This window comes from Sutcliffiella sp. NC1, from assembly GCF_027594365.1.
Classification (GTDB): domain Bacteria; phylum Bacillota; class Bacilli; order Bacillales; family Bacillaceae_I; genus Sutcliffiella; species Sutcliffiella cohnii.
Genome location: NZ_CP115153.1, coordinates 3,201,691 through 3,258,898, shown reverse-complemented (window position 1 = coordinate 3,258,898; position 57,208 = coordinate 3,201,691). Strand labels below are relative to the sequence as shown.

Below are 57,208 nucleotides of genomic sequence, written 5' to 3'. Positions count from 1 at the left end.
AATAGAAATAATAAATATAGTGGAAGTGTTACGTTCAAATGAGTCAATTCGAGTTAATAGTTGAAACAGTTTTAGAGAAATATAAAATGCGTCCCAACAAAAACCGCCCATTTGTTGTGGCACTAGATGGTTTAAGTGGAGCGGGGAAGACGACCATAGTGGATAAGCTGAAAGAAGAATTGGCACCTATTCACGTTGTCATTATACATATTGATGATTATATCGTCGAACAATCTAGGCGATATCATACAGGCTTTGAAGAATGGTATGAATATTATTCGTTACAGTGGGATGTAGAGCAATTAAAGGAAGTTTTATTTGAGAAGCTAATAGGTAATGCATCAGTGTTAACTCTTCCATTTTATGATTCAAATACAGATTCTATTAGAAAAAAAGAGGTTTTTGTACCAAAGAATAGTATTGTCGTAATAGAAGGTATTTTCCTGCAAAGACAGGAGTGGCAACCGTACTTTGATTTAACTTTTTATTTGGATGTTCAACGAGAGATTCGTTATGAAAGAGCATTAAACCGAGATACATATATCGGTAGCTTAGAGGAAAGAAGAAAGAAGTATAAACGAAGATATTGGCCAGCAGAGGATTATTATTTGAACAGGTTAAAACCGATAGAAAATGCTGATGTCGTTATTCGTTATTAATTATAAAAAACGAGGAGGATATAGAAATGAATAGAGTAAATATAATAACACTTGGTACGAAAAATATCGTGGAGTCGCATGATTTTTTTAAAAAGATTGGTTTTGACACGTCTGTAAGAGGACCAGAAGAAAGTCCATTTATCATCTTTTTTAGAAATGAAGGCTCTAGAATTGCCCTATATCCATTAGACGAATTAGCCGAAGATGTAAATAAAGATAACCCGCCAGAAATAAAAGGTGGTTTTCCAGGGATTACGTTAGCTTATAATGCGAAGTCAATCGATGAGGTAGATAACATGATGAAGCTAGCTGAATCAGCAGGAGCAACTATAGTGAAGCAACCTACAACAACCGATTGGGGTGGCTATGGTGGTTATTTCACGGACTTAGATGGCTACTATTGGGAAGTGGCTTACGGAGAAGATTGGGAGTTTGATGAGTCGAATATGTTAGTTATTGAGGATATGTAAGCTAGTTTTGGAAGGTTGCCATTAGCGCAACCTTCCATTTTTATTTGTTTTTAACTTATTAATGAAAAAATATTAAAATTGCTTTACTCTCGCATTCTAGCAAAGTTATATTATGGTAATTATTCTTTTCAAGACAAGGAGGAGAAAGCATGAAGTTCGTTTTAATTTTCGGCCCACAAGCAGTTGGGAAAATGACAGTCGGACAAGAATTAGAAAAGCTTACTAGTCTAAAACTATTTCATAACCATATGACGATTGATCTAGTTAGCCACTTTTTTAGTTACAGTACAAAAGAAGGGAAGCGACTTGTAAACTTATTTCGAGAAGAAATTTTTGATGAAGTTGCGAAAAGTGAATTAGAAGGCTTAATCTTCACGTTTGTATGGGCATTCAACTTGGAATCGGATAAGGAATATGTCGACCGTATTGCGAAAAAATTTGAAGATAATGGTGGGGAAGTTTTTTACGTAGAGCTAGAAGCAGACTTGGAAGAAAGGCTTGCTCGTAATAAAACACCACATCGTCTTGCGCATAAGCCATCGAAAAGAAATGTAGAATGGTCGGAAAATGACTTGAAAAGCAGTTTAGAAAAGTATCGACTTAATTCTTTACCTGGAGAAATACAAAAGAAAAACTATTTAAAAATTGATAATACAAACTTAAGTCCAGCTGAAGTAGCAACTATGATAAAAGATACGTTTAAAATGTAATGTAAAATAGCGGAATATTCATGAAATGAGTGCTATAATGCTTCTATCTGCAAAAAGGAGATTGATAGAATGACTTTACTAAATAAATTACTACATAATTATGACATAACGCTTGATAAAGCAGGAGTAAGTGGCACAAGACTTGCTCAACGGTTAGATTCCCTTTCTAAAATCGGACGAACTCCTGAGGGAGGCTCTTTTCGATTAGGATTATCAACGGAAGAAAAACAAGCAAAAGAATTAGTAAAGACATGGATGAAAGAGGCAGGCCTCGAAGTTACCGAAGATGGTGCAGGCAATGTTTTCGGGAAATTAGAAGGGAAGAACTCTAGTCTTCCGTCTATTTGGACAGGTTCTCATGTTGATAGTGTTCCAAATGGTGGTCACTTCGATGGTCCACTCGGTGTATTAGCTGCTTTAGAAGTAATCGAAGCTTGGAAAGAAACAGGGTATCAATCAAACCGAAATGTCGAAGTTGTTATTTTTACCGATGAAGAAGGTTCACGGTTTTATAGCGGTTTAATGGGAAGTCGAGCAGTAACAGGAGAAATTGACTATAATGCTCAATTTGAAAGAGTGGATTCGGAAGGAACAACTTTTTCACAAGCTTTGGAGGCGTATGGTAGTAACAAGGAACAATTCAAAAAAGCAAAAAGAAATATGGAAGAAGTTGAGCTTTTTGTCGAAGTACATATCGAACAAGGGAAGCAACTAGAAAAGACCGATATGCCTGTAGGGATTGTAACCGGTATTGCAGGACCTTACGTCATGGAGGTTCATTTTTCAGGGGTAGCAGGTCATGCTGGAAATACGCCGATGAATGACCGCACTGATGCGCTCGTTACTGCTAGTGAATTTATATGTAAGGTGGAAACGTTACCTGCGCAAGTTAGTTCAACTGCTGTAGCTACAGTTGGAAAACTTTTTGTTAAACCAAATGGGGTAAATGTAATACCTGGCCAAGTTGAGCTTTTTGTTGATATTCGTGACATTGATGAGGAAAATCGTGATAAGTTAGTCGACCTTGTTCATCAAGCAGCATACGAAATTGCCAAAAACCGAGGCGTGGAAGCAAAAGTAGTCGAGCATCTAAGAATTCCGCCGGTACCTATTCGTCAAGAGTTACAAGAAAAATTGAAAAGTGTTCTAGAAAACTATGGAATCGAACCAACATATATTCCGAGTGGAGCAGGGCATGATGCGATGATTTTAGGAAATAAAGTACCTGTTGCTATGATATTTGCTCGAAGTAAGGATGGAATTAGTCATAATCCGAAAGAATGGACGACTTTGAATGATTGTGTTTATAGTGTTCATGTGTTAAAAGATTTTATTGAAGAAATCAGTGATTAAAAATAGTTTCTGAATATTAAGATATATGTTATACTGGATATCAATGGAAAACGCGTGGGTGAGTAAATGCCGTTTTGGGGCTGGCTACTTCTAGTCGTTGGAGCTTTCCTTATTTTTGGGTATTTAGTGGACAAATTTTCTAAAAGTCAAAGAAACATAACAGGTGGAAATCATATAGATTCAATTAAAACAGATGCACAAAATGACATATTCAATCGCGATCGAGATAATACATTTTAATTCCTTCATATGCTATTGCGACTTTCTTTTTAAAGAAGGTCGCTTTTTTTCGGAAATTATTAGAGAAAAAACGGGGGGATCCTATGCTTTTTCATTATCATTTTTGGACACCATACGTTGAGGAAACGGAAAAGTTTTATAAAGATTTAGGATTTGTTGTTACATTGCGAACTGGTAAATACGAAGGGGAATTTCAAGCTTTTCATCCTCCGTTAACTTGGGACGATTTTAGAGGGAAGAAGATACTCTTTCGAATTATTGAGATGAGGAAAGGCTCTATCAACATTACATTTGGCTTCGGTAAAAAAGTGAAGTTTGACCATATCGGTTTTTTAATAAGTGAGGAGGATCATGAATCATTCTGCACACGTGCAAAACAATTAAATTGGGATGTAAATGTCGGGGAACGAAGAACCTTTCTTTCAACTCCATATGGCTTTAAAGTAGAACTCCAAACAGATAGTAGTGTAATCGAAGGTGGAAACATAAGGTTAAAGCATATACAAATAAGCACAACTAAAAAGGGGCTCGAACAAGATTTATATACTATTTTCCAAAAACCTATGAATTGTATACGTAGCTCACAATCAAAAGAATTGTTAATGAAGGAAGCAGTATTTGATGGAGTAGCTAATTTAAAAATTGTTGACCCGAACGGAGTAAGACTATTAGGTATGCTAGATGAATACGATAAAAAATAATGGATATAGATTTATTAAATAGCTATTTTTCGGACAAAGGGGGATTAGATGCTTATAAGAAAAGCCATAGCAAAAGATGTTGGAAAATTAAATGCTGTTGCATATAGGTCTAAAGCATATTGGGGGTATTCGAAGGAATTTCTAGACAAGAGTAATGCTAGTATCACGGTGACAAAAGAATACTTAGAAGAGTACCCTACATACATTTTGAAATTAAATGAAAACATCATTGCGTTTTATAGTTTTTCTTTTCAGCCTAATAGATTAGAAGCGATGTTTATTGAGCCTACCTATATTGGAAAAGGATTTGGTAGGTTACTTTGGAGTGACGTTATGCAAAAAGCGAAACAATTCAATTGGACTGAGTTTGTGTTAGATAGTGATCCAAACGCTGAAGGATTCTACATTCGAATGGGAGCAAAGAGATTAGGAACGATCCCTTCACCTGTCATCCCTAATCGACTGTTGCCAGTTATGCAAGTAAAGGTGGAATAAAGAATGAATAAGTGGATTGGTGCAGCAGCTATTTGTATAAATGAAAACAATGAATTATTGATGGTGTTGCAGGGGAAGCTTGATGAAATAAAGAAATGGTCGGTTCCTTCAGGTGGCTTAGAAAGTGGAGAAACGTTAGTTCAATGTTGTAGGAGAGAAGTGGAAGAGGAAACTGGTTATCTAGTAGATGTGAATGGAAAATTACTAGTGAAATATGGGCAGCATGAACATACTAATATTGAAGTTCATTATTATAATGTTAGTTTAATAGGTGGAACGAAAACGATTCAAGATCCGGATGGACTAATATATTCTATTGAATGGAAGTCGATAGAAGAAATAGACCAATTAGAACTATCCTTTCCTGAAGATAAGCAGTTTTACGTACAGCAATTAAAGGAGAAAAATTCATGAATATATTATTTGTATGTACAGACAATTATACAAGAAGTGTAGTGGCTGAACTTTGTTTAAAACATTATATAAAGGAAAATAATATCGACTCGATTGAGGTGGCTTCTGCTGGTGTGAGAGCTAACAGCGACACCAGTAAATATTCGTCCATCCATTTCGACCGGATGAGTGAATTAAATATTGATTTATCGAGTTTTAAGAGAACACCTTTTAGACGTGAATTTTTTGATCATTACGATTTTATCATTGCCATGGGTATCGAGCATAAAAAGTATTTTGAAGAGGCGTATGGTCGAAAAATTCATTTATTTAATAAGATTTTGCTAGGAGAAGAAACGTCGTTAGTCGTTCCTCCACCAGACAAAGATGGGGAGTATTTGTTAGAGATCAAAAAAATGGTAGATACTCTTTATGAAGCAATGCCACTTTTTGTTGTGAAGTTAAAAGAATTACAAGTAAAGCAAAAACTAAAGAGTATTGATTTTTCAAATGTGAAAACGGAGGTTTTTTCTCTAATTTTAGACGATATGCTTCAACATATTGGGTCTACTGATGGTGAATTGCGAGATGAACTCATATATTCTACGTTTGGTAAGTTAATACTTGGTGATTATTTAACCCCTGACCAGATGGCATCTATTTTATGTATATGTCTCAGTAAGGAATACTTATTTTATGAAATCGGAGAAATAAATTGTGATTCCGTATTTAAAAGGGCATTTTCTTCATTAGTAGTTACTTTAATTTTAATAAAAGACAAGCAGCAACCATTTTTATCAACAGAAACAGTGAGAGAGACTATGAACCTAGTAATTCCGTATATGCAACAAGAAAAGGATGTTCGTGGATATGTGGATGGAAAAGGGTGGGCTCATGCCATTGCACATGGAGCGGACCTTTTAGATGCTGTGGTTAACCATCCGTCTTTTTCGATAGTAAAAGCAAGAGAAATTTTAAATGTGATAGGAAACAGTTTACTCTGTAACGAAATTTATATTGATGACGAAGACGAGCGGCTTACTGTTCCGGTTGTTTCTCTTTTACAAAAAGGAATTTCAGAAGAGACAATCATTGACTGGCTTACTATCCTTTTTAAGGAAACGCACGATGGATTACAATTGAACGATTTTAGAAAACGAACAAACCTCTCAAACTTTTTTAAGACGTTATATTTCCATTTTTTATTCAAAAATTCAGGAGCAATGATTAGGCAAACAATCGAGAATCTATTAAAAAATAAACAAGGAACCGTAATTACTAGTTTATAGGTCATCACGGCTTTTTGGTTAAAGTAGTATCCTTTTTAGTTTGTCCTTTTTTGAAATAGAAGTGCCGTGGGCATAATAAAATAAAATTAACATAATTACGGGAAAATATTCATGAGTTATAGGAGGTTGAAATGATTCTACAAGTTCAAAACATCCACAAATCATATGGAAAACAAAAAGTATTAAAGGACATTACGTTTACAATAGACAAACCGGAAATTGTTGCACTAGTTGGACCTAATGGTTCTGGGAAATCTACCTTACTTAGTATTATTACGAATCTACTTTCTGCAGAAAGTGGGGAAGTTAGAATATTAAATCGAACGAACAAAGACTTGGGAATTTTTAGAGAAATTTCTTTTATGCAAGATAACACAGTATTGTATGACTATTTAACAGGATTCGACCACCTTCAATTTATTGCTGACTTACAAGGTCTCACAAAAGAACAAATTATGGAGAATGCTGAACGTATTGGTATAACAAGTTATTTGCATAAAACCGTAAGTAATTATTCGCTTGGAATGAAGCAGCATTTATTACTTGCTATGGCAACACTCAATAGGCCGAAACTACTAATCTTGGACGAGCCACTAAATGGTTTAGATCCAACAAGTTCTATAAAAGTAAGAAATCTTTTGATTGAATTGAATAAAGAAGGGACAGCTATTCTTCTTTCTTCTCATAATTTAGCTGAAATTGATCGTGTAACTTCCAGAGTTTTGTTTTTAAAAGATGGTACTTTAATGGATGAGGATCTCTCTCAATTTGAACAAGCCTGCTATTTAATTACTGTTAATCAACCATTATATGCAGTGGAGTTATTACAGAAGTCTGGGATACAAACAGTGGAATCAAATGAAAAGTTATCGATCTATTCGAATGATACCTCTATACATGAGGTAATATCTCTTTTAGTAAAAAACGAATTAACTATTCTAGATATCGAGAAGAAAGTGATAGGTTCGGAGGATCGCTACCGAAAGATTTTTGAAGCGGAAAAGGATATTGCTCTATGAAGCTACTAAAATTTGAACTAAAGAAATTGTGGAAGCAAAAAAAATTCTATTGGTTATTATTTATTATTTTTATTAGCTCGGTTGGGTTATTTTACACCAATTATTCCGTTTATGAGGAGAAACAAAAACGTGCAATAGAAATAACCGATATGTATTTGGAGGAAATAAACGGTATTAGACATGGTTTAGAAGAACTGCGTAGGCAGGACGCTTTATCACCCATTCAAGAACAACAATTAGAAATTATTATTGAGATGAATGGTTCACTTCTTCCTTGGAGATATGCAATTAACCAAGAAAATTGGGAGAGAATACCACAATTACAAAGTACGTTTTTACAACTTTTACAAGAATATGTTAGCCACGATGGAGAGTTCCCGTTATTACAAGGTATAGAGTTAGAGAGTGCGATACAGAAAAACGAATGGCTCATTGAACATCAACTATCATACGAAGATGAAATTTTTCCAGTATCACCTCATCTTTTCGTGTTAGAGAATACTTCTTTTCTCTTTGGAATCATTGGTCTAAGTGTACTGCTTTTATTATTAGGAAACATTGTCACGATTGAAAAAGAACAACATACAATCTTCACATTAAAAACACAACCAGTCCGTAAGTGGGAACAAACATTATCTAAATTTGGTAGTTTACTATTTGTTCACATTATCTTTGTAAGCACTGCACTTTTATTAGGAATTTTATTCCCATTATTATTCACTAATTACAAGCTAGAACTTGCCTATCCGATGCCGCTTATTTCAGATAATGAAGTCACCATTATCCCTATTTATATTTTTTTAATATATAGAGTCATTATGTTTACTTTTGCAAGTTGGTTTGTTTTTTCCCTCATTCTTTTTATTAGTAATTGGTTGAAAGATTCATTTACTACGTTAATGAGCATCGCTGTAATACTAGGTATTGCGTTAGTCGTAACAGAATACTTTCCAATGCTACTTTCACCGTTTAATCCATTATACTATTTTAGTTCTTCAAGAGGGGAGTTAGTTCAAAACAGTATTGTAGCCTATAGTATTTCGACAGGGATTGTGACTTGCTTTCTACTATTTTTTAGCATTATTTTCCAAGAAAAAGCATTAGGTTCCCAGCAAGGGGACGGAATGAAAAAGCCATTTCGTAAAGGTGAGACAATAAGTGGAAATAAATTAAGAAATATATTCGTATTTGAATGGAGAAAGCTCGTCAGAAGAAAATTATTTATCCAAATGAATGTAGTATTACTTTTACTTTTATTCGCTGGATATTATTTGCTCGCTCAGCAGTCTATACAAAAGGAGCGTACATTTATTCAAAACATCGAGCAGTCCATTGAATTTTTCGGAAATGAAGAAAATCATATAGCTCCGTTAAATCATTACAAGGAGATGGCGGAAACACAAGAAGAACATAGGGAGTTTTATGAGGGTTTAATAGCGCTCGAAGAAATGAAAATCGAATATTTCCAAGAATATAGTATGTTAATGGAGGACGCACTTGATCGCTATGTAAATAATAATTGGGATAAGTTTTATGAGTACTTACTGCATGAAAACCGAGTGAGAAATCAAGAAGAAGGTATTTATGAAATAAGTCAAATTTCTCACGATTATGACTTTGCTGGAAGATTTACTGTAGAAGTAAGTATTGAGGAAAAACTCTGGCTCATGGAAAACAACGTACGTCCGTTATTCCCTGGAACTCTTATTCCGACGATTCACCACTATTTTGGAAAAAATCAGGAAGGCTATGAATATTTCGTGGAGCAAAATACAAAAGTGGATCATAGTGGCTTATATTCTCTTTATTTATTGTTTCAAAACCATGGTCAATTAGCTCCAATTTTCCTGTTACTATTTTTACTTGGTGGTGGTATCGCAACAGAAAGAGGAAAAAAACGGACACTTTCATTGCTGAAAACATTACCGATAGCAGAAAAGCAAATTTATATCGGTAAATTGCTTCACTCCATTGTCGTTTCCACACTGAATTTACTAGGCGTATTTGCGGTTATAGTTTTAATGGGTGCTGTTTTTAATAGATTGGGTGACTGGTACTATCCAATTCTTAAATATCACAGTTTTAGTTATACAAATTCAAATAAATTTACAGGGAGCAGTGTGGAAGGGTATGGCTATGAATTTTTACCTTTAGGTGAATATTTACTCCATACAATAACACTAACTATATTGGTACTGTTGTTTTTACTAACTTTTACTATTCTTCTATCTACTCTATTTAAAAATACACTTTCTGTATTTGCGACTGCTGGCATGATATTCATTAGTGGTTATGTATTAACGAATCACTTCCTAACTGAAAAAGCACATTTCTCACCTTTCGTTTATTTTAATATCCCGAAAATTACGAACGGAGAAGTGGCTACTATTTTAGATAACGAAAAGGTGAATGTTATATCAGGGAGCGTTGTTTTGTTTTTAACATCTAGCACTTTCGCCTTGATTGGTTATTATTTATTATGGAGGAAAAATAAGATAGATCGTTTAGAAGTTAAAGAAAGATCAACGGTAAATAAGAGTTTTTAAAAGCTAGAATATGATTTGTGCCGTAAAAACCAGTTAATGGTTGTTACGGTTTTATTGTATTTAAATGATATTCAGCATAAATACGTGTATTTTCCTCAAAATTGAAACTTAGCTATCCAAGTAACCGTCTAACGAGTAATACTTTCAAAAAATGATGGGGGTACCCAATGAAAAAAATACTCATTGCTACTACTGCAGTACTTGCATTACTTGTTGCGTTATTTGGTCCATTCAATGTTTACCATTACGTTTCAGCTGAAGAGATAGTGAAGCGAACTTCCTTTGTTTTTGAAATGATTTATGAAGGTGATAATTGGGAAGTAACAGAAGTTGAATATTTGGGGAGACAGACGTACTATGTGAAAATGCAAAACGAGGATACATATATTATCCAAATTAATGGCAACAAGTATCATCTGGAAGTAGACGTTTATTCTGGTGGACAATCATACGGGGTGTTCCTTGAGTATCTTTAAGTATTAGCATCAGTTAAATTGCATAACAGCATTATTATTAGCTAACAATATGGGAAAACCATACGGAAGGTGACACCATGGATAAAAAGAAAAAAGAGCCTATGTTTCAAAGTGGAGAATTAACAGAAGAAGAGTTAAAAGGATATTACGGAATGGATCCGGAACAGAGTTTACTTTCAGTTAATTTTGCTACGACGGAAAATACATATTTAAACGAACATTATAGTGAGGATACTAAAGAAGGTGAGGAGTAGATACAATACTCCTTCATAAAGGAGTGTTGATGTTGCGATCATCTACTAGATTACTAGTTATACTCATCATGTTCTTACCAATAATAGGGTGTGGCGTTTCGGATGGGAAAGTAACTGTAAGAGATGTACTAAAGACTAATAGTGAGGCAGATATAATAAAGTATAACAATAGTGTATTTTCTAATGTGACCAATTCAGAGTGGTTTCAAAATCATAAGAATCTATATAAAAAGGGGGAAGAAGTAGGGGAGGTTCGTAAACAATCGACCAATTCTTTTACGTTTTCTAATTTTACTGCTTCCAAACTACCTAAGGGTACGAAAATTTATTCTGCTAACGAAAGCGGATTGTTAATTGTAGAGATAGAAAAGGAGATTCTTTATTATATTGAACTGATAGGAGGATAACACTATCCTCCTATCCATTATATTTTCGTATCTTCCAATTCTCTTATCAACATATCCCCAAGTTCACGAGAGCGTTCTGTCGCCCGCTTCACGCAAGCTTGAATAGCCTCTGCTGTTTCTGATTGTTGTAAGATAGAAATACCTGCTTCCGTTGTACCGCCTGGACTTGTTACTTCTCTTCGCAGTTGTGCTGGTTCCTTTTTAGTTCTTCCTAACATCTCCGCTGCTCCTAACAACGTTTGCTGTATAAGTTTTCTTGCCACCTCATGTTCCAATCCTTGTTCAAGAGCGGCTTTCTCTAACGCTTCTGCAACGTAATAAACATAAGCTGGACCACTTCCAGATAAACCTGTTACGGCATGTAATTGATCTTCCTTTACAATCGAGCATGATCCAATGGCAGAAAATAACGTCCTTGCAAATTCATACTCATCCTCGGTTACATTTTCACCGACAGAAATGGCGGTAGCCGATAACCCAACGGTAGCCGATGTATTAGGCATCGCGCGAATAACACGAACTTCTTTTTGTAATAATTGTTGTATGGACTCTATCGAAACTCCAGCTAAAACAGAAATAATTAACGTATCATTATTAACGTAAGAAGCTATCGATTGTAACGCTTCTTTCGCGTCCTTTGGCTTTATCGCAAGAAAAACTACATTTGCTTCCGACACTGCTTTTTCTTTATTTGTTTCAGTGGTTACGCCATAATTTCTGGCAATAAGGTTTAGCCGTTCTACGTCTTGTCTATTCGTAACGGAAATATCACTCGGGTTTGCAATCCCCCTTTTTATTAAGCCACTAATAATCGCTTCTGCCATCGATCCAGCACCGAGAAATGCAATCTTCATGCTTATTCACCAACTTTCTAATATATTTTTAAATATAAAAAGACCAATCTGTCCTATAAAAAAGGACGGATTGGTCTTGTATCCGCGGTACCACCTTCATTGGCTCAAAATAAAAGCCCTGCTTTAAATTCCTGTATCGTAGGAAGGACGATTAAGTTTCCTTAATTGCTCCAGGGTAGGTTCAAGAAAGTAGTGGACGAGGAAGTCTTTCAGCCGGTGAACTTCCATCTCTTATCATCATTTCATTCTTTACTAATCCCTATCGTCACGTTTACGTTTAATTAAATTTTTATCATTATGCAACGTTTACGCTATATTGTCAATAGATAAATGTTTGTTTTTCGTGTAACCTATTTTATAAATATAATTTTAAGGAAAGAAATTTTATGAAAACACTAGATTTTTTCATGAAAATAGTACATTCTAGAAATGAATGAGTATTCAGTTTGTAAAGTAATCTTATTGTAAAAAAACAAGGGAGATAAAAAATGGTGAAAGTTACAAGTAAGCAACAAATACAACAAATTACAATTCCAACACCGTTTCCAGTGGGGGATGTTCATACATATGTCATCTTAGGGGAAAAGGTGACACTCGTTGATGCAGGGGTGCGGACGAAAGAAGCATGGGAATATTTTAAAAAAGAGTTAAATGTTATTGGCTTAACACCGGATGATATTGATCAAATCGTTGTCACGCATCAACACCCTGACCATGTCGGGTTAATTGATTTTTTTCGTAGAGACATCCCAGTAATCGGCCATGAAAGATCGCATCTTTGGATGATAAAGGATGAAGCTTATTTAAAAACACATACCGAGTTTTATTTATCCATACTATTAGAAGCTGGGGTAGACCAACGCTTTTTTCCATTAACGGAAAAAGTGAACGATATGCTTCATTTTTCTTGTAATCGAGGACTTACCGATTTAGTCGATGAAGGAGACTCCATTCAAGGATTAGATGGCTGGAAAGTACTATACACTCCTGGACATTCTAGTGCACATATCAGTTTATGGCATGAACAAAAAGGAACACTCATTGGTGGAGATGTTTTACTTGCGCATATTTCACCTAATCCTCTTATTGAACCTTGTTACCCAGGAGAAGATGAAAGAAGAAAAGCGTTAGTGGAATATATAGCTTCTTTAGAAAAGTTGAGCTTATTACCAATTCGTCAAGTATTGCCTGGTCACGGTAATAATATTTCAAATGCAAAAGAGCTAATAGAAGAAAGATTACTAAAGCAAGAAAAACGTGCGGAAAAAGTACTAGCGTTTATTCGCAAACAACCGAGAACTGCTTATGAAATTTGTGTACACCTTTTTCCAACCGTATATGAAAAACAGCTAATGTTAACGTTATCGGAAACAATAGGTCAATTAGATTATTTAGAGGATGCAAAAATGATAGAGGTAGATAGAAATAATGTACCGCATCAGTATCGAGGAATAATCAATGAAAGCAATAAGGGTTAGAGGTGCAAAAATGGGAAAACTTATGAATAAAAATATTGTCATTACAGGTGCTTCCTCTGGTATTGGGGAAAAGGTTGCACGGAAGGTGGCAGAGATGGGAGCTAGACCTATCTTACTAGCGAGATCTAAAGAGAAGTTGCAAAGCTTAAGTGAACGAATTAATCGTTTAACTTCCGTAAACTGTCTATTTTATCAACTGGATGTTAGTGATTCGGAGCAAGTAAAAGTTGTCTTTAACCGCATTATGGAAGAAGTAGGGCACATTGATATTCTTGTAAACAATGCGGGGTTTGCTATATTTGATGCATTTCATGAGGCTAGTTTAGAAGATATGGATAATATGTTTAAGGTTAATGTGCTCGGATTAATGGCATGTACGAAGGAAGTTCTCCCTTCTATGATGGAAAGGAACAGTGGTCATATTATTAATATTGCTTCACAAGCAGGTAAGCTAGGGACACCTAAATCAAGTGGTTATGCAGCTACTAAACATGCTGTATTAGGTTTTACGAATAGTCTTCGTATGGAGCTTGCAAAAACAAATGTTTACGTTTCAGCAGTGAACCCTGGACCAATCGAAACGAGCTTTTTTGATGTTGCCGATAAATCGGGAAACTATGTTAACTCAGTCAAAAAATATATGCTTAAACCAGATTACGTTGCAGAAAAAATAGTCCAACTAATGATGAATCCTAAACGTGAACTTAATTTGCCTAGATGGATGAATGTTGGAAGTGTTCTATATAATTTGTTTCCTAATTTGGCAGATAAACTAACTGGAAATCTGTTGAATAAAAAATAATTATTAAAGTTTCTTAAATGTAAAGTAGGTAGTAACCTTGTAACTTTTATCGCATCTTTTCGTCCATTTATATAGAGGTGATAAAAATGAAATATATGAAATTCTTTCTTTTCGTTAACTGTTTTTTCTTATTAATGGCTTGTGGAACAACGAATAATGGTGCAACAAATGGTGGTACTGGTTCAGATCAAGACGATCCAGCACAAGAGGAAGAAGGGGTAAAAGATTTAACAGGGCACATTGTATCCATTGATGGAAACCGCATCCTCGTTACTGGTGAAAATGCTCACAATAGTGTTTCTGCTACATGGTATACAATAGATGATAATACGCTCATTACGCTTGCTAGTGGTAGAGAGCCTGGTATCGTATTGCAGGTTGGCATGAAAGTAGAAACGTGGAACACAGGAATTGTATTAGAGTCTTTTCCTTCCCAAGCAAGTGCTGTAAAAATAATCGTAGATGATAGCCAACCATTAAAAGAAAGAGAAGCGATTGAACAGGCACTTAGTGAAGTCGATCTGAGTCAACCTTGGTTAGTAGCAACGGTTGAGGAGGAAGGGGATATGTATAAGGTTACATTGAAAAACCTTCTCTCCGATGACGAAGAAGTTGAAATAGAAGTGAAAGTTGAATAAATAAATGGTAAAAGGGATGCACTCTAATGAAGGCATCCCTTTTGGCTTTTCCTATAAACTCTCGAAATATAGAACTTTATCTAAGCAACGTTTATATATTCCTATTAAATAATGCGACGACTCCTCTGAAAATAAGAACAGAAGAAAATAGCAGAACTGTTAATACGCCGACGATGAAAGCTAAAGGTTCTACAGGTGCTAAAAATCCTGTTAACGGAACTCTAGTTAATGCAAATCCAGCTAGTATACACGCTAAAAAGATAAGTGGATATTGATTCAACTTAATCCCTCCTTTAATATTTTATATTCTACACGGTACGTAAATGGCACGGCCAATCATTACCATTTTCACCGTGGAAACGATACTTGCTTAAGATGTATTTTTTTAATCAAAATAATTTCTTCAAAACTTTTTTCTGCTTTAAACTGTCTAATGTGTAAATAGGGATGGAATGTCTTATAGAGGAGTGGCAACAGTGCAAACAGAACTAGTGAAAAAAGCCAAAAAGGGAGATGAAGATTCGTTTTATACGTTGATGGTCCACCATAAAGATCAACTATATCGGATTGCATACGCTCATTTAAAAAACGAACAAGACTCATTAGAAGCAATACAAGAAGTAACCTTCCGTGCTTTTAAAGCGATAAAAAAATTAAAAGAACCACAATATTTTTCCACATGGCTCATTCGGATTATGATGAACTATTGCAGTGATGAACTAAAGAAGAAGAAAAAAGTAATCCTTCAAGGCGAACAATTTGAAGTACCAACTACGGATCAACATCCGCTTCATTTAGAAGTAGCTGAAGCGGTGAACAATCTAGATGAGCCTTACCATACGGTTATCTACTTAAAGTATTTAGAGGATTTAAAAATAAAGGATATTGCGGTAGTGATGGATACGCCGGAAGGGACAGTTAAAACATGGCTATCGAAAGGATTACAGATGCTTCGTAGTTATTTCAATGAAAAAGGAGGGAAGAATCATGTTTGAGAAGGAAGAGGGAAAATTAGAAGGATTAAGAAAAAAGTATAACGATATTCCGATTCCACCAAATGTGGATGAATACATTTTAAGCGGCATTAGAAAAGAAAAAAGAAGAAGAGCCACAACTAGATGGAAATGGGGGGCGATAGCTGCCAGTATTTTTTTCATTGTCATGTTAACTTCGATTAGAGTTTCTCCCACGTTCGCTGACTATGTAAGCTCCATTCCTGGACTGCAAAAAATTGTAGACATTGTTCGTAATGACAAAGGTTTAGTAGCAGCTATCGAAAATGACTACATGCAGGAAATTAACAAGTCAGTGGAGAAAAACGGTATTACATTAACGGTCGATGCAATTATTATGGATGAAGACGTCTCGTTGCTTTTTTACACAATTGTAGCTGATCAAGACTATCCTTCGCTTTTCTTAAATGACCCAACATTAATTTCAGAAAGTGGAGAGGATTTGCAGTTAGGCTATAGTTATAGTAGTCATTCAGAAATAAAAAAGAATGAGCCAGTTACCGGTATTTTAACTATTGCTGATTATAAACATGGTTCTATTCCCGAATCCTTACAATTCCGTACGAACATTAAAAACGACTTTAGCGATGTTGTGGAAGATTTACACGTTTCCTTTTCTTACGATAAAGAGAAGTTCGCAAAGATAAAAAAGGTGTATGAAGTGGATCAAACGATAACGGTGGAAGATCAAAAAATATATGTAGACCGAATGGAAATTCGCCCAACAAGAATTGTCGTTTATGTGGAGTACAATAACGAGAACAAGCAAGAAATTTTCGGTTTTGATGATATCCAGCTTGTAGATGGAAATGGAGAAGTTTGGACCCCTACCGATGGCTTAGTATATGATAAGTTAGATGAAAATAAAATAGCTCTAAATTTTCAAAGTAACTATTTTGCGGAACCAAATGAGTTGTTTTTAACATTTACATCCCTTCGTGCACTCCCGAAAGAAGAAATCGAAGTGACGATTGATTTAGAAAAAAACAAAATAGTAAATGCCCCAAAAGATGGTAAACTTGCATTCGTCGATAGCTCTTTTTGGGACGTAACATTTGAATTAATGGTGGACGAACAAGATTATTACCACCATAGACCTCTATTTCACTCGACTTTTACGGATGCAAATGGGAAAGAATATTCCTTCAATAATAGTTCCGGCTCCTCTACAGAAGAAGGTATTCATGTGAAAACGCTGGGTGGAGTGAACATGAATGAAGTAGCAAGCCCAATTACATTGACTATTAGTGACTATCCAAACCGTCTACGTAAAGACGTTCGACTACAATTAAAATAAAGCGGAAAGGGTGAAGTCCTTTTCCGCTTTTTCCTTTTTATTTACTTATATACTTTTACACAGCATATTGACATTAGCAGTTTTCTTGTAGTGCAAAGTACCGTTTGCTTTAAAAAATTTCCATTGAAAGAGAACGTATATTCGGTTATGATATAGAATATAATAAATACGAACAAACATTCTGTTAGTGAGGGATGAAACGTGGAGATTGATTACAACGAGATGCCTAACAACAAGACTTTATGCGTAGATATGAAAAGTTTTTACGCAAGTTGCTCAGCGGTAATGCTTGGATTAGACCCGATGACATGTTATTTGGCAGTTGTCGGTAATACAGAAAGACAAGGGAGTGTAGTACTAGCAGCTTCTCCAAAATTAAAAAAAGAATTCGGTATTAAAACAGGGTCCAGAAGATTTGAAATCCCAAATGACCGACGAATTCAAGTCGTAAATCCCCAAATGGCAACGTACTTACGTATTTCAACCGAAATTACAAGATTATTTAATCGTTACGTCCCGAAAGAATCGATTCATACGTATAGTGTTGACGAGAGTTTTTTACAAGTGGACGGAGTGGAATCAATTTGGGGAGATGCCGAAACGATTGCATGGAAAATAAAAGATGGGATTGAAAGGGAGTTTCAATTACCGTGTGCAGTTGGGATTGGTCCGAACATGTTAATGTCGAAGCTCTGTCTTGACCTCGAGGCGAAGAAAAAAGGAGTAGCCGAGTGGACGTATAGCGATGTGAAAACAAAACTATGGAAAGTTTCTCCGCTTCGTGAAATGTGGGGGATTGGCTCTCGTGTGGAAAAAACGTTAAATCGAATGGGAATTTTTAATGTCGGGCAGTTAGCTAATTATCCGTTAGAGTTACTGGAGAAAAAATTTGGTATTATGGGCAACCAACTGTACCATCATGCGTGGGGAATTGACTTTTCACAACCGGGGGCTCCGCTCATGCAAGGCCAAATTAGCTTCGGTAAAAGCCAAATACTATTGCGCGACTATCATGATCCGAAAGAGATTAAGCGTGTGCTTCTTGAAATTTGTGAAGAAGTAGCAAGAAGAGCTCGTCAACACAATAAAGCAGGTCGAACGGTGAGCCTCGGTATTGGTTACAGTAAAGAAGAGTTTGGTGGTGGATTTCATCGTTCCAAGACGATAGAGAGCCCAACTAACATTACAATGGATATTTATGAAACGTGTCTAGAGCTGTTTGAAAAATTTTATGAAGGAAAAACAGTTCGACAAATTTCAGTCTCACTTTCTAACATAGTGGAAGATAGCGAAATACAATTAAGTTTATTTGAGCTCGATCGTCCGAAAAGGCGTCAGCTCGGCTATGTTATGGACCAAATTCGTCATAAACACGGCTCAGCTAGCTTACTAAGAGCGGTATCTTACACGGCTGCAGGGACAGCGAAGCATCGAAGTACATTAGTTGGTGGACATAAAGCATAATAGGAGTGAAGCGTTTTGATTCGTGATAGAGGGAGTATAAAGTGGACAGCAATGATGTTACCAGAACATGTAAAGCTGTTAAGAGATTGGGCAAAGGAAGATAATGATGTAACAAAGCCGCAACTAGATGAGCAACATGTTGATTATATGAACGAGCAAATAGGAGAGGCGATGGAAATAGGTAGTGAAGTGACGATTACGTATTACGAGAAAAAGCGATATCATCTATTTATCGGCACAATTCACCATGTTGATCCGATAAAATCTCGATTACACGTAGTGGACAAATTTGGAGAAGCATCGTATTTACCGTTAGAAAACATTTTAGACATTACAGGATAAATAAAAAAAATGGGACTGCCTTCGTTAGACAGCCCCAATTTGTCATGATTTTTTTTCAAACATTCCTAACTGTAATAGTGCTTCAATCACTTCTGTACCTTCATCTGCTGTAATTTCTACTTCTTGGCCAGGTTGAAGAGCTAGGGCTAATAAGCCTAGTAAACTTTTGGCGTCAATTACCCAATGTTCTTTTTTAAAAAGTACTGTTCCAGAATAAGAGCTCGTTGTATTGACAACTTTGCTAGCTGCTTCACCGAAAATCGGCTTTAATACAGTAACTACCATAATTATTTCTCCTTTTATTAAGGGATTTGTTAGTTATATTTTAGTATAGAGAGCGAAGAGAAACAATAAATAGAAAGAAGAAAATCTGTCTAAAAAGCAACAGATTTTCTTAAAAATAATTATTCATCTAGTACCTTTTTTGCGCGAACGCAAGAGTCAAATTGACCTTTATGATTTCCGTCACAAAAAGGTTTTTTCTCCGATAAGCCACATCGACATAACGAAAAAGTAGATTTCGTTTCAAACACATTTCCATCTGCATCGATTAACTCGACATCGCCTGTTACACGTAAAGAGCCATTATCATTTACTTTAATTTGTACTTTTGCCACAAGAGAAAACCTCCATTATTTACAATATTATTAACCATAGTACTCAAAAGCGCTTGTATAAATTCCATTCTACATCATACACGAAAAGTCGTGAGGCTAATCATTCATTTGAAAAATATGTTACAATCAGACGTATAAACGTAATGGAGGAATGAACGTGAACGTAACTTTTACAGAAAAAGCACTTGTTAAAATAAATGAAAAATTTAATGGCAATGATAATAAATGGCTTAAAATAAAATATGATACTGAAGGCTGTGGGTGTGTTGTAAGTGGAGTATCCGCGTTATGGATTACTCCTGAGAAAGAAGAGGATGATATTGTTGTGGAGTCTAATGTGGAAGGGCTATTAATGGAAAAATCGAAACTTGTCTTTTTTGACGAAGATATGACCGTTGATTTTGTAGACTCAGCGAACAGCTTTATGCTCAAATGTCCTAGCCAAATTTTAAACCCACGCATGTCATTAAGAGTAGTCGGAGGATAAGAACGAATGAAAGGTAAGTTGAACTCGTTAAAAAATATTGCCCTATCTAAAACGTGGGCATCGTTTATAAATCAGAATCACCCGTATAGTTTAATGCATTGGTCGATTGGTGGGGCACAAGCTGAAGAAAAAGATGTATGGTTACTTCAAGACGAAGTAACATTTGAAGTACAAGAGTTCCCAACGATAGATGAAGCGATTGATTGGATAAGTAACAATATGGACGACATTACAGATGTTTTAGGGTAAGAACAAAAAAGCCTGTTACGAAGGAATTCCTCGTAACAGGTTTTTTTAGTTGAATAAAGCACACACAGTCAATCATTTGGAGCATCACTAATATAAATTAAAATTTTTTTAAAAAAACTGTAGGGCATTCTCGATTTCATTTCGTCTATATAAGTAGAGAAAAAAAGAAAGGGGGGAGAGCACATCGAAAAGAAAATGATAGAAAAGGCAAAAGCGGGGAATGAACAAGCTTTTACCTTTTTAATAGAAACATATAAAAATTACGTATATCAAGTTATTTATCCAGTTTTACGAAACGAAAAAGATGCAGAGGACGCACTACAAGAAGTATGGATGAAGCTATTTGACGCTCTTCCCCAATATACAGGTCAAGGCTTCAAAACGTGGTTAGCTCGTATTGCCATGAACCATGCCATTGATATGAGGCGGAAGAAACAGCGGTTACGGGAAGTGGTAGAAGAACAGCTAGAAACGGAAAAGGTAGAAGACACTGAAAAACTACTATTAAAAAAAGAGAGTAAAGAAGTTGTTCATCGTAGATTGCAAGAAATGCCAGAAAATTACCGAGATGTTATAACAGCCTATTACATACGTGAAAAAAGTTATAAAGAAATTGCCCATGAACAAAACATAGAAGTGAAAACAGTCGAAACGAAGTTATACCGAGCAAGAGTATGGATGAAGAAGCATTGGAAGGAGGAAGATTTTTCGTGAATCATTACACACAAGAAGAGTGGCTAGCTTATATTCAAGATGAGTTGTCGGAAGATAGGAGAACTATTCTAGAAGATCATCTATACTCCTGTGACCAATGTTTACACGTATATTTAGAGCAACTAAACTATGTTTCGGATACGTTACCGATGTTATCGGAAGAAGAACAGAATGTGGTACCAATCGAAACGAAAAAGATGCCATTTTACCAACATTCTATCTTTCATTATACAGTGGCTGCAGCGATTACGTTTCTTTTACTTACATCTGGTATGTTCCATAGTATGATTGGTTTTGCTTCCAATATAGAGGAAAGTACAGTCCAAAATAGAGAAGAAGCAGTATCAAAAAATGTGATGAACAAAGCACTATCATTTCTTGAATTAATAGAAAGAAAACATAAGGAGGAAAAATAATTGAACAATAAAAGTCCATTTGTAGCGTTCTTTCTCTCATTTATACCGGGGATGGGACATCTATACTTAAATCGAACAAAAAGGGGTATGTTTTATTTGTTTTGTACCATCATCCCGCTTATCGGCTTTGCATTTTTGGCGGCTATCAATCCGTGGGATGCGGGAATTCTCATTATAATGGGAATTGGCTTTGCTTTTTTCGTTGGATTCCTTAACTTACTCGATATGGTTTTTTATTTAATAAAAAAACCGCTTCAAAATGTGAATGTACAAAATGGAGTGGAAAATAAAGACACTCAAGTTTCCGCTAACAACTCGGAACGACTACATACAATGTTGCTTTCGTTCGTACCAGGGCTAGGACACTTTTATTTAGGACTAATGAACAGAGGTTTAACATTTTTGATCGGCTTTTTCGGATTAGGGGTAATGGTTATATTTATTGCAGCCATTACGAGTCAAGGTGGTTTTATTGCGTTTTTAGGGATTTTACCTGTTATTTGGATTTTTAACATGTTTGATACGATGCAACAGCTATCACGTAAGCAAAATGGAGAGGAGCTTGTAGACCGTACCGTTTTAGAAGATTTTGAGGAAACGAGAAAAGAACAAGGGAGAAAGAGCAAAGCGCTAGCAACGATTCTTTCAATGTTTCCTGGTGCAGGACATATGTATCTAGGTTTACAACGACGTGGGCTGCAGCTTATGGCAGCATTTCTGTTCTCTATTTATATATTAGATACGTTACGATTATCGCTATTTTTATTTCTCATCCCGTTAATTTGGTTTTATAGCTTTTTTGACGCTTTACAAAAAGTATCGAAACACGGAGATGAAGAAATTGAAGATATACCAATTGTTTCTTACCTTATTAATCATCAAAAATGGGTAGGAATTGGATTAATTGTATTAGGTATTTATTATATGTTTACCAATATCGTCGTACCGGTGTTAGGGCCAGTAATGAACGAAGCGTTCGGTGTAGATTTTAACTATTGGTATTATCAATACTTTCAAATGATCGTTATTTCGATTATTTTTATCGGCGGAGGCATTAAGTTGTTAATTGGCAGTAAATCGAAAAGAAAGGAGCAAGTATCATGAGGACGTGGAGAGTTGGTACTTTTTCAATGGGAGTATCCCTAGTAGCGCTCGGATTATTTCTTGGAATTAGTCAGTTTAAAGGCTGGGAAGCACTTCAACCATTTCTACTTTGGTGGCCCTTTATCTTAATAGTACTAGGGGCAGAAGTATTAGTATACTTATTCGTTTCTAAGCAGGAACATCCGCGAATAAAATATGATGTATTAAGTATCTTTTTTGTTGGTGTTTTAGGTACAGTTGGGATTGCGCTTACTGTGTTAATATCAACAGGTGTTTTACAAGAAGTTCGTACAGTAGTAAGCGCGACAGAAAAGTCGTTTGCGCTTCCAGAAGTGAATGAAAACTTAACCTCTGAAATAGAGAGAGTAGTCGTTGAAACAGGAAATCAGTATGTACAGGTCGAAACGACAACGGGAGAACAGCTGCATATTTTCGGAGCATATCGAACAACGATTGAAGCTGGGAAAGTTCCCCCGATAGTAAAGAAAGAAGACTACGTAGTGAGGAATGTAGTCGGGGATACAATGTATATCCAATTTAAAGTACCCGAACAAAAAACAGGTCCTTTTTCTATACACACAGTTATGACACCAACAATAGCAATTCCTGATAGTGTTACATTAGAAGTAAGAGGTCGTCATAACCTAGTGAAGTTAAATGTCCAAACATTAAAAAATAATTGGACAGTAAAAGGTGCAGAATACGTTGAACTGTACGTTAATGAAAAGAATGATCTCGAATTAATCACACATTCTCATTATGAGCAGGATTCAGCATACTTCGAATGGGAAAAAGTATCGAATGAAAATGATGATGCTTTTAAAGGAGTATATAAGTTAGGCGAAGGTACGTATCAATTAAGCATACTAGAGAGCAGCTCTGTTGCATTAAATATAGGGGAAGGATAAAGGGTTCAAGTAAGAACCCTTTTTTCTTTTCCATTTGATATGGTAAATTTACGTCTAGCAACTCGAGGTCACAAGTCAATCTGTCCAGAAGGTCAAAGAGCACTCCTTTTGCCGGCTTGCTTTGTGCTTGTCGTCGCTTAGTGAGCCCCTTCCGCTTTTGTTCTTACAAATTGTATTAAGATGATAAATATCGCAGTGAAACATATCGCAATTGCTTGTGTAATACTTATACTAGAATGTAATATCCATATATCCATCAATGCTACTTCTATTAAAATTAAATTATTGATCATAGAACTTTCGTAAGCTTTTAAAAATTTCTGTGTAAGTCCCCATAAATAAAAGGCAACTCCTCCATTTATCACTCCTAACCATAAAATAATGAAGTATGATTTTAGTTTTAAAGTTGGAAAAGGTTCCATGCTAAACCCAATAACTAGAAGTAGAAAAGCCCCAATAAGCATCGGCTTAACAACCACATCTTCTACCCGCATTTGTTTATTCGCTATAACATGTCTTGAATAAGATAGATGAATTGCGTATCCAACGCTAGATAATAAAACAAAAAGTACGCCGATTATATCTGCTAGTGATAAATTCCAAGGATAGTAATATACAAGAACACTAATAGCGACACCGAAAGCAAAGTAATAAACTGCTCTGTTTTTAATTTCCTTTAGCCAAAAAACATCAATGAATAATACAATTAAGATGTTACCTAAGCAAAGTATCAAACTAGTTTGAGTAGGTGTGATAAAAAATTGCCCTACATATTGCATTCCTTGCGCTAGAAAAAAGCCGAAGAAACCGAGCAACATATATTGTAGCCAGTTCAATTGTATCCTATCTGTTCTCTCACGTTCATGACGGAATGACCTCCACATGAAGATGGCGGTCGCGATAGAAATAGAAGCGATTAAATATCGAAGACCTGATAAAGTAAGAGGACCTATCACACTTTCATTAAAAACTATTTTGTTTAATATATAGGACGACGCCCATAACAATGTAACAAATACAGCAATTAATATGGCGAAAAATTTATTTTTTTTCAATTTATTTTCCTCCAACATTTATTTTAACAAGATAAATATATTATGATAGTGGAAAGGAGGAAGAAAAAGAGAAAATAAAAAGCTATCATTTCCCCTTTTGAATGGAGGTTACATGAATACACTTATTCAGTTTTTAATACTTAGAAGCAAATGGAACAATATTGAAGAAAACCAACCTATTCCGGTAACGCTTACCGAAATAGCAGAAATATTAAACTGTTCTGTACGAAATGTAAAATATATATTAAAATCATTTATTTCGAACGATTGGATTATATGGATTCCGGGTATGGGGAGGGGAAATCCATCAAAGATTACATTCCGACAATCTAATCGTGAAATTATCGAAGAAGAAGTTAAAAAGATAATGAAAGAAAATAAAGCGGAAAAGTTAATGGTGTTACTACAACTAGAAGAGTTACAGGAGAAAGAAAGAAAATATCTATTAGACATACTGCTATATAGAGAAAAAAACAATGATACTTATTCAAAAGATACTCTTCATTTACCGGTATATCGACAAATTCATCAACTATCCCCTAGCCTTGCCACAAGAAGAACGGAGCTACACTTAATTCGACATTTGTATTCAACGCTAATTGGTATAGATAGTGAACGGGGAATAGCAGAGCATTGGAGAATCGAAAGTGATTATAAGCGATTTACGTTTGTTTTACGAAAGGGTGTTAAATTTCATGATGATTCCACTCTTACCGCCGAAGATGTACGCTATTCATTGTTGAAGTTAAAGAATACGAATTTTAGTTGGGTTGTAGATGAAATAAAATCAATCGAAATCCTACATGATACCAAACTAGTCATACAATTGTTTCGTTCTAATTATTCCTTTTTAAGCTGGTTAACCTTACCGTGTACATCCATTATAGCTGCTAACTATACAGATAGAATTATAGGAACCGGCCCTTATTATTTAAGCAAACATAATGAAAGTATCGTTATCTTAAAAGCATTCTCCAATTATTTTGGTTATCGACCATCTACGGATGAAATTAAACTAATCATTGTACCGGTCATCTACAAACAGTATTTTGATGGTCAAGAGGTTCAAAACAATAATAGTGATGTGATAGAAAAACAAGTCGTTAGTCAAATAGATGTGGGCTGTAAATATATTTTGTTACATACTGCAGCCCTCTCCAAGGAGGAACGTCTCAGTTTAATACAAAAGATAAATATCCCACAAATGATAGCGAGTCTAAAAGAAAATAGACAGGAGGTAGCTACTACACTACTTAGAGGGATAAATCATAGTTTAACGGATCAAGCTTTTCCTAATTGTTTACCTTCAACCGTTAGCATTCGAACGTATAAGGGAGCAGGTAACGAAAAGGACATGGGATGGTTATGCAAACAGTGGGAAGAAAGTGGTGTACGCGTTAACGGTACATTAGTTGATTATTCACAGCTTTATGACGGAAAAACGGACGTAATATTAACAGAGATAAGTGGTGAGGATAGTTTAGAGACTACTTTATTTTCATTCATTTTAAATAAGGACAGCCCGCTCCAATTAGTGTTATCACCTAAAAGGTTAAAGGAGATAAGAGAGATAGTGGGTAACGTTATCCAAATAAATGATCAAGAAAAACGGTGGGAGGAACTTTCACACGTACATAATGACCTGATCGAGGAAGGGGTCCTTGTACCGTTGTTTAGGTGGAATCAAATAGTGAAAGTTCCCACTTCATTCGCAAAATTAAGTTTAAATTCATATGGATGGCTCAATTTTTCTGAACTTGTTAATGAAATGTAAAGGTTGAAATTTTGCCGTTATTATGTATAATAGGTTAGAGAAAATTGTATAGATAGGTTTTCTAGGGTTCCGTAGTCTTTACTAGTCTGGTCCGAGAGAAAGCCCACAAGTGTAAGCTTGTGACACGGAGGGATAAAAGCCTGGGAGATATTCGTTTTACATGAATAATCTTCTTGGCTTTTTTATTTTTGAAACGGGGTGTTAAAAAATGAATTGGAATTGGACGAAAGTTTTGATAGCCGCATTTTTTGAAGTGATTTGGGTTATTGGGTTGAAACATGCTAGTCAGCCACTAGAATGGGGCGTAACGATTATCGCGATTGCGATTAGTTTTTATTTACTAATAAACGCAGGTAAAGAATTGCCAGTTGGAACAGTTTATGCTGTATTTGTTGGACTAGGAACGGCAGGAACAGTCATATCAGAGATACTGTTCTTTCAAGAACCAGTTCATATAGGTAAGCTATTCTTTATACTATTACTGTTATTAGGTGTAATTGGGTTGAAAATGGTAACCTCAGAACAAAAAGCGGAAGGAGGAGAAATGTAACATGGCTTGGTTTTATTTAATATTGGCAGGTTTATTTGAAATGGGTGGTGTCTTAATGATTAATAAATGGCACCATGACCGAAAGATTATTTCTCTCCTTCTACTAGTACTTGGGTTTGGTTTTAGTTTTATTTTCCTAGCGATTGCGATGGAAACATTGCCGATGGGTACAGCGTATGCGGTATGGACTGGTATCGGTGCTGCAGGTGGAGCGATTTTAGGAATGATATTTTATAATGAACCGAAAGATTGGAAGAGAATATTTTTTATTAGTTTAGTAATTGCTGCAACGATTGGGTTAAAGTTAATATCATAAATTTAAGAAAGGACCTCTGGATAGGTCCTTTTTTTATTGCTTTAATGCATCTAAAATGAGAGAAGGAAAGACTAACTCGTCCTTATTTCTAGGGTCAATCTTCTTAGAACGAAAGATAACACCGTCACTTTCATTCCAATCCGTATAGTGAAATACTCCTTTTTCATCACAATACTCTAGAAGTTTGACGGCAAAGCCTGCACTGTTAAATATATGTGATAATGTTTTATATGTGTGAACGAATTTATGACTCGAAGCAGGATGTTCTTTAGGACCAGGTCCACCCACTTTTACTATGTTTTGGTACTCCTCATTTGGAAAGAAGCCATCTGGAACGGCACATCGAATGTAACCAGAGGACTTTAAATATTTGTAACAAATGTTTGCCGCTATTACTCCTTCATCAAACGAAAGATGTTCCCAAACATGCTCAGCTACTATTGCTGAGATACTATTCTTGTTAAACTGTGCACTCCACGTAGTTTCATCTAGCAAACTTAATGTCTCTTCTTCCGTATGTATCCAGCCAGGGTTGTTATTGTATCCGCCAGCACCAATTACTAGTTTTACATCAACTAAGGTCATTAATTTCTCCTCATCAATTATTCCTTTTTCTTACATTATATTGAATATTGTCAAAAAAGAAAAGAAAAAGAGTGTAGATTCATTATACGTATTATTCTCTATTGATTGGGTTAAAACCATCATCTATACAGACTACTTATAGTGAAAAATTTATAATTACAACTCATGAATTTTCAAAAATCTTTATAAGAGTAACGAACAAAAAAAGGTCCTAAAAGTCAGTTTCTACTGACTTTTAGGACGTCCCTGATAATTATATACTGCCTAATAGTTCTTTCGCTTTTTTGACTAATTCTTCATTCGGTGGATTAACATCTTTTAGGGCATAAGGAATCCCAAGTTGTTCCCATTTATATACACCCATTTGATGATAAGGAAGTATTTCAATTTTTTCTACATTCGTTAGCGTTTGAATAAACTCACCAAGCTCTTTTAAATCTTGTACATCATCTGTTTTAGTAGGAACTAGCACGTGACGAATCCATACAGGTACATTTCTATCTGATAGTAGTTTGGCAAATTGTAAAATATGGGTGTTTGGTAATGAAGTTAGTTCTTTATGCTTTTCGTTATTGATTTGCTTAATATCTAGTAAAAATAGGTCTGTATACTTTAGAAGTTCATCCAATGATTCAAGAAATCTTTTAGAGTTAGAGAAACAACCAGCAGAAGTGTCAACCGTTGTATGAATTCCTAACTCTTTACATTTTTTAAATAATGCAATTACGAAATCAATTTGTAATAGCGGTTCGCCACCACTTACGGTTACTCCTCCGTTTGAGTGTTTCATGTAGGGAAGATACGTTTCAATATCTTCTATTAATTCGTCCACAGACATAAGCTTTCCTTTTTTCTGTTCCCACGTGTCCGGGTTATGGCAAAATTGACACCTTAACAAACAGCCTTGAGTGAAAATAACGTAACGAATACCTGGACCGTCTACCATGCCGGACGTTTCGATAGAGTGTATATAACCTTGCATAATTGAATACCTTCTTTCTATTTTAAGGAACAGCAAAGAGGGGGAAGCCTTTCAAAAAGAAAGGCTTAAGAACCTAATGACTCATGGAATGTACGATTAATAACGTCTAATTGCTGTTCTCTTGTTAGTTTAATAAAGTTAACGGCATAACCTGATACACGAATGGTTAACTGTGGATACAATTCTGGATGTTCCATTGCATCTAGTAAAGTTTCGCGATCAAATACGTTAATATTTAAGTGGTGCCCTTTTTTGTCTGCATAGCCATCAAGAATAGCTACTAAGTTAGTAATTTGAGTATCTTCTTCTTTCCCTAACGCTTTCGGAACGATAGAGAACGTGTTAGATATACCGTCTAATGCGTGATGGTAAGGGAGTTTGGATACAGAATTTAAAGAAGCAAGGGCTCCTTTCTTATCACGACCATGTAATGGGTTAGCCCCTGGTGCGAATGGCTCGCCATCTCGACGACCGTCCGGAGTATTCCCAGTTTTCTTCCCGTACACTACGTTAGAAGTAATCGTTAAGATTGACATCGTTGTCATTGAATTACGGTACGTCTCATGTTTCTTTAACTTTTTCATAAAGCTCTTCACAACTTCTACCGCGATAGAGTCAACTCTCTCGTCGTTGTTACCGTATTGAGGATAATCTCCTTCTACTACATAATCAACAGCAATGCCATTTTCATCACGAATTACTTTAACTTTAGAATGTTTAATAGCACTTAACGAGTCAGCAACGACGGATAAACCAGCAATACCAGTAGCCATTGTACGTAAAACGTCTTTATCATGCAGCGCCATTTCAATTCTTTCATAGTTGTATTTATCATGCATGTAATGAATGATATTTAACGTATTAATGTAAAGTTCTGCTAACCAATCGAGCACTTGATCATATTTAGACATTACTTCGTTGTAATCTAAATACTCGCCTTGTATTTTCTCAAACTTCGGTGCAACTTGTATTTTTGCTTTTTCATCTACGCCACCGTTAATAGCGTATAGTAAAGCTTTTGCTAAGTTCGCTCTAGCTCCGAAGAACTGCATTTGCTTACCAATTCTCATTGCAGATACACAACAAGCGATGCCGTAATCGTCACCATATTCAAGTCTCATTAAATCATCATTTTCGTATTGAATAGAGCTTGTTTTAATAGACATGTTAGAACAAAAACGCTTAAAGTTTTCAGGTAGTTGTGTAGACCAAAGAATCGTTAAGTTAGGCTCTGGAGCAGGACCTAAGTTCGTTAATGTGTGAATAAAACGGAAGGATGACTTTGTAACAAGCGGTCTGCCGTCTAATCCAATACCACCGATAGACTCAGTAACCCACGTTGGATCTCCACTAAATAAGTCATTGTATTCTGGCGTTCTAGCAAACTTCACTAAACGTAACTTCATAACGAAATGATCTACTAGTTCTTGAGCTTCTTCTTCTGTTAATCTACCTTCGCGAATATCATTTTCAATATAAATATCTAAGAAAGTAGATACTCGACCTAGGCTCATTGCTGCTCCATTTTGTTCTTTAATAGCTGCTAAATATCCGAAGTATAGCCATTGAAAAGCCTCTTTAGCTGTTTGAGCTGGCTCCGAAATATCATATCCATAAATACTTGCAAGTTCCTTTAGTTCTTGCAGTGCACGAATCTGTTCAGAAATTTCTTCTCTTAAACGGATAATATCTTCCGTCATTCTAGAGCCTGTGTCTTTTAAATCTTTTTTCTTATCTTCAATAAGGAAGTCTATTCCATAAAGTGCAACTCTACGATAGTCTCCAATAATTCTTCCGCGACCGTAAGCATCTGGTAAACCAGTAATAATTCCTACTTTTCTAGCTACTTTCATTTCATCTGTATAGGCATCGAATACACCTTGGTTATGTGTTTTTCGATGTTTGGTGAAGAAATTATCTACTTCCTTATCAATTTCGTATCCGTATGACTCTAAGGCAGTTGCTGCCATTCTTATACCGCCATAAGGTTGTAAAGATCGCTTGAATGCTTCATCTGTTTGGAAGCCAACAATTGTTTCACTATCTTTATCTAAATAAGCTGGGCCGTGAGAAGTGATAGTAGATACGATCTCTGTATCTAAATTGTATACACCGCCTCTTTCACGTTCTTCTTTCGTAAGTTCCATTACTTTCTTCCATAAGCTCTCTGTACGTTCTGTAGCCTGTGCTAAAAACGTTTCATCTCCATCATAAGGTAAAAAGTTTTGTTGGATAAAATCTCTTACATCAATTTCTTTATTCCAGTTTCCTTTGCGGAAATTTTGAGGATAGTTCATGATTTCCAACTCCTTTAAAAAGGTTAATTGAGTTTGTGATGTTTTTAACAATTTAAATATAACAAGGAACATTCAGGAAAAGGTGTGATATTTATCACATGACACGAATTTGTAAAAAATTTATTACTAAAATTTGAAAGTGTGATAAAGTTCACATTTTAGTATTAGCTTGAAGATGTATGATGTGCCCATAGAAAGAAAAGTTAAAGATTAATTGGAGGAATGAAAAATGGCACGTATAACAGAATGGAACCCAGAAAATAAAGATTTTTGGGAAAGAGAAGGGAAGCGACATGCAAGGCGTAACCTTTGGATATCTGTTTTTACATTATTATTAGCGTTTGTTATTTGGCAGATGTGGTCAGTAGTTGCAGTTCGGTTAAATGATATAGGGTTTCAGTATACAGATGAGCAATTATTTACGCTAGCAGCCATTCCAGGATTAATTGGGGCATCGTTACGATTTATTTATACATTCGCTGTTGGAAAGTTCGGCGGGCGAAACTGGGTTGTATTTTCTACAGGTGTATTAGCTATCCCAGCCATTGGTATCGGATTTGCTGTTCAAAACCCAGATACACCATATTCGGTTATGCTAATTCTTGCAGCTCTTTGTGGTTTAGGGGGAGGTAATTTCTCTTCTTCTTTAGCGAATATTAGCTTTTTCTACCCTAAAAAAGAAAAAGGAACAGCGTTAGGTATTAACGGTGGACTCGGAAATATGGGGGTATCAGTTGTACAGTTTGTTACTCCATTAGTTATTACGATCGGAACTTTCTCATTTATCGGTGGAGAAGGTCAAGTGTTACCGGATGGATCACAAGTTTGGTTACAAAATGCAGCGTTCGTTTGGGTATTACCTATTATAATTATGACGATTGTTGCGTATTTTGGAATGGATAACTTACCTAATACGAAACAATCTGTAGCAGAACAATTTGTTATTGTGAAAAGAAAGCATACGTGGATCATGACTTGGTTATATGTTGCGACATTCGGTTCATTTATTGGGTACTCAGCAGCATTTCCACTATTACTAAAAAGTACGTTCCCACAATATGTTGGTTTAGCCTTTTTAGGAGCATTTTTAGCCGCGTCGTTTAGACCGGTTGGTGGTTGGTTATCAGATAAGTTTGGAGGAGCAAAAGTAACAACATTTGTTCTAATCACGATGTCTATAGGGGCATTGCTAGTTATTTACTTCCTTGGACAACAATTTTTCACTGGTTTCTTACTTTCGTTTTTACTATTATTCATTGCAGCAGGTATAGGTTCTGGTTCTACGTTCCAGATGATACCTATCATTTTCCCAGCAAAAGAAGCAGCGCCAGTTCTTGGATTTACTGCAGCATTTGCAGCTTATGGATCATTCTTTATTCCAAAATTGTTCGGTTGGTCAATGGCTACGTCAGGAACACCAGCTACTGCGTTATATTTCTTTATCGCTTTTTACGCAATTTCTATTCTATTAAATATTTATTACTATAACCGTAAAAACGCAGAAGTAAAATGCTAATTAAGACATAAAAGAGATGGAAGGGAGTTCTTTACATACGTGAAGAACTTCCTTTTTAACGTTAAAAGTAATTTTAGTCGAATTCTGAGCTGTAAATTTAGTAAAATAAAGGAAAGGAGGGGTATTTTTGTTTAGACAAGCTGTAGGGGCGATAGCGAAAAGAGAAAATGGCGATATTTTACTAGTAGAAAAAGTTAAATGGCATGATAAAAATGGAAATAAAATTAACACTACTGCTGAGTGGGATATACCAAAAGGTGGCGTCAAAAGTGAAGATGAATCACTACAACAGGCGCTTATTAGAGAGTTAAAAGAAGAAACTGGATCTGCCGAATGGGAAATTGTATCACAATATGATGCGAAGATTCAGTTTACTTTTCCAACTTCTATTCAAGAAAAGATTGGTTACAAAGGTCAGAGCACGACATTGTTTCATGTCGTGTATACGGGTAATAATGACGTGTTTACACCAATTGATACAGAAATAAAAAGCTGTCGATGGGTTTCTAAAGAAAACATAGTCGATATAATAGCGCATGAAGAAACGAAGCATTTTTTAACTAAATATGTTTTATGAGCATAGGGAGGCTGTCCAATAAACCTCAAAACAGTGTAGAATCAATTCGTTTTTCCATTGTTTTTCATGTAAGGATTTCATACAGAAGGTAGAATCATTATACATAGTATTTTTGATTGGGCTAAACTACATTCTATACAAACTACACATAATCAAAAATTTGTACGTACAGCTCATGAAAATTTAAGAATACTTATGAGGGTAACGAACAAAAAAGGTCCTAAAAGTCAGATTCTACTGACTTTTAGGACAGCCCCGTTATTTAATAAACATTTCCTTTTTCATCTACAAATACAGATTTTACTACCGTTCTCTCAAAGTCATCTCCATTAGCAGTTTTTCCTTTAAAATCAATCGTTATGTTGTAAACACCTGCTTTTGAAAGGGTAATAGGTAGTTTTTCCTTTTGTGCCATTTGTTTTTTCGTACGTGTAGTTTGTATTCCATTATTATTAAGGTGGACTGTCATTTCTAGTGCTTTAATATTTTTTCCTCTACTAACCTGTAAGTTTTCGTAATCAAATGTTAGGCTATCATTAATGTTACTGTCGATGGAGACATTCATTAAATAAGCTGCCTTTGTTTCGTTAGCAAGAACTGTCCACTTTCCAGCTTCAGGTTGATTGATCGTAACGGTGTGATGATATGCTCCTTTAAAAATATTGTCATTTTCATAAATTGCAAAGTTACTATATATATAGCCGGAAGGGCTTACTACTTGTAATTGTTGATGTTTTTGGTCACTTAGCCAATCCAATGATAAATGATTAGTACCGTTTTCTACAACAAAATGTTCTTTTTTACTGTTATTATATTCTCCACCGCGGAGTATCATATTGGTTGCTGGGTTGATGGTTTCTATATCTAAATATTCAGCAGAGGCACTAACCTCGTTATATGCGGAAAAAAATGAGCTTGGCTGGCTACTTGTTAAATATGGACGGAATAAATGGAAAGTGTTCCGACCTTCTCGAATACTACTATGATTCCAATTGCTAACACGAACTTCATGACTGTATGGTAATCTAGAACTTCTAACCGTTACAGCACCATCATTTTGCCCGTAAGAACTTAAGTAAAGTCCTCCCCAATAAAGAGAAGAGCCGAAACTACCCCAACTCGTTCCACCAAATGTATAAATAGGATTCCTACTTCTATTAGCGTGACCATCTGTTTGAACACGATATTGACTCATGTAACCAGTTTGTAAGGAGTAAGTTGCGTCATTTCTACCACCGAAAATTCCAGCGAGCCAGCCAGCCCAACTACTGTATGCTAAGTCAGCAAGTTCGGAGCCGTAATGAGGAGTAGATAAGGTGATAAGATTAGAGACATATGGGTGAGCGTTCTGATGTATTAATGCGTTTTGTGTGTCGATTCCGCCTTTACTATGTGCAACAACGACTAATTTCTTTTGACCAAAGTAGTTGTAAATTTCCTGCAGTTTACTAGCTAGTAGAATACCGTTATCCCACATATTCTTATCTGGGTGTACATCCACAAATGCAGTTTCATATCCGTTTTGGAGAGCAACTTGGTACATATCATTACTTTCCCACCATGTTCTTGATGAGCTGTTAAATCCGTGTACAAATACAACCGGCGCTTTGTTTGGATCAATGTAGCTAGGAGTATCTCCAACATACCATTGTCCAGGAACTCCACCAGGATCGTCTTTCCCGCCAATTGTACCTGCACTAACTTGAAGCGGCACAATAAGTAAAAGGAAAGAAATTAACAGTAAACTTACTCGTTTCATTTTATTCCTCCTTTATTTCAGAGCAAAGCACCCATAAAAAATCATCTTAATAGGACAGGAAGTACAGGACGTTATACTCTGATTATTGAAGTTAAACTATTTTTTGGTAACTCCATCATCAGTCTATGGGGATAATGGAAAGAAAGACGTAAAACATGATCAGGATGAAAAAATAAGAAAGAGGTAGGAGGGAAGCTTCATTCCATTTACGGAAATAGACCTATTTTTATGAAAAACGCGAATAATATTAAAACATTTTGTACAAGAGCCAACATTTGGTACATGTTATTGGTATAATTGGGAAAGATAGTAGTGAAGGAGGCGTATGCGATGGCATTCGGTAGAAGAAATCAAATGGAAATTCCCAAACCGCCTGACGTAGAAAAAAATGTACTATCCTGTGAAGGTGACGATTGCAACGGTTGGATGAGAGAAGAATTTGCTTCAGAAGATGAGCTATGTCCATTATGTGGTGGTTCGATGAAAAAGGAAATAAGAACTCTTCCTGAAATTGATAAAAATAATAATTTTTATGGTAGATAATATAAAAACAGCAATTCGCTAATTGGAATTGCTGTTTTTTAATACGTTCTGCTCGGAAATGTTTTTTATGTTTTTAATGGTAACCGATTTCTTGTAAAAATTCATCTACCATTTTCTCATATTCTTCTCGGTTTTCGCTATAACTCATGGCGTGTTGGCCTTTTGGTGCTAAATAGAGCTTTTTTAAGCCTTTTTTCTTTTCGAATAATTGCTCTGTCATGACTTTTGGAATGTAATCATCTGGTTCGCTATGGATAAATAGTATTGGTTTTTCTATATTTTCTATTACTGAAATTGGAGAGACTTCTTTTAAATTGTATTTATCTCGAATTCGTAAAAATGTTTTTGCGATTGGCATAATTGCATATTTAGGAATTAACTTATATTCAACCTTCAAACGGTAGGCTAATTGTTCTTCTAAATCGGAGAAAGGACAATCGGCGATGTAAAAGTCCGCACCGTCTTCCATTCCACCAGCATATAAAAGTAACGTAGATGCGCCCATTGATTCACCGTGAATACCAATTATACTATCTTGTCCTTGCCTCTTTTTCACCCAATCTACAACCGCTTTTAAGTCATGTTTTTCATAATAGCCATAACTAGTTGTTTTTCCTCCAGACTTTCCGTGTCTACGATGATCGTAAATGACGGCATTCCAACCACGTTTTAAGAAAATATTCATATACTTAATAGAATTATATGTGTTTTGAGTTACTCCGTGGCAAAATATCATGTATCGGTTAGAGTCATTTACCTTAATTAATTCACCGTATATGTTGTAGCCAAAAGGTGAAGCAATGTTTAAAGGTTTTTTTGGTAATGAAGCATATTCATCCTCTTTATAGTGCCCTAAGTTTTTCTCTCGCTCAATTATCTCTTCCGTTGTTTTTTTTCGTATATACATAACAATGTTAGAAAAAAGCAGACCAACAATGAACACGTAAGAAAAAAGAATTGTAAATAATACTATTACTTGCCTATAGTACCGCTTCATTTTTATTCGTCACCTCAGTTGTTTAGTTACAATTAGTTTACCATTATTTAGTTAGTTCACAAAAATTTATAACATTGTCTTAAAGGAAAAAATGATACATGAGTCGAATCTCGTTTAAAAAGAGGGGGATTACATGGAAAATATAAAAAATTTAAGGAAATTAAAAAGAGAGTATATTGAACTTGAAAGATAAATAGCAGATGGAAGATGTTATTGGATGAAGAGCAAAATAATAAATATTAATGAAGATAACTGAAGAAAGGCATGGTTCATTTTTGTCATGCCTTTCTAGGGGAAGAATTATTGTTCTGAATTTTGCCTTTTCGTCGGGTGAATCGCTTTTTCTAACTCTTCTTGTGCAATTGGTTGCTTACTCTTGTCTGCATTAGGCTTACCTTTTTGACCACGTTGTTTAGCCATAACAAAAATCTCCTTTCTCAACTTATCATTGATAATTTGAGAAAGGTGGGAAGAAATTATACATCTTTCATTGTAACGAAGCTAATTTATACAAACTACTCTCAAAAGGTTTTGCTATATGTTCCTTCATACTATTTAGTGCGTGCACAATTTTGTCTATATCAACACCTGTTTCAATACCAATCTGATTTAACATATGTACAACGTCCTCTGTAGCTACATTTCCAGATGCGCCAGGAGCGAATGGACATCCACCTAACCCACCTGCAGATGTATCAAAACGGTCTACTCCAGCTTGTAAGGCAGCGAATACATTAGCAAGTGCCATACCTCTTGTATTATGAAAATGGGCGGTTATTTGCAATTTTACTAATGTGTTTTTTAGAATGGAAAATAATTCGAAAACCTCTTTCGGATTGGCCATACCGATTGTGTCTGCAACACTTAATTCGTCAACACCCAATTCCTCAAAACGCTTACATAATGAAACAACCTTTTCTACTTCTACTTTGCCTTCATATGGACAGTAGAATGAGGTGGAAATACACGCACGTATCCAATACCCTTTTTCTTTTAATTCAGCAATTAGTGGAGTTAATTCTTGCATACTTTCTTCCGTTGTCTTATTTATATTTTTTTTATTAAACGAATCCGATACTCCGACAAAAACTGCCGCATTTTTACAATCTGTCTCATAAAGCCTACTTATTCCCCTTGCATTAGGTACGAGTACGATGTTCCTTGTATTATTATCTAAAGAAAGCGAAATTACTTCTGAAGCATCTTTCATTTGAGGTACCCATTTTGGAGAAACGAAAGATGTTAGTTCCATTTCTTGAATACCTGCATCTTTCAAGTTTTTAATAAAGTTAATCTTTGCTGTAGTAGGAATCCATTCCTTAATGTTTTGTAAACCATCACGTGGTCCAACTTCTATAATTGTTACTTCTTTTGGTAAGTTCAAAAAATCACCCCTTAAAATGTATTATTCTTCTATTCTATTAATATTATAAATTGAATTGCAACAACAATAAAAATTTTTAAAAATATAAAGAGGATTTTCGACAAATAGCAAGAAATAAGTAATGGAAAGGAGATGGAGAAATGTCAACAAAGGATGTAGTAATTGTAAGCGCTGTTAGAACGGCGATTGGTAGTTTTGGAGGGTCGTTAAAAAATATATCTGCTCCACAATTAGGAGCAACTGTCATAAAGGAAGCATTAAAGCGAGCAGGGGTAAATCCAGAGCAAGTGGACGAAGTGATAATGGGGAATGTATTGCAGGCGGGGTTAGGGCAAAATCCTGCTCGTCAAGCTGCTATTCAAGCAGGATTACCGCATGAAGTAAGTGCCATGACGATTAATAAAGTGTGTGGATCAGGATTAAAATCTGTTCATTTAGCTACACAAGCAATTTTAGCAGGGGATGCAGATATTGTCGTCGCTGGTGGTATGGAAAATATGTCGCAAGCTCCGTATTTATTAAAGGGAGCTCGAGATGGGTATAGAATGGGAGATCAATCCGTCATTGATAGTATGATCTCTGATGGTTTATGGTGTGCATTTAATGACTATCACATGGGAGTAACAGCTGAAAATTTATGTTCCCAATACGAATTGACAAGAGATGAACAGGATGAATTTGCTGCATGGAGTCAGCAAAAAGCGGAAGCGGCTTTAAAGACTGGGAAATTCACAGATGAAATAGTCCCAGTTGAAGTAAAGCAGAAAAAAGAAATCATTTCTTTTGACCGTGACGAATATCCTAGAAGTGGTACTACTGCAGCGAAATTAGGGGGATTACGTCCAGCGTTTAAAAAAGACGGTTCCGTTACTGCAGGTAACGCATCTGGAATAAATGATGGAGCAGCTGCAGTTATAGTCATGAGCCGTGAAAAAGCGGAACAATTAGGAATAACTCCTTTAGTTACAATAAAAGCCAATGCAAGTGCTGGTGTCGATCCAAGTGTAATGGGGATAGGCCCAGTAAGTGCGGTTAAAAAAGTTTTAAAAAAATCAAATGTAACAATGGATGACATAGATCTTATAGAAGCAAATGAAGCTTTTGCAGCTCAAGCATTAGCTGTAGGAAAAGAGCTTTCATTTGATAAAGATATATTGAATGTAAACGGTGGTGCTATCGCGCTTGGTCATCCAATAGGTGCTAGTGGCGCAAGAATACTAGTTACATTAATTCATGAAATGAAGCGCCGCCAAGCGAAAAAAGGTTTAGCAACTCTTTGTATCGGCGGAGGACAAGGGGTAGCAACAGTTATAGAAAATGTGTAGGAGAGGAGAATTACGATGAAACCTATTTATACTTCATTTGTAGAAGCGGTAAAAGACATTAAAGATGGCGATACGATTATGGTTGGTGGGTTTGGACTATGTGGTATTCCAGAAAACTTAATCTTAGCTCTAGTAGAAACAGGAGTAAAAGATTTAACAGTGATTTCAAATAACTGTGGTGTGGATGAGTGGGGCTTAGGTTTGTTATTGAAAAATCGTCAAATAAAAAAAATGGTAGGCTCCTATGTTGGTGAAAATAAAGAGTTTGAGCGTCAAGTGCTTTCTGGCGAGTTAGAGGTGGACTTAGTACCACAAGGAACACTTGCAGAAAAAATTCGAGCTGGTGGTGCAGGTATTCCAGCTTTCTATACACCTGCAGGAGTTGGCACGCCAATTGCTGAAGGAAAAGAAGTTAGAGAATTTGATGGTAAGGAGTATGTTTTGGAAGAAGCATATAAAGCTGATTTTTCTTTAGTTCGTGCAGCTAAAGCAGATAAAATGGGTAATTTAGTTTACAACAAAACAGCGCGAAATTTCAATCCAATGATTGCAGCAGCTGGTACCGTTACTATTGCAGAAGTGGAAGAGTTAGTAGAAATCGGTGATATTGAACCGAACGAAGTTCAAACGCCAAGTATTTACGTTCAAAGATTAATAGTTGGAGAGCAACAGAAAAAAATAGAACGACTAACGGTGAGAGACTAGAGAGGAGGAAAATAAAATGGCTAATGAAAAATTTTTAACGAGAGAAAAAATTGCAAAACGTGCGGAAAAAGAAATTGAGAGTGGATTTTACGTGAACCTTGGTATTGGTATGCCAACTCTAGTAGCTAACTATATATCAGATAACAAACAAGTAGTTTTACAATCGGAAAACGGACTACTAGGAATTGGACCGTATCCAACAAAAGAGGATGTTGATCCAGATTTAATTAATGCCGGGAAGGAAACTGTTACTGCGATTCCAGGTGCAGCTTACTTCGATAGTGCTGAGTCTTTTGCGATGATTCGTGGTGGACATGTAAATATTGCAATATTAGGTGGAATGGAAGTTAGTGAAACGGGTGACCTAGCTAACTGGATGATTCCTGGAAAGATGATTAAAGGAATGGGTGGAGCAATGGACCTTGTTCACGGAGCTCAAAAAATCATTGTTATTATGGATCACGTTAATAAAAACGGAGATGCAAAAATACTAAAAGAATGCTCACTTCCGTTAACAGGTAAAGGTGTTGTAAATCGAATAATAACAGACCGTGCAGTCATTGACGTAACCGAATATGGATTAAAACTAGTTGAGGTTGCGAAAGGTTACACAGTCGACGACATCCTCCAATCGACTGAACCAGAGTTAGTTGTTGATGAACAAGTAGTTTTAGATGCATATTAAAGTAAAGGGGTAGTAGCTTAAACGCTACTGCCCCTTTATAATTGTAATAGAAACATATATAATTATTTTATAATCTAACAGCTTTTTATAATATCATTTAGCTATTTATTAGCAAGTAGTATACAAGGATTTTTTCATACGCATATTTGAAACAAAGGAGTATGGATGCATGGCAAAAAAGAAAAAGAATAGCACAAGAACTAACAAACCAACGAATATGGAAGAAAAAACTTCGTTGAAAGATCAATTGCAAGGAGATGTATTCTCTAAGTTAAAATCAATGAAGCAATCTTTAGAGGAATCGGAACAAAAGCGTAAAGAAGAAGAGGAGATTAAGAAAAGAGAAGAGCGTCGCCTCCGTGAAAAAAATAAATCATTCGAAGAGTTATTAAATGATAGTAACATGAACTGGAAAGAATTCAAGTGATAATTTTTATATTTTCTATTAAATATTGAATTTTAGGATCCTTATAAGGGTAACGAACAAATAAAGTCCTAAAAGTCAGTTTCGACTGACTTTTAGGTCAGCTCCCTTTTTTAATTGTGTTCATTATACGTAGAAGCTTTTGCGATGTTTTGGATCCATTCATATTCCGAGTTTGAAAGTGTGTTGGAAGTTAAAGATTTGATATTTTCTTCTACTTGCTGGATAGAACTTGCTCCTGGAATCACAGAAGCAACAGCTGGGTGCTTTAAACAATAATGTAGTGCGATACTATTTAAATCTGTAAATTTTGTAGCTAATTGATCTAGCAGTTTTCTCAATTCCTCATTTGAATAATCAAGATAACCCTTTGCATTTAACTTATCTCTATAGACGTTTGTTAATAATCCTTTTGCAACAGGACCACGCGCAATAACGCTAATATTATTATCCTTTAGTAAATCTAATACAACATCTTCTGGACGACGGTCAAGTATGCTATATTGCATCATTACAGAATTAATTGTTGATTTTTTTACGTATTCTTTAATAACATTTGGCCTAATAGAGGAAATGCCGTAAAAGCGGATTACTCCTTCTTGTTTCAATTCTTCAAATGCTTCTATCGTCTCATCTATGTGATCTTCAATCGTTCCACCATGAAGTTGATAAAGGTCGATATAATCGGTTTGTAAACGATGTAAACTATTCTTTACAGCATTCTTTATGTACGCTTTTGAAGGATCCCATGTCCAGCCTTCTTTCCCATCTTCCCAACGATTCCCTACTTTTGTAGCTAAAATAATTTCACTTCGTTGTTGCTTTAATGCTTTCCCAACGATCTGTTCATTTAAGCCCTTATCATAAAGGTCAGCAGTATCAAAATAGTTAATACCTAAATCAAGTGCTCTTTTTACTATATCTGTTGCAGTGCTTTCTACTGTGCCTAGAGACATGCAGCCTAACCCAATTTCACTTACATACAAATCCGAGTTTCCTAATCTGTTTTTATTAAGCATAAGAAGATCCCTCCCATTTCCTTCATTTTAGCGTAAGGGAATGAAAGGGACAAATAGAAGGATTACTTTTGTTTCTGAAGAAAGGTTATCCATTGTAACACGGTGTCAAACTCCTTATTATACTCCTTTAGTTGATGGCGGATTTCCCAAGCTTTCCCTACCAAGACGATATTGTTTGGACGAACGTACACTTTCATCTTTATTACCCCCAACAAGTTGTATGGTAAAATGTATGAATAAATAACAATTCATAGAACTTTTTAGGAGTGGTAGAGAGTGGAGCACTTAAAAGAAAAAACAATTAAATCAGAAAAACTATTTACTGGGAGAGTCATCGACTTATATTTTGAAGAAGTTGAGTTACCAAATGGAAAAACGAGTACAAGAGAGATTATTAAACATCCTGGGGCTGTTGCAGTTGTCGCCATTACTGATGAAGGAAAAATTGTTATGGTAAGACAATACCGGAAGGCGATGGACCGTATTTTAGTGGAAATACCTGCAGGGAAATTAGAAAATGGAGAAAAGCCTGAGGTTACGGCAATTCGAGAACTACAAGAAGAGACAGGGTATACATGTGATGGAGTAACTCCGTTAATTTCTTTTTACACTTCACCTGGCTTTGCTGACGAATTAGTTCACCTGTTCGTAGCGAATGGCTTAAAAAAAGATAATCAAAAGCATAGTTTAGATGAAGACGAATTTGTAGATTTAGTTGAGGTTACACTAAATGAAGCGTTACAAATGATGGAATCAAAAGAAATATATGATGCGAAAACAGCATATGCTATTCAATATTTACAACTACAACAAATGCGAAAGTAGCGATGTTTGTGAACGAGTATTTTTTAGATTTACATATCCATTTAGGTAGTACCGCTTCAGGAAAACCCGTGAAAATTACCGCCTCAAAAAGTTTGACGTTAGAAAACATTATTGTAGAGGCTCGGGATAATAAAGGCTTGGATATGATTGGGATAATCGATTGCCATGTCCCAGAAGTAATGATGCAGCTAGAACAGTGGAAAAATGAAGGTAATTTAGTGGAGGAAAACGGTGGTGGAGTATCGTTTAAAGGTCTTACACTACTATTAGGCTCAGAAATAGAAATTTATGATGAAAATTGTAAAGGGCCAATTCATGTTTTATGCTTTTTACCAACGATAGATAAAATGAGGTTGTTTTCTGAATGGTTTGCAAAACGTGTTACGAATATTACATTGTCTTCTCAACGAATTTATGAAAGCGGCCGAGTTTTACAAGAAAAAGTGCACGAACTTGACGGTTTATTTATTCCTGCGCATATATTCACTCCATTCAAAAGCTTGTATGGTAAGGGTGTAGTAAAAAGTATTACAGAGGTTTTTGATGCCTATTTGGTAGATGGAGTTGAACTTGGACTTAGCTCCAATACTTTAATGGCATCCTCTGTTGCTGAACTTGCTCCATATCCGTTTCTTACAAATTCAGATGCTCATTCACTAAACAAAATAGCTCGTGAATACCAGCTAGTTACGATGAAAGAGCCAACCTTTGCTGAATTTCGAAAGGTACTAAAAGGGGAAGACGGTAGGCGAGTTATGAAAAACTTTGGTCTTAATCCTTACTTAGGGAAGTACTACAATACAGCATGTGAGAAATGCTTTACTTTACGAGTTAACGAGGAAAGGTATTGTACTAATTGTGGTCATTCTAAGTTTACGAAAGGTGTAAGTGAAAGAATTAAGGAGCTTGGACATGTAACAATTGATACAGCATTTCGACCACCATATATACATCAAATACCATTAGAATTTATACCTGGAGTTGGTCCGAAAACATTATATAAGTTAAGGGCAGCTTTTCAAACGGAAATGAACATCTTACATAACGTAACAGAAAAAGAACTTGTAGAAATTGTAGGTGAAAAAATCGGAACATTAATAATGAAGGCTAGAAGTGGTGAGCTATCATTTAAAGCAGGTGGAGCTGGTAAATTCGGAAGTGTTACACCTGAATAGTGAAGGTAGTCCCCCATGCAAGCGAAAGTTACACCATGGAGAATAAAAACGGATGGTTCGGCTTATAACTGTTACAATATTTTTGCTTTTCCAAATTTAGAACTGTGAGTGGAACGGAGCGGAAGGTGCGAGACTCCAGTGGGAAGAAGAGGAATCGGGAGACCCCGCAGGGCTTTAGCCCGAGGAGTCTTCCGTTTCTCCCCGCGGAAAGCGAGTACCTGCAGCGAAGTGGAACGTACTAACTTAAAACGTATAACAACAATCAATGTTGTCTATAATGAAATGTTCTTTTTCCAAAAGAAGCTTATTTTCATGGTAGGAACTTTATACAGTCCTACCTTTTGTGTTGTTTACGTTAATAATACTATTTTAATTTCGTTGTTACCTTTTAAGAAGTACGATCGGTTTAATCTTTAATTTTTGCAAACACGCACGTATCCCGCAAACCATCTCCATTTATGGCTAAGCTATTATTCTTTAAAATACCTTCTAAGTCAAACCCTAATTTCTCTGGTATTTTTCGACTTCTTATATTTTTAGGATCACAACGAATTTCGACCCTATTTGCTTGAAGTACTTCAAATGCAAATTTAGTTAAGCCATCAACAGCCTCTAACATATAGCCGTTTCCACTATGACGACTATCAATCCAGTATCCTATCTCGAAACTACGAACTTCCCAATTTACTCGATGTAACCCAGTTGAACCAATAAATTCTCCAGATTCTTTATGCAAAATATGAAGTCGTAAGTCTTCTCTTAATAAAAATTGTGCATGTGATTGGCGAATGTTCGCTTCCATGCTTTCGATTGAAGGAACTTCTTTTGCAAATGCTAACCATGGCTTTAAATCGTGAACAGAATGCTCGACTGCTTGTTGAACCACTTTGCCATCACCGGGCAATGGAAGACGAATGAGCAGGCGTGCTGTTGTAAACTCATGAGGAAACTCAATCATTGTATTGTTCAATCTTTCCACATCCTTCTATAAATTTTCCATATTGTAACATATAACATAACTCTATGAAAATATTTTTTTAATAGGAATACTTTCTAGCTTTTTTCATACAATCTAGTAAGTGAAAAAGAGTTACAGATTATTAGGAGGAATTAGGAGATGAAAAAACATTCACGGTTTAATACGCTGCTTTTACATTTTAAAGAGTATTCCTCACTGTATTTATTTATTGTTGTATTATTTATAATGGGGGTCATTTTTGGGGCAATTGTTGTTAATAGTATGAATTTTAGTCAAAAACATGATCTCTTTATATATGTAGAACGTTTTTTTGGACAAGTTGCTAATGGGGAACTAGCAAGTAGTAAGGATATTTTCTTTCAAAGCTTTTTTCAAAAATTAACTTTTGTATTGTTAATGTGGGTTTTAGGAATTTCCATTATTGGGTTACCTGTCATTTTAATATTATTATTCCTAAAGGGAGTAGTTGTAGGTTTTACAGTAGGTTTTATTGTTAATCAACTTAGTTGGAAAGGATTTTTATTATCCTTTGCATCGATTTTTCCGCAAAATACGATTGCTATTCCTGTTTATATAATCGTTACTGCATTAGCTGTAGCTTTCTCCATGAAGATGATTCGTCAACTTTTTGCAAAGAGAATCACCGAGCCGTTTTTTCAATCATTTTTACGTTATTCTATATTAATGGGCATCCTACTTGTTGTTTTAGGAGTATCTTCCTTTGTAGAAGCATTTTTATCACCAATGATGATGAAAGCGGTTATTAATATATTATAAATAGTATTAGATAATAATGATTATAAATGGTTCTTTGTAATGATTATATTTTTCTTTACAGTTTCTCAATCCTTCGGTAAAATATAGTGGAAACCTTGTAGGAGGGAAACCTTAATGGAAAACAGAATTGAACGGATAAAAAAACAATTACATTCTGCTAGCTACAAATTGACTCCTCAGCGGGAAGCAACCGTACGTGTTTTATTAGAGCATGAAGAGGATCATTTAAGTGCAGAAGATGTATACCTCCTCGTAAAAGAAAAATCACCTGAAATCGGACTAGCTACCGTTTATCGTACGTTAGAATTATTAACTGAACTTAAAATTGTTGACAAAATAAACTTCGGAGACGGTGTTTCCAGATACGACTTACGTCAAGAAGGAGCAAAGCATTTCCATCACCATTTAGTATGTATGGAGTGTGGTTCCGTAGATGAAATACAAGATGATTTATTAGAAGATGTAGAATCAATTGTAGAAAGAGATTGGAAGTTTAAGATTAAAGATCATCGTTTAACATTCCACGGAATATGCCATCGATGTCAAGAAGAAGAAAATGAAGATAATGCTTAAGCAGTTAAAATGCACATCATTTCTTATGAGATATTGTGCGTTTTTATTTTTCCTTTCATTTTTATGTATATTTCCTTCATAATTTGTCATACCTTTCTATTAGGAAGTATGTCCAATTGGAGGGTATAAAATATGAAGAGAATGTTTGAGACTACTTATCATACATTAAAAGTATTTATTTTATTTACTGGCTGCACTGTACTTTTCTATTATGGAATCGTATGGTTAAATCAAGAGTATGAAAACTACCACCGTTATGATGAACCAGAAGGGGCAGCGGTTAAAGTAGCAAAAATGGTGGAGGAGAAAAACGATAGCTGGCTTCAGCGACTAGTATTCTTTTATCACTTCGGGGAGTAGAGATATGCAAGATCACTTACAAGACTTTTTACATTTTTTATTAGTAGAAAAAGGGTTAGCGGACAATACAATTATTTCTTATGAACGAGATTTAAAAAGCTATCTTTTATATCTTCAAAAAGTAGAAAATATTGACAATTTGAATGTCGTAACGAGAGGTAATATTCTTCAGTTTTTAAACTTTCTACACGAAAAAGGAAAATCATCTAAAACAATTGCAAGGCATATTGCATCGATTCGCTCTTTTCATCAGTTTTTACTCCGAGAAAAAGTAACAGAGCAAGATCCGACTGTACATATCGAATCACCACAACCAGACAAGCCGTTACCAAAAGTACTATCAGTCGAAGAAGTACAAGCGTTACTTGAAGTACCGAAAGGAAAAACTCCATTTGAAGTTAGAGATAAGGCGATGTTAGAGTTATTATATGCAACAGGTATGCGTGTATCAGAATTAATCTCCTTAAAGACTTCGGATGCCCACTTGACGATGGGCTTTATTCGATGTATTGGAAAAGGAAATAAAGAGAGAATTATCCCTATAGGTAATATTGCTTCCAAAGCAGTCCAACATTATATAGAAGCTAGTAGACCATCATTACTTAAAAAGGTAGAGACGGATGCACTGTTTTTAAATAATCATGGAAAAGGCTTGTCTCGACAAGGGTTTTGGAAGATTTTAAAAAGATTAGCAAAAGAAGCAGGGATTCAAAAAGATTTAACACCACATACGTTACGACACTCATTTGCAACTCATTTACTTGAAAATGGTGCCGATTTAAGATCTGTTCAAGAGATGCTAGGACATGCAGATATTTCAACAACTCAGATCTATACACATGTTACAAAAACAAGATTGAAAGATGTGTATAGCATGTTTCATCCACGAGCGTAAAGAAGCCACTCAAGAAGAGTAGCTTCTTTTTATGTTGTTGAATCTGAGTACATCATGCTGAGAGGAACGGCCTAATTTTTTTATAGAATCTATTGTTTAAGGGTCAGAAAAAAATAACACTAGGACACTATTATTTCACAAAAAATTCATTGCATATATGAAAGCGCTTGTTTATACTTGTTACTATCAGAGGTCAGACTTCTGACTTTTTCAGTCCGTTATAATGTTGGTTAATGTGAATGAAAGAGGGAAAAATACAATACATATTAGTACTAAACACTTATACAACGGCTTTTTTATAACTAGGAGGTTTTTATATGAGTTCTTATACATATAAACGTGTATTTTTAGTAGTAATGGATTCTGTAGGGATTGGAGAAGCACCGGACGCGGAAAAGTTTGGTGATACAGGATCCGATACGTTAGGTTCTATTACGGAACATTTAAACGGTTTACATATGCCTAATATGGCGAAATTAGGGCTAAGCAATATTCGTGAGCTAAAAGGAATTGAAAAAGCAGAAAAACCTTTAGCTTTTTATACAAAAATGGAAGAAGCGTCAGTAGGTAAAGATACGATGACTGGTCATTGGGAAATTATGGGGTTATACATTGATACACCTTTCCGTGTGTTCCCTGAAGGGTTTCCGAAAGAATTATTAGATGAAATAGAAAAAAGATCAGGTCGTAAAATTATCGGAAATAAACCTGCTTCTGGAACAGAGATTTTAGACGAATTAGGTAGTGAACATATGGAGACAGGTGCTCTAATCGTTTATACATCAGCAGACTCTGTTCTTCAAATTGCTGCTCATGAAGAAGTGGTGCCTTTAGATGAACTATATGATATTTGTGAAATGGCACGCGAATTAACACTAGATGAAAAATATATGGTAGGTCGTATTATTGCTCGTCCGTTTATCGGGACACCAGGCGATTTTAAACGCACAGCAAACCGTCATGATTATGCATTAAAGCCATTTGATCGTACCGTTATGAATGAATTGAAAGATAGCGGTTTTGATTGTATTTCAATTGGTAAAATTGCAGATATTTATGATGGTGAAGGAATAACGGAGTCACTGAGAACAGTATCTAACATGGACGGAATGGATAAATTAGTTCAAACATCCGGGATGAACTTTACAGGGTTAAGTTTCTTAAATCTTGTAGATTTTGATGCAGTGTATGGACATCGTAGAGATCCAGAAGGTTATGGAAAAGCGTTAGAAGAATTTGATGCCCGTCTACCAGAAGTATTGAATAAACTTAATGAAGATGATTTATTAATCATTACAGCTGACCATGGAAATGACCCAACGTTTCCAGGAACAGATCATACGAGAGAATATGTGCCTTTACTAGTTTATTCACCATCCATGACAGATGGTGGCAAAGAGTTAGAAATACGCAAAACATTTGCAGACGTTGGAGCAACTGTTGCGGATAACTTTAATGTAAAAGCACCAAAATTCGGTAAAAGTTTTTTACAACAATTGAAATAGGGGGAAATTCAAATGACAATGGAGAAAATACAAAACTCAGCAAATTATATTAAATCAAAAATCGGAGTTAATCCGAAAATCGGTCTAATTTTAGGTTCTGGTCTAGGAGTTTTAGCAGAAGAAATTAATAATGCAACGACGATCCCTTACAGTGAAATTCCAGATTTTCCTGTTTCAACTGTTGAGGGACATGCTGGACAACTTGTGATCGGAGAATTAGAAGGGAAAACGGTTATAGCTATGCAAGGGCGTTTTCACTTTTATGAAGGATATTCGATGGAAAAAGTAACATTCCCAGTACGCGTGATGAAATTGTTAGGTGTGGAACAATTAATTGTAACGAACGCTGCAGGTGGAGTGAATGAATCATTTAACGCTGGTGATTTAATGCTTATTACAGATCATTTAAATATGATGGGGACAAATCCATTAATCGGACCGAATGATAGTAATTTTGGCGATCGTTTTCCAGATATGTCTACTGCATATTGTAAAGAGTTACGATCCGTTGCAAAAGGGGTTGCTAGTAAGCTAAACATTCCACTTCAAGAAGGAGTATACGCTGGTAATACAGGGCCAACTTATGAGACACCTGCAGAAGTACGTATGCTTCGTACGTTAGGAGCGGATGCGGTCGGTATGTCAACTGTACCAGAAGTAATTGTCGCTAGACATAGTGGATTAAAAGTATTAGGTATTTCTTGTATTTCCAATATGGCAGCTGGAATTTTAGATCAACCTTTAACACATGATGAAGTGATGGAAACGACAGAAAAAGTCCGTGAGAATTTCTTATCATTTGTAAAGTCCATTATTCAAGAGATGTAACTAGCAAGACAAGTACACACTATGACGGGCTGAAAAACTTTAAAGTTCAGCCAACCATTATAAAGAGATAAAGAAGAGGTGCTCTAACATGAGAATGGTAGACTTAATCGAGAAAAAAAGAGACGGAAAAACATTAACATCTGATGAAATCAACTTTATTGTTAAAGGTTTTACAGACGGTTCTATCCCAGATTATCAAATGAGCTCGTTTTCAATGGCTGTGTTTTTTCAAGGTATGACAGACCAAGAGCGTGCAGATTTAACGATGGCTATGGTTCAATCTGGTGATACGATTGACCTTTCCGCAATTGAAGGAATCAAAGTAGATAAGCATAGTACAGGTGGTGTAGGTGATACAACAACACTTGTGTTAGCACCTTTAGTAGCTGCTGTAGGTGTTCCAGTTGCAAAGATGTCTGGTCGTGGTTTAGGACATACAGGTGGTACAATTGATAAATTGGAGTCCGTAGCAGGTTTCCACGTTGAAATAGACAATAATCAATTTATCGAATTAGTAAATAAAAATAAAGTAGCAGTTATCGGACAAAGTGGTAATTTAACACCTGCAGATAAAAAGCTGTATGCATTACGGGATGTTACAGCTACTGTAAATAGCATACCGCTCATCGCTAGTTCTATTATGAGTAAAAAAATCGCAGCTGGTGCAGATGCTATCGTTTTAGACGTTAAAACTGGTGCTGGTGCTTTTATGAAAGACCTAGAAGAGTCGAAGAAACTAGCTCGTGCAATGGTAGATATCGGTAATAACGTTGGTCGTCGTACAATGGCTGTTATTTCAGATATGAGTCAGCCTCTAGGGTATGCAATAGGCAATGCTTTAGAAGTTAAAGAAGCAATTGACACGCTTCGTGGAGAAGGACCGAAAGACTTAGAAGAGCTATGTTTAACATTAGGTAGTTACATGGTTTACTTAGCTGAAAAAGCTTCAAGCATAGAAGAGGCACGTACTAAGTTGGAAGAAGTAATTCGTTCAGGAGCAGCACTTGAGACTTTAAAAACATTCTTAAGTGCTCAAGGTGGCGATGCTTCTGTTGTTGACAATCCTGAAAATCTTCCACAAGCAAAATATATAATGGAATTAGAAGCGAAAGAAGATGGCGTCGTTTCTGAAATTGTAGCGGACTCTATCGGTACGGCAGCAATGCTGTTAGGTGCAGGTCGTGCAACGAAAGATTCTGAAATAGACTTAGCAGTTGGAATTGTATTGCGCAAAAAAATTGGTGATCAAGTGAAAATAGGTGAATCGTTAGCAACTATTCATAGCAATCATGAAAATATTGAAGAAGTGAAAGAAAAGATTTACGAAAGCATGAAAATAGTTAGCGGAGACGTTACTGTACCGCCATTAGTATACGATAAAGTAGAATAACTGACTCGATCAAACACGTCACTATTGTGGCGTGTTTTTATTAAGGTTGAAAACGTAAACTAGTACACTTTTGTCTCTATTCCCCACTAATAAGTCTACAAATCTATAGGAAATCATACACAACCCCCACATTTATCAAAAATGTACTTTTCCTTCAAAAAAGTTTATTTTCTCAAAACCTTTGTTTAAAACTTATATTTTTGGAAAATATAACAATTATGGACATAGATTGGAGGTTTTTAAGGTGAAAAAGTTTTTTGTAGCAATTGTATCAATCATTTTTACATTTTCCGCGTTCGGAACAATCGTTTCTGCGGAAGAATCTGGTGTTCAATTAGTAGATACCGCAAAATCTGCCATGTTAATTGAACGGGATACAGGGCAAGTTCTTTTTGAGAAAAATGGGAATGAAAAGCTTCCTCCAGCAAGCATGACGAAGATTATGACAATGCTCCTCATTATGGAGGCAATCGATAAAGGAGAATTGACTTGGGATGAAAAAATTCGAACAAGTGAGCATGCAGCTTCAATGGGGGGCTCACAAATCTTTTTAGAGCCAGGTGAAGAAATGACAACAGATGAAATGGTAAGAGGAATTGCTATTGCATCTGGAAACGATGCGTCTGTTGCCATGGCCGAAAGAATTGCCGGTTCCGAAGAAGCATTCGTTCAACTTATGAATGACAAAGTTAAAGAGCTTGGATTAAAAGATACGAAGTTTCAAAATCCAACGGGCCTACCTGCGAAGGAACATTATAGTACTGCATACGATATGGCTATTATAGCGAAAGAATTATTAAAGTATGAAGATATTACAAAATATACTGGAAAATACGAAGACTATTTAAGAGAAAATACGGACAAGAAATTTTGGCTAGTTAATACGAATCGTCTTGTTAAATTTTATCCAGGTGTCGATGGGCTTAAAACTGGATTTACACAAGAAGCTAAATATTGTTTAACAGCTACTGCGAAAAAGGATGATATGCGTGTAATAGCCGTAGTTTTTGGAGCACCAACACCGAAAGATCGCAATGCACAAATATCCAAAATGTTAGATTTTGCATTTACGCAGTATAAAACTCATCCAATGTTTGATAGAAACGAAGCTGTAGCAAAAGTGAAAGTTAGTAAAGGTAGTAAAAAAGAGATTGACGCGGTAACTTCTGAGCCAATTTCTATGTTAACAAAAAAATCCGAAACTGTAGATGATGTCATTCAAGAAATAAAAATAAATGAAAAAATTCAAGCACCTGTTAAAAAAGGTGACCCAGTTGGTACTATTACATTGAAAAAAGGAGATGAAATTGTCTCTGAGAGTGAGTTAGTAGCTGGGGAAGATAGCCCAGCGGCATCATGGTGGAAATTATTTAAAAGAACAATGGGGCAGTTTACGAAAGTGAATGATTGACGAAGAACCATTTCTTTTAGCGAAATGACACTAGTTTTGTCATCGAGGCAGGATTTCACTAAATAAAAATAGAAATGACTCACTGACTAGAACTACAAGGAGGAACGTGCAGTGAGTCTTTCCATTGATTTAGAAGTGAAACAAAATGTTTTATGTATTCGTTTAGCTGGTGAATTGGATCATCATACAGCAGAGGAGCTACGGGAAAGAGCGACCGAGGTTATTGAAAACCATTCGATTACGGACATTGTATTAAATTTAGAACAGTTAGCTTTTATGGACAGTTCAGGACTAGGGGTAATTTTAGGTAGATATAAACAAATTAAAAGCATAGGTGGAGAAATGGTTGTATGTTCTATTTCTCCTGCTGTAAAACGTTTATTTGAAATGAGTGGATTGTTTAAAATTATTCGTTTGGAAGAAAGTGAACTAAATGCACTTCAGAAATTGGGGGTGGCGTAATGAAAAATGAAATGCACCTTCAATTTTCAGCGGTGAGTCAAAACGAATCATTTGCAAGGGTCACAGTCGCAGCATTTATTATGCAACTTGATCCTACAATGGATGAATTAACAGAAATTAAAACAGTAGTTTCCGAGGCAGTAACGAATGCTATTATTCACGGATACAATAGTAATCCGAATGAACATGTGTATATTTCCGTTCAATTAGAAGACGGTGCTGTACATATTACAATTAAAGATACTGGAATTGGTATTCAGGATATCGAGGAAGCTAGGCAGCCGTTGTTTACGACAAAACCAGAATTAGAACGTTCAGGTATGGGATTTACGATAATGGAAAACTTTATGGATTTAGTAGAAGTACACTCAACTAGAGAAACAGGCACCACAATCCAAATGACAAAATATTTAACAAAGAGCAAAGCACTTTGCAATTAAGGAGTTCATGCTTATGGATGTGGAGGTCAAGAAAGAGAAAGCGCAACCGTATTTAACCGATCATGAAGTAAAAGATTTAATTAAGAAGAGTCAAACTGGTGATCAAGATGCTAGAGATTTAATTGTCTCTAAAAATATGAGACTTGTTTGGTCTGTCGTTCAACGATTTTTAAACCGAGGCTATGAGCCGGATGATTTATTCCAAATTGGATGTATCGGGTTGTTGAAATCTGTTGATAAATTCGATTTATCCTATGATGTTAAGTTTTCAACGTATGCTGTTCCAATGATTATTGGTGAAATTCAGCGTTTTATTCGAGATGATGGAAGTGTAAAGGTTAGTCGCTCACTAAAAGAAGTAGCAAATAAAATTAGAAAAGCAAAAGACGAACTTTCCAAAAATTTAGGCCGAGCTCCAACCGTTAATGAAATATCGGAACACCTTGAGATTACTCCAGAAGAAGTCATTCTGGCTCAAGAAGCAGCTCGCGCCCCAACATCTATTCATGAAACAGTATATGAAAATGATGGTGATCCTATTACATTGCTTGATCAAATTGCTGATAATAATGAACATCGTTGGTTTGATAAAATTGCATTACGGGAAGCAATTGAAGACTTAGACGAACGAGAAAAACTAATTGTATATTTACGGTATTATAAAGATCAAACGCAAACGGAAGTCGCTCAACGTTTAGGGATATCACAAGTTCAAGTTTCTAGGCTGGAAAAGAAAATATTATCTCAAATGAAGGATCGTATGGATGAGTAATCCATACGATCTTTTTTTGTATTTTTAAAGGTGGACCTAAGCGAGCCCCTTCTGCCCTTCACTTTTTCTCTTGTACAAAAAGTATCATCAGCTTAACTAAGTTCGCTGTGATTCCTTTATTTCCTGTGGAAAAGCTCCAGTTTGATGGACCTGAACGAGCCACCTGCACTTTTCTTGTCTAGCTCCGGGCGTTAGCGGCTAACAAACTTCCCAGTCCGTCTGTACGATAAGTCAACATCGCCTCTCTGTCGTTCGCCGTGTTTCCTATATCTCCTACCGGACTGCTCCAGTTTGTACGCCGCTGATCGAACGCCCTCTGCTTTTAGGTTTGTTAATTTTTGGTGGAAGAGTTTCCTTTGCATGGTAATGTGACCAACAATCCATACTACATATACAGGACAGTTTTTTTTAGTATCGTAGGGGAGATGGAAGGCATGGATAATACAGTTTATATTCGTCTACGTCATAAAATTCAAGCCAAGCCTAATCAGCAAATAAAAGTAGGAGATATTGCACAAATTGTAGCAAACGAGCAAATTGCAAACGAAATAAAACCAATTATTCTACATCAATTGAATATGGCAGATCAATCTATTGTTGTAATAGATCTAATCCATGTTGTGAAAGAAATTAGAAAAGTGAATAGCCATTTTGATATCGAGACAATTGGACCAAGTCAAACGATTGTAGAAGTATTGTATAAAAAAAGGAAGTTTAGACCAGCATTATTTTTCGGTGTATGGCTACTACTATTTTTCGGTGCATCATTAACGATTATGAACTTTCATGAAGATGTAAGTATGAGAGAAGTGCATCAGCGTTTATTCAAATCCATTACTGGTTTAGCGGATGATCATCCATTACTTCTACAAATCCCTTATTCCATCGGTCTTGGATTAGGGATGATTTTGTTTTTTAACCATGTTTTTCGGAAACGTTTAAACGAAGAGCCAAGTCCACTTGAAGTTGAAATGTTTAACTATCAACAAGACTTAGATCACTACGTTATCATGCATGAAAATAAAGAAAGTATAAAGAAGATAAATGACGATTAATATCATTTTTGTCATATTTTTAGGACTTTCAGGTGGCCTCGCAGTAGGGGCGGGCTTTGTAGCATTTTTAACCGTACTAGGTATTATTCCGCGACTTACGCAATTATCTAAAACAGAAAATTCGGTAAGAGCTTACGAGTGGAGTGTTATTCTAGGTGCTTTGTTTGGAAGTTGGATTTCCTTACATGATGTCGAGCTTAATTTGTCTATCTTCTATACTGCCCCTATAGGGTTGTTGTGCGGGTTATTCGTTGGCATGGTTGCTGCTGCATTAACTGAAGTATTGAACGTTCTTCCGATTTTAGCAAAGCGAATAGGTATTGACGGTAAAATTACGTTTCTCATCATGGCTTTAGTATTTGGGAAGATTGTAGGTTCACTTTATCAATGGCTCATTTATGTAAATTTATAGGGAGGGATGTAAATGCCATCCAAACTAAAAGATAATTACCAAGCAGATATAAAAAAATTCCAGCCGAAACCACCATATGTTGTCAACTGCGTAAAGGCTTTTTTAATCGGCGGCTTAATTTGTACGTTCGGACAATTAATCCAGAACTTTTATATTTATAATTTTAACTTTACCCAACAAACAGCTGGAAATCCCACTGTGGCAACGCTCATTTTAATAGCGGCCTTGCTAACGGGTTTCGGGATTTATGATAAAATTGGACAATTTGCCGGTGCAGGATCGGCTGTACCCGTAACCGGCTTTGCGAATTCGATGACGAGTGCAGCACTTGAACATAAAACTGAAGGTATCGTGTTAGGTATCGCTACTAATATGTTCAAGTTGGCTGGTAGCGTTATTGTTTTTGGAGTTGTAGCAGCATATGTTTTAGGAATTATTAGATATTTATTAACATCCACATTTTAATAAAAAGGAGGATTACTCATGAGGTTAATTGGTAAACAAACATGGGTTTATGAAAATCCTATTTATATCACTTCAACTGGAACTGCAGTAGGTCCAAAAGAGGCTGCTGGTCCATTAGGAAAATTATTCGATCATACTCATGATGATCTTCATTGCGGAGAAGAAAATTGGGAGTTAGCAGAAAGGCGTCTTATGGAGCAGTCTATAAACTCTTGCCTAAATAAAGTGAACTTAACCTATCAAGATATTGACCTTTTTTTAGCTGGAGATTTATTAAACCAAAATGTTACAGCGAATTATACCGCAAGGCATAATCAAATTCCGTTTTTATGTATGTTTGGAGCATGCTCCACCTCAATGGAAACGTTAGCTGTTTCAGCAGCTCTAGTTGATGGTGGTTTCGCTAATCGAGCACTAGCTTCAACGAGTAGCCATAATGCAACGGCCGAAAGACAATTCCGGTATCCTACAGAATATGGTGGACAAAAACCGGATTCTGCAACCTTTACTGTTACTGGCGCAGGCACAGCGCTAGTGTCGAAAGAAAAAGGTCCAGTCAAAATTACAAAGGCTACCATTGGAAGAGTAGTCGATTTAGGTATTACGGATCCGTTTGATATGGGCTCCGCAATGGCACCTGCTGCAGCAGATACGATTCAAACTCATTTGCAAGACCTTCAAGTAAAACCAGAAGAGTACGATTTAATTTTAACTGGAGACTTATCTGGTGTTGGGAGTCCGATATTAAAAGAACTTTTAATGGAAGAAAGCTACGATATTACAGTTAGGCATAATGATTGTGGATTAATGGTTTTTCGTCCAGATCAAAATGTTTTTGCAGGTGGTAGTGGATGTGCGTGTTCGGCAGTAGTTACATATGCGCATATTATTAATGAATTGAAATCAGGTAATTTAAATAAGGTGTTCGTAGTTGCTACTGGGGCATTATTGAACCCAACTTTAATACAACAAAAGGAATCAATCCCGACGATAGCA

General features: G+C 35.8%; 69 protein-coding genes and 1 riboswitch (2 of these 70 running past the window's edge). Of the genes, 55 read left to right on the top strand and 14 right to left on the bottom strand.

Translation table 11 applies throughout. From position 1 onward, the window contains the following. The 15 genes from O1A01_RS17035 to O1A01_RS16965 all read left to right on the top strand — a co-directional run. On the top strand, positions 1-64 hold the end of the coding sequence (locus O1A01_RS17035; RefSeq protein WP_270064543.1) for an HAD family hydrolase. The gene continues 626 nt to the left of window position 1, outside the view; 64 of the gene's 690 nt are visible here — the last part of the coding sequence; its start codon lies off the left edge, out of view; it ends in the stop codon at positions 62-64. After that, positions 39-659: a kinase gene (locus tag O1A01_RS17030; RefSeq protein WP_270064542.1), complete on the top strand. Its 621-nt coding sequence runs from the start codon at positions 39-41 to the stop codon at positions 657-659. Before O1A01_RS17035 ends, O1A01_RS17030 begins: the two co-directional genes overlap by 26 nt. 26 nt (positions 660-685) lie before the next feature. Next, entirely contained in the window at positions 686-1,129 is a 444-nt protein-coding gene (locus O1A01_RS17025; RefSeq protein ID WP_270064541.1) for a VOC family protein, read from the top strand. A 149-nt stretch (positions 1,130-1,278) separates the two neighbouring features. Further along, positions 1,279-1,839: an AAA family ATPase gene (locus O1A01_RS17020; RefSeq protein WP_270064540.1), complete on the top strand. Its 561-nt coding sequence runs from the start codon at positions 1,279-1,281 to the stop codon at positions 1,837-1,839. 69 nt (positions 1,840-1,908) lie between these two features. Next, on the top strand, positions 1,909-3,192 hold the full coding sequence (locus tag O1A01_RS17015; RefSeq protein WP_270064539.1) for a Zn-dependent hydrolase: 1,284 nt from the start codon (positions 1,909-1,911) through the stop codon (positions 3,190-3,192). A 66-nt stretch (positions 3,193-3,258) separates the two neighbouring features. Further along, entirely contained in the window at positions 3,259-3,432 is a 174-nt protein-coding gene (locus O1A01_RS17010) for a hypothetical protein (RefSeq protein WP_270064538.1), read from the top strand. Positions 3,433-3,515: 83 nt separating this feature from the next. Then, positions 3,516-4,133, top strand: coding sequence for a hypothetical protein (locus O1A01_RS17005; RefSeq protein ID WP_270064537.1), 618 nt, complete (start codon positions 3,516-3,518; stop codon positions 4,131-4,133). 48 nt (positions 4,134-4,181) lie between these two features. Continuing rightward, a complete protein-coding gene (locus tag O1A01_RS17000; protein ID WP_270064536.1) occupies positions 4,182-4,628 on the top strand; it encodes a GNAT family N-acetyltransferase in 447 nt (148 codons plus the stop codon). 3 nt (positions 4,629-4,631) lie between these two features. Then, positions 4,632-5,042, top strand: coding sequence for an NUDIX hydrolase (locus O1A01_RS16995; RefSeq protein WP_270064535.1), 411 nt, complete (start codon positions 4,632-4,634; stop codon positions 5,040-5,042). After that, entirely contained in the window at positions 5,039-6,310 is a 1,272-nt protein-coding gene (locus O1A01_RS16990; RefSeq protein ID WP_270064534.1) for a DUF2785 domain-containing protein, read from the top strand. Before O1A01_RS16995 ends, O1A01_RS16990 begins: the two co-directional genes overlap by 4 nt. Before the next feature lie 131 nt (positions 6,311-6,441). Next, complete coding sequence (locus tag O1A01_RS16985) at positions 6,442-7,329, top strand: ABC transporter ATP-binding protein (protein WP_066414459.1); 888 nt, start codon at positions 6,442-6,444, stop codon at positions 7,327-7,329. Next, positions 7,326-9,875 (top strand): ABC transporter permease subunit, encoded by a 2,550-nt coding sequence (locus O1A01_RS16980; protein WP_270064533.1) that lies wholly within the window; start codon positions 7,326-7,328, stop codon positions 9,873-9,875. Before O1A01_RS16985 ends, O1A01_RS16980 begins: the two co-directional genes overlap by 4 nt. Before the next feature lie 167 nt (positions 9,876-10,042). Then, entirely contained in the window at positions 10,043-10,351 is a 309-nt protein-coding gene (locus O1A01_RS16975) for a hypothetical protein (RefSeq protein ID WP_270064532.1), read from the top strand. 77 nt (positions 10,352-10,428) lie between these two features. Beyond that, on the top strand, positions 10,429-10,605 hold the full coding sequence (locus O1A01_RS16970; protein ID WP_169714887.1) for a hypothetical protein: 177 nt from the start codon (positions 10,429-10,431) through the stop codon (positions 10,603-10,605). Between the two features lie 29 nt (positions 10,606-10,634). Next, positions 10,635-11,012, top strand: coding sequence for a hypothetical protein (locus O1A01_RS16965; protein WP_270064531.1), 378 nt, complete (start codon positions 10,635-10,637; stop codon positions 11,010-11,012). A 17-nt stretch (positions 11,013-11,029) separates the two neighbouring features. Here O1A01_RS16965 and proC read toward each other — a convergent pair whose 3' ends face one another. Beyond that, positions 11,030-11,866 carry a pyrroline-5-carboxylate reductase gene (proC, locus tag O1A01_RS16960; protein ID WP_270064530.1) on the bottom strand — a complete coding sequence of 279 codons (837 nt, stop codon included), beginning with the start codon at positions 11,864-11,866 and terminating at the stop codon, positions 11,030-11,032. 488 nt (positions 11,867-12,354) lie between these two features. On the opposite strand from proC, the gene O1A01_RS16955 reads away from it, so the two are divergent. From O1A01_RS16955 to O1A01_RS16945, 3 genes are all read left to right on the top strand, one after another. Next, positions 12,355-13,344, top strand: coding sequence for an MBL fold metallo-hydrolase (locus tag O1A01_RS16955; protein WP_270064529.1), 990 nt, complete (start codon positions 12,355-12,357; stop codon positions 13,342-13,344). A gap of 10 nt (positions 13,345-13,354) precedes the next feature. Then, the gene (locus O1A01_RS16950) at positions 13,355-14,146 is read left to right on the top strand and encodes an SDR family NAD(P)-dependent oxidoreductase (protein ID WP_066414578.1); all 792 of its coding nucleotides are present in this window, start codon (positions 13,355-13,357) and stop codon (positions 14,144-14,146) included. An 86-nt stretch (positions 14,147-14,232) separates the two neighbouring features. Beyond that, a complete protein-coding gene (locus tag O1A01_RS16945; RefSeq protein ID WP_270064528.1) occupies positions 14,233-14,784 on the top strand; it encodes a DUF3221 domain-containing protein in 552 nt (183 codons plus the stop codon). A gap of 91 nt (positions 14,785-14,875) precedes the next feature. On the opposite strand, the gene O1A01_RS16940 is transcribed toward O1A01_RS16945, so the two are convergent. Then, positions 14,876-15,064 carry a hypothetical protein gene (locus tag O1A01_RS16940; protein ID WP_066414474.1) on the bottom strand — a complete coding sequence of 63 codons (189 nt, stop codon included), beginning with the start codon at positions 15,062-15,064 and terminating at the stop codon, positions 14,876-14,878. Between the two features lie 196 nt (positions 15,065-15,260). On the opposite strand from O1A01_RS16940, the gene O1A01_RS16935 reads away from it, so the two are divergent. The 4 genes from O1A01_RS16935 (at position 15,261) to O1A01_RS16920 (ending at position 18,900) form a co-directional block, all read left to right on the top strand. Continuing rightward, positions 15,261-15,779, top strand: coding sequence for a sigma-70 family RNA polymerase sigma factor (locus tag O1A01_RS16935; protein ID WP_235858089.1), 519 nt, complete (start codon positions 15,261-15,263; stop codon positions 15,777-15,779). Beyond that, positions 15,772-17,094: a DUF4179 domain-containing protein gene (locus O1A01_RS16930; protein WP_270064527.1), complete on the top strand. Its 1,323-nt coding sequence runs from the start codon at positions 15,772-15,774 to the stop codon at positions 17,092-17,094. The genes O1A01_RS16935 and O1A01_RS16930 overlap by 8 nt, the downstream gene beginning before the upstream one ends. Before the next feature lie 222 nt (positions 17,095-17,316). Further along, entirely contained in the window at positions 17,317-18,558 is a 1,242-nt protein-coding gene (locus O1A01_RS16925) for a Y-family DNA polymerase (RefSeq protein WP_066414580.1), read from the top strand. 15 nt (positions 18,559-18,573) lie between these two features. Next, positions 18,574-18,900 carry a YolD-like family protein gene (locus O1A01_RS16920; protein ID WP_066414479.1) on the top strand — a complete coding sequence of 109 codons (327 nt, stop codon included), beginning with the start codon at positions 18,574-18,576 and terminating at the stop codon, positions 18,898-18,900. A gap of 42 nt (positions 18,901-18,942) precedes the next feature. Here O1A01_RS16920 and O1A01_RS16915 read toward each other — a convergent pair whose 3' ends face one another. Together O1A01_RS16915 and O1A01_RS16910 are read right to left on the bottom strand one after the other, a co-directional pair. Continuing rightward, the gene (locus O1A01_RS16915; RefSeq protein ID WP_066414480.1) at positions 18,943-19,185 is read right to left on the bottom strand and encodes an HPr family phosphocarrier protein; all 243 of its coding nucleotides are present in this window, start codon (positions 19,183-19,185) and stop codon (positions 18,943-18,945) included. A 119-nt stretch (positions 19,186-19,304) separates the two neighbouring features. Then, complete coding sequence (locus O1A01_RS16910; protein WP_066414483.1) at positions 19,305-19,517, bottom strand: CDGSH iron-sulfur domain-containing protein; 213 nt, start codon at positions 19,515-19,517, stop codon at positions 19,305-19,307. A gap of 157 nt (positions 19,518-19,674) precedes the next feature. On the opposite strand from O1A01_RS16910, the gene O1A01_RS16905 reads away from it, so the two are divergent. The 6 genes from O1A01_RS16905 (at position 19,675) to O1A01_RS16880 (ending at position 23,395) form a co-directional block, all read left to right on the top strand. After that, a complete protein-coding gene (locus tag O1A01_RS16905; RefSeq protein ID WP_066414485.1) occupies positions 19,675-20,004 on the top strand; it encodes an iron-sulfur cluster biosynthesis family protein in 330 nt (109 codons plus the stop codon). Between the two features lie 6 nt (positions 20,005-20,010). Next, the gene (locus tag O1A01_RS16900) at positions 20,011-20,253 is read left to right on the top strand and encodes a DUF2552 family protein (protein WP_066414487.1); all 243 of its coding nucleotides are present in this window, start codon (positions 20,011-20,013) and stop codon (positions 20,251-20,253) included. A 195-nt stretch (positions 20,254-20,448) separates the two neighbouring features. Then, positions 20,449-20,967 carry an RNA polymerase sigma factor gene (locus tag O1A01_RS16895; protein ID WP_066414489.1) on the top strand — a complete coding sequence of 173 codons (519 nt, stop codon included), beginning with the start codon at positions 20,449-20,451 and terminating at the stop codon, positions 20,965-20,967. Continuing rightward, a complete protein-coding gene (locus O1A01_RS16890) occupies positions 20,964-21,383 on the top strand; it encodes an anti-sigma factor family protein (RefSeq protein ID WP_066414492.1) in 420 nt (139 codons plus the stop codon). The genes O1A01_RS16895 and O1A01_RS16890 overlap by 4 nt, the downstream gene beginning before the upstream one ends. 51 nt (positions 21,384-21,434) lie before the next feature. Continuing rightward, positions 21,435-22,487, top strand: coding sequence for a hypothetical protein (locus O1A01_RS16885; protein ID WP_270066430.1), 1,053 nt, complete (start codon positions 21,435-21,437; stop codon positions 22,485-22,487). Further along, positions 22,484-23,395, top strand: coding sequence for a hypothetical protein (locus O1A01_RS16880; protein ID WP_270064526.1), 912 nt, complete (start codon positions 22,484-22,486; stop codon positions 23,393-23,395). The genes O1A01_RS16885 and O1A01_RS16880 overlap by 4 nt, the downstream gene beginning before the upstream one ends. Positions 23,396-23,532: 137 nt before the next feature. Here O1A01_RS16880 and O1A01_RS16875 read toward each other — a convergent pair whose 3' ends face one another. Next, on the bottom strand, positions 23,533-24,450 hold the full coding sequence (locus O1A01_RS16875; RefSeq protein WP_066414499.1) for a DMT family transporter: 918 nt from the start codon (positions 24,448-24,450) through the stop codon (positions 23,533-23,535). A gap of 112 nt (positions 24,451-24,562) precedes the next feature. Between O1A01_RS16875 and O1A01_RS16870 the strand changes: the two genes are divergently transcribed. The 3 genes from O1A01_RS16870 to O1A01_RS16860 all read left to right on the top strand — a co-directional run bounded on the left by O1A01_RS16870 (position 24,563) and on the right by O1A01_RS16860 (position 27,090). Continuing rightward, on the top strand, positions 24,563-26,224 hold the full coding sequence (locus O1A01_RS16870) for an ABC transporter substrate-binding protein (RefSeq protein ID WP_270064525.1): 1,662 nt from the start codon (positions 24,563-24,565) through the stop codon (positions 26,222-26,224). A 50-nt stretch (positions 26,225-26,274) separates the two neighbouring features. Further along, a riboswitch (guanidine-I (ykkC/yxkD leader) is annotated at positions 26,275-26,373 on the top strand. A 59-nt stretch (positions 26,374-26,432) separates the two neighbouring features. After that, a complete protein-coding gene (locus O1A01_RS16865; RefSeq protein ID WP_066414503.1) occupies positions 26,433-26,774 on the top strand; it encodes a DMT family transporter in 342 nt (113 codons plus the stop codon). A 1-nt stretch (position 26,775) separates the two neighbouring features. Next, on the top strand, positions 26,776-27,090 hold the full coding sequence (locus O1A01_RS16860) for a DMT family transporter (protein ID WP_066414506.1): 315 nt from the start codon (positions 26,776-26,778) through the stop codon (positions 27,088-27,090). A 33-nt stretch (positions 27,091-27,123) separates the two neighbouring features. Here O1A01_RS16860 and O1A01_RS16855 read toward each other — a convergent pair whose 3' ends face one another. From O1A01_RS16855 to pflB, 3 genes are all read right to left on the bottom strand, one after another. After that, entirely contained in the window at positions 27,124-27,675 is a 552-nt protein-coding gene (locus tag O1A01_RS16855; RefSeq protein ID WP_270064524.1) for a class I SAM-dependent methyltransferase, read from the bottom strand. 253 nt (positions 27,676-27,928) lie between these two features. After that, entirely contained in the window at positions 27,929-28,657 is a 729-nt protein-coding gene (gene pflA / locus O1A01_RS16850; RefSeq protein ID WP_270064523.1) for a pyruvate formate-lyase-activating protein, read from the bottom strand. A gap of 65 nt (positions 28,658-28,722) precedes the next feature. Further along, positions 28,723-30,954 carry a formate C-acetyltransferase gene (pflB, locus tag O1A01_RS16845; RefSeq protein ID WP_066414512.1) on the bottom strand — a complete coding sequence of 744 codons (2,232 nt, stop codon included), beginning with the start codon at positions 30,952-30,954 and terminating at the stop codon, positions 28,723-28,725. Positions 30,955-31,183: 229 nt separating this feature from the next. On the opposite strand from pflB, the gene O1A01_RS16840 reads away from it, so the two are divergent. Together O1A01_RS16840 and O1A01_RS16835 are read left to right on the top strand one after the other, a co-directional pair. Then, positions 31,184-32,470: a NarK family nitrate/nitrite MFS transporter gene (locus O1A01_RS16840; RefSeq protein ID WP_066414514.1), complete on the top strand. Its 1,287-nt coding sequence runs from the start codon at positions 31,184-31,186 to the stop codon at positions 32,468-32,470. A 127-nt stretch (positions 32,471-32,597) separates the two neighbouring features. Beyond that, a complete protein-coding gene (locus O1A01_RS16835) occupies positions 32,598-33,047 on the top strand; it encodes an NUDIX hydrolase (RefSeq protein WP_270064522.1) in 450 nt (149 codons plus the stop codon). A 262-nt stretch (positions 33,048-33,309) separates the two neighbouring features. Here O1A01_RS16835 and O1A01_RS16830 read toward each other — a convergent pair whose 3' ends face one another. Further along, a complete protein-coding gene (locus tag O1A01_RS16830) occupies positions 33,310-34,806 on the bottom strand; it encodes an esterase/lipase family protein (RefSeq protein WP_066414518.1) in 1,497 nt (498 codons plus the stop codon). A gap of 330 nt (positions 34,807-35,136) precedes the next feature. On the opposite strand from O1A01_RS16830, the gene O1A01_RS16825 reads away from it, so the two are divergent. Continuing rightward, complete coding sequence (locus tag O1A01_RS16825; RefSeq protein WP_066414520.1) at positions 35,137-35,349, top strand: cold-inducible protein YdjO-related protein; 213 nt, start codon at positions 35,137-35,139, stop codon at positions 35,347-35,349. A gap of 73 nt (positions 35,350-35,422) precedes the next feature. Here the strand turns inward: O1A01_RS16825 and O1A01_RS16820 are convergent, their stop codons facing one another. Together O1A01_RS16820 and O1A01_RS16815 are read right to left on the bottom strand one after the other, a co-directional pair. After that, on the bottom strand, positions 35,423-36,346 hold the full coding sequence (locus O1A01_RS16820) for an alpha/beta hydrolase (RefSeq protein WP_270064521.1): 924 nt from the start codon (positions 36,344-36,346) through the stop codon (positions 35,423-35,425). Positions 36,347-36,833: 487 nt separating this feature from the next. Next, positions 36,834-37,730: a hydroxymethylglutaryl-CoA lyase gene (locus tag O1A01_RS16815; RefSeq protein WP_270064520.1), complete on the bottom strand. Its 897-nt coding sequence runs from the start codon at positions 37,728-37,730 to the stop codon at positions 36,834-36,836. Positions 37,731-37,870: 140 nt separating this feature from the next. On the opposite strand from O1A01_RS16815, the gene O1A01_RS16810 reads away from it, so the two are divergent. The 4 genes from O1A01_RS16810 (at position 37,871) to O1A01_RS16795 (ending at position 40,872) form a co-directional block, all read left to right on the top strand. Further along, positions 37,871-39,055 carry an acetyl-CoA C-acetyltransferase gene (locus O1A01_RS16810; protein WP_066414525.1) on the top strand — a complete coding sequence of 395 codons (1,185 nt, stop codon included), beginning with the start codon at positions 37,871-37,873 and terminating at the stop codon, positions 39,053-39,055. Positions 39,056-39,070: 15 nt separating this feature from the next. Further along, positions 39,071-39,760, top strand: coding sequence for a CoA transferase subunit A (locus tag O1A01_RS16805; protein WP_066414528.1), 690 nt, complete (start codon positions 39,071-39,073; stop codon positions 39,758-39,760). Between the two features lie 16 nt (positions 39,761-39,776). Then, entirely contained in the window at positions 39,777-40,445 is a 669-nt protein-coding gene (locus O1A01_RS16800) for a CoA transferase subunit B (protein WP_066414529.1), read from the top strand. A 169-nt stretch (positions 40,446-40,614) separates the two neighbouring features. Beyond that, entirely contained in the window at positions 40,615-40,872 is a 258-nt protein-coding gene (locus O1A01_RS16795; RefSeq protein ID WP_270064519.1) for a YqkE family protein, read from the top strand. A gap of 110 nt (positions 40,873-40,982) precedes the next feature. Here O1A01_RS16795 and O1A01_RS16790 read toward each other — a convergent pair whose 3' ends face one another. Both O1A01_RS16790 and mciZ read right to left on the bottom strand, forming a co-directional pair. Then, the gene (locus O1A01_RS16790) at positions 40,983-41,888 is read right to left on the bottom strand and encodes an aldo/keto reductase (RefSeq protein ID WP_270064518.1); all 906 of its coding nucleotides are present in this window, start codon (positions 41,886-41,888) and stop codon (positions 40,983-40,985) included. Positions 41,889-41,950: 62 nt separating this feature from the next. Beyond that, positions 41,951-42,085: a Z-ring formation inhibitor MciZ gene (mciZ, locus tag O1A01_RS16785; RefSeq protein WP_270064517.1), complete on the bottom strand. Its 135-nt coding sequence runs from the start codon at positions 42,083-42,085 to the stop codon at positions 41,951-41,953. A 79-nt stretch (positions 42,086-42,164) separates the two neighbouring features. On the opposite strand from mciZ, the gene O1A01_RS16780 reads away from it, so the two are divergent. Both O1A01_RS16780 and O1A01_RS16775 read left to right on the top strand, forming a co-directional pair. Then, entirely contained in the window at positions 42,165-42,713 is a 549-nt protein-coding gene (locus O1A01_RS16780) for an NUDIX hydrolase (RefSeq protein WP_270064516.1), read from the top strand. Positions 42,714-42,721: 8 nt separating this feature from the next. Continuing rightward, positions 42,722-43,888 carry an endonuclease Q family protein gene (locus O1A01_RS16775; RefSeq protein WP_094366323.1) on the top strand — a complete coding sequence of 389 codons (1,167 nt, stop codon included), beginning with the start codon at positions 42,722-42,724 and terminating at the stop codon, positions 43,886-43,888. 406 nt (positions 43,889-44,294) lie between these two features. Here the strand turns inward: O1A01_RS16775 and O1A01_RS16770 are convergent, their stop codons facing one another. Further along, the gene (locus O1A01_RS16770; protein WP_066414541.1) at positions 44,295-44,858 is read right to left on the bottom strand and encodes a GNAT family N-acetyltransferase; all 564 of its coding nucleotides are present in this window, start codon (positions 44,856-44,858) and stop codon (positions 44,295-44,297) included. A gap of 147 nt (positions 44,859-45,005) precedes the next feature. Between O1A01_RS16770 and spoIIM the strand changes: the two genes are divergently transcribed. From spoIIM to spoVAD, 15 genes are all read left to right on the top strand, one after another. Further along, positions 45,006-45,644, top strand: a complete 639-nt coding sequence (gene spoIIM, locus O1A01_RS16765) for a stage II sporulation protein M (protein WP_066414544.1) — start codon at positions 45,006-45,008, stop codon at positions 45,642-45,644. Positions 45,645-45,758: 114 nt separating this feature from the next. After that, a complete protein-coding gene (gene fur / locus O1A01_RS16760) occupies positions 45,759-46,217 on the top strand; it encodes a ferric iron uptake transcriptional regulator (protein ID WP_066414547.1) in 459 nt (152 codons plus the stop codon). Positions 46,218-46,349: 132 nt separating this feature from the next. Next, complete coding sequence (locus O1A01_RS16755) at positions 46,350-46,577, top strand: YqzK family protein (protein ID WP_066414550.1); 228 nt, start codon at positions 46,350-46,352, stop codon at positions 46,575-46,577. A gap of 4 nt (positions 46,578-46,581) precedes the next feature. After that, on the top strand, positions 46,582-47,472 hold the full coding sequence (gene xerD / locus O1A01_RS16750; RefSeq protein ID WP_270064515.1) for a site-specific tyrosine recombinase XerD: 891 nt from the start codon (positions 46,582-46,584) through the stop codon (positions 47,470-47,472). 317 nt (positions 47,473-47,789) lie between these two features. Beyond that, positions 47,790-48,977 (top strand): phosphopentomutase, encoded by a 1,188-nt coding sequence (gene deoB / locus O1A01_RS16745; protein ID WP_066414554.1) that lies wholly within the window; start codon positions 47,790-47,792, stop codon positions 48,975-48,977. A gap of 12 nt (positions 48,978-48,989) precedes the next feature. After that, on the top strand, positions 48,990-49,805 hold the full coding sequence (locus tag O1A01_RS16740) for a purine-nucleoside phosphorylase (RefSeq protein ID WP_066414556.1): 816 nt from the start codon (positions 48,990-48,992) through the stop codon (positions 49,803-49,805). A gap of 88 nt (positions 49,806-49,893) precedes the next feature. Beyond that, a complete protein-coding gene (locus O1A01_RS16735; protein ID WP_066414558.1) occupies positions 49,894-51,195 on the top strand; it encodes a pyrimidine-nucleoside phosphorylase in 1,302 nt (433 codons plus the stop codon). Positions 51,196-51,439: 244 nt separating this feature from the next. Next, positions 51,440-52,606, top strand: a complete 1,167-nt coding sequence (locus O1A01_RS16730; protein ID WP_066414561.1) for a D-alanyl-D-alanine carboxypeptidase family protein — start codon at positions 51,440-51,442, stop codon at positions 52,604-52,606. 111 nt (positions 52,607-52,717) lie between these two features. Further along, positions 52,718-53,068 (top strand): anti-sigma F factor antagonist, encoded by a 351-nt coding sequence (gene spoIIAA, locus O1A01_RS16725; protein ID WP_066414563.1) that lies wholly within the window; start codon positions 52,718-52,720, stop codon positions 53,066-53,068. Continuing rightward, complete coding sequence (spoIIAB, locus tag O1A01_RS16720; RefSeq protein WP_066414571.1) at positions 53,068-53,508, top strand: anti-sigma F factor; 441 nt, start codon at positions 53,068-53,070, stop codon at positions 53,506-53,508. The genes spoIIAA and spoIIAB overlap by 1 nt, the downstream gene beginning before the upstream one ends. A gap of 13 nt (positions 53,509-53,521) precedes the next feature. Further along, on the top strand, positions 53,522-54,280 hold the full coding sequence (gene sigF / locus O1A01_RS16715) for an RNA polymerase sporulation sigma factor SigF (protein ID WP_066414574.1): 759 nt from the start codon (positions 53,522-53,524) through the stop codon (positions 54,278-54,280). A gap of 434 nt (positions 54,281-54,714) precedes the next feature. Next, positions 54,715-55,335, top strand: a complete 621-nt coding sequence (locus O1A01_RS16710; RefSeq protein WP_066421728.1) for a stage V sporulation protein AA — start codon at positions 54,715-54,717, stop codon at positions 55,333-55,335. Beyond that, positions 55,325-55,747 carry a stage V sporulation protein AB gene (locus tag O1A01_RS16705; RefSeq protein WP_066421737.1) on the top strand — a complete coding sequence of 141 codons (423 nt, stop codon included), beginning with the start codon at positions 55,325-55,327 and terminating at the stop codon, positions 55,745-55,747. Before O1A01_RS16710 ends, O1A01_RS16705 begins: the two co-directional genes overlap by 11 nt. A 12-nt stretch (positions 55,748-55,759) precedes the next feature. After that, positions 55,760-56,212 carry a stage V sporulation protein AC gene (spoVAC, locus tag O1A01_RS16700; RefSeq protein ID WP_066421739.1) on the top strand — a complete coding sequence of 151 codons (453 nt, stop codon included), beginning with the start codon at positions 55,760-55,762 and terminating at the stop codon, positions 56,210-56,212. 18 nt (positions 56,213-56,230) lie between these two features. After that, on the top strand, positions 56,231-57,208 hold the 5' portion of the coding sequence (gene spoVAD / locus O1A01_RS16695; RefSeq protein WP_066421741.1) for a stage V sporulation protein AD. Its footprint extends 33 nt past the window's final position; the window shows 978 of its 1,011 coding nt (coding positions 1-978); its start codon is at positions 56,231-56,233; the stop codon falls past the right edge of the window.

Coding starts and splice junctions, on each gene's coding strand:
- O1A01_RS16805 (WP_066414528.1), top strand. CDS start 39,071: ATGAAACCTATTTATACTTCATTTGTAGAAGCGGTAAAAGACATTAAA.
- O1A01_RS16830 (WP_066414518.1), bottom strand. CDS start 34,806: ATGAAACGAGTAAGTTTACTGTTAATTTCTTTCCTTTTACTTATTGTG.
- xerD (WP_270064515.1), top strand. CDS start 46,582: ATGCAAGATCACTTACAAGACTTTTTACATTTTTTATTAGTAGAAAAA.
- O1A01_RS16895 (WP_066414489.1), top strand. CDS start 20,449: ATGATAGAAAAGGCAAAAGCGGGGAATGAACAAGCTTTTACCTTTTTA.
- O1A01_RS16950 (WP_066414578.1), top strand. CDS start 13,355: ATGGGAAAACTTATGAATAAAAATATTGTCATTACAGGTGCTTCCTCT.
- O1A01_RS16790 (WP_270064518.1), bottom strand. CDS start 41,888: ATGCTTAATAAAAACAGATTAGGAAACTCGGATTTGTATGTAAGTGAA.
- O1A01_RS16885 (WP_270066430.1), top strand. CDS start 21,435: ATGGGACATCTATACTTAAATCGAACAAAAAGGGGTATGTTTTATTTG.
- O1A01_RS16840 (WP_066414514.1), top strand. CDS start 31,184: ATGGCACGTATAACAGAATGGAACCCAGAAAATAAAGATTTTTGGGAA.
- O1A01_RS16810 (WP_066414525.1), top strand. CDS start 37,871: ATGTCAACAAAGGATGTAGTAATTGTAAGCGCTGTTAGAACGGCGATT.
- O1A01_RS16975 (WP_270064532.1), top strand. CDS start 10,043: ATGAAAAAAATACTCATTGCTACTACTGCAGTACTTGCATTACTTGTT.
- spoIIM (WP_066414544.1), top strand. CDS start 45,006: ATGAAAAAACATTCACGGTTTAATACGCTGCTTTTACATTTTAAAGAG.
- O1A01_RS16800 (WP_066414529.1), top strand. CDS start 39,777: ATGGCTAATGAAAAATTTTTAACGAGAGAAAAAATTGCAAAACGTGCG.
- O1A01_RS16970 (WP_169714887.1), top strand. CDS start 10,429: ATGGATAAAAAGAAAAAAGAGCCTATGTTTCAAAGTGGAGAATTAACA.
- mciZ (WP_270064517.1), bottom strand. CDS start 42,085: ATGAAAGTGTACGTTCGTCCAAACAATATCGTCTTGGTAGGGAAAGCT.
- O1A01_RS17010 (WP_270064538.1), top strand. CDS start 3,259: ATGCCGTTTTGGGGCTGGCTACTTCTAGTCGTTGGAGCTTTCCTTATT.
- O1A01_RS17015 (WP_270064539.1), top strand. CDS start 1,909: ATGACTTTACTAAATAAATTACTACATAATTATGACATAACGCTTGAT.
- O1A01_RS17005 (WP_270064537.1), top strand. CDS start 3,516: ATGCTTTTTCATTATCATTTTTGGACACCATACGTTGAGGAAACGGAA.
- O1A01_RS16990 (WP_270064534.1), top strand. CDS start 5,039: ATGAATATATTATTTGTATGTACAGACAATTATACAAGAAGTGTAGTG.
- O1A01_RS16985 (WP_066414459.1), top strand. CDS start 6,442: ATGATTCTACAAGTTCAAAACATCCACAAATCATATGGAAAACAAAAA.
- O1A01_RS16925 (WP_066414580.1), top strand. CDS start 17,317: ATGCCTAACAACAAGACTTTATGCGTAGATATGAAAAGTTTTTACGCA.
- O1A01_RS17030 (WP_270064542.1), top strand. CDS start 39: ATGAGTCAATTCGAGTTAATAGTTGAAACAGTTTTAGAGAAATATAAA.
- O1A01_RS16995 (WP_270064535.1), top strand. CDS start 4,632: ATGAATAAGTGGATTGGTGCAGCAGCTATTTGTATAAATGAAAACAAT.
- O1A01_RS16860 (WP_066414506.1), top strand. CDS start 26,776: ATGGCTTGGTTTTATTTAATATTGGCAGGTTTATTTGAAATGGGTGGT.
- O1A01_RS16955 (WP_270064529.1), top strand. CDS start 12,355: ATGGTGAAAGTTACAAGTAAGCAACAAATACAACAAATTACAATTCCA.
- spoIIAB (WP_066414571.1), top strand. CDS start 53,068: ATGAAAAATGAAATGCACCTTCAATTTTCAGCGGTGAGTCAAAACGAA.
- O1A01_RS16965 (WP_270064531.1), top strand. CDS start 10,635: ATGTTGCGATCATCTACTAGATTACTAGTTATACTCATCATGTTCTTA.
- pflB (WP_066414512.1), bottom strand. CDS start 30,954: ATGAACTATCCTCAAAATTTCCGCAAAGGAAACTGGAATAAAGAAATT.
- O1A01_RS16755 (WP_066414550.1), top strand. CDS start 46,350: ATGAAGAGAATGTTTGAGACTACTTATCATACATTAAAAGTATTTATT.
- O1A01_RS16705 (WP_066421737.1), top strand. CDS start 55,325: ATGACGATTAATATCATTTTTGTCATATTTTTAGGACTTTCAGGTGGC.
- O1A01_RS16870 (WP_270064525.1), top strand. CDS start 24,563: ATGAATACACTTATTCAGTTTTTAATACTTAGAAGCAAATGGAACAAT.
- O1A01_RS16855 (WP_270064524.1), bottom strand. CDS start 27,675: ATGACCTTAGTTGATGTAAAACTAGTAATTGGTGCTGGCGGATACAAT.
- proC (WP_270064530.1), bottom strand. CDS start 11,866: ATGAAGATTGCATTTCTCGGTGCTGGATCGATGGCAGAAGCGATTATT.
- O1A01_RS16915 (WP_066414480.1), bottom strand. CDS start 19,185: ATGGTAGTTACTGTATTAAAGCCGATTTTCGGTGAAGCAGCTAGCAAA.
- O1A01_RS17020 (WP_270064540.1), top strand. CDS start 1,279: ATGAAGTTCGTTTTAATTTTCGGCCCACAAGCAGTTGGGAAAATGACA.
- O1A01_RS16820 (WP_270064521.1), bottom strand. CDS start 36,346: ATGAAGCGGTACTATAGGCAAGTAATAGTATTATTTACAATTCTTTTT.
- O1A01_RS16945 (WP_270064528.1), top strand. CDS start 14,233: ATGAAATATATGAAATTCTTTCTTTTCGTTAACTGTTTTTTCTTATTA.
- O1A01_RS17025 (WP_270064541.1), top strand. CDS start 686: ATGAATAGAGTAAATATAATAACACTTGGTACGAAAAATATCGTGGAG.
- O1A01_RS16740 (WP_066414556.1), top strand. CDS start 48,990: ATGACAATGGAGAAAATACAAAACTCAGCAAATTATATTAAATCAAAA.
- spoVAC (WP_066421739.1), top strand. CDS start 55,760: ATGCCATCCAAACTAAAAGATAATTACCAAGCAGATATAAAAAAATTC.
- O1A01_RS16825 (WP_066414520.1), top strand. CDS start 35,137: ATGGCATTCGGTAGAAGAAATCAAATGGAAATTCCCAAACCGCCTGAC.
- O1A01_RS16880 (WP_270064526.1), top strand. CDS start 22,484: ATGAGGACGTGGAGAGTTGGTACTTTTTCAATGGGAGTATCCCTAGTA.
- sigF (WP_066414574.1), top strand. CDS start 53,522: ATGGATGTGGAGGTCAAGAAAGAGAAAGCGCAACCGTATTTAACCGAT.
- O1A01_RS16900 (WP_066414487.1), top strand. CDS start 20,011: ATGAAAGGTAAGTTGAACTCGTTAAAAAATATTGCCCTATCTAAAACG.
- O1A01_RS16865 (WP_066414503.1), top strand. CDS start 26,433: ATGAATTGGAATTGGACGAAAGTTTTGATAGCCGCATTTTTTGAAGTG.
- O1A01_RS16795 (WP_270064519.1), top strand. CDS start 40,615: ATGGCAAAAAAGAAAAAGAATAGCACAAGAACTAACAAACCAACGAAT.
- pflA (WP_270064523.1), bottom strand. CDS start 28,657: ATGCAAGGTTATATACACTCTATCGAAACGTCCGGCATGGTAGACGGT.
- O1A01_RS16980 (WP_270064533.1), top strand. CDS start 7,326: ATGAAGCTACTAAAATTTGAACTAAAGAAATTGTGGAAGCAAAAAAAA.
- fur (WP_066414547.1), top strand. CDS start 45,759: ATGGAAAACAGAATTGAACGGATAAAAAAACAATTACATTCTGCTAGC.
- deoB (WP_066414554.1), top strand. CDS start 47,790: ATGAGTTCTTATACATATAAACGTGTATTTTTAGTAGTAATGGATTCT.
- O1A01_RS16735 (WP_066414558.1), top strand. CDS start 49,894: ATGAGAATGGTAGACTTAATCGAGAAAAAAAGAGACGGAAAAACATTA.
- O1A01_RS17000 (WP_270064536.1), top strand. CDS start 4,182: ATGCTTATAAGAAAAGCCATAGCAAAAGATGTTGGAAAATTAAATGCT.
- O1A01_RS16710 (WP_066421728.1), top strand. CDS start 54,715: ATGGATAATACAGTTTATATTCGTCTACGTCATAAAATTCAAGCCAAG.
- O1A01_RS16930 (WP_270064527.1), top strand. CDS start 15,772: ATGTTTGAGAAGGAAGAGGGAAAATTAGAAGGATTAAGAAAAAAGTAT.